Here is a 55,363-nt window from a genome sequence, read left to right as displayed (position 1 = left end):
CGTGGGCGGTGTGCTGCAGCTGCCGGGCGTCGCTGCGCGCCAGCGCCTCCTGCAGGCTGCGCAGCTGCACCGGCCAGTTCTGGCGGTAGGCGTCGGCAATGATGCGCACCACCACGGGGTCGGCCTGGGCCAGCGCCTGCCGGTAGTCGAAGGCCGACGTGCTGGCGGGGGCCGGGTCTGCGGCGCTGGGGGCCGGCGCGGCCGGGGCCACGGTTTCACCGGCCAGCACGGCGTGCAACTCACGCGGCTTGATGGGTTTGGCGAGGTAGCCGTTCATGCCGCTGGCCAGGCAGCGTTCGCGGTCTTCGGGCAGCACATTGGCCGTGAGGGCGACGATGCGCACGTGGTAGCCGCTGCGCTGTTCCTCCTCACGGATGCGGCGCGTGGCCTGCAGGCCGTCGAGCACGGGCATCTGCATGTCCATCAGGATGAGGTCGTAGGGCGGGTCGGCGTGGGTGGCCATGAAAACGGCCTGCTCACCGTTGTGCGCGAGGTCCACGCGGTGGCCTTCGCGTTCGAGCAGCTTAAGCGCGAGCTTCTGGTTGACCTCGTTGTCCTCGGCCAGCAGGATGTTGAGCCCGGCCTCTTCCGCGCCGGCCAGCGGGCCGGGCGCCGTCAGCGGCATGATGTCGCTGTTGTGTTCCTCCTCGTCGATGCCGAAGACGGCATGGAAATGGAAGGTGCTGCCCCGGCCTGCCGCGCTGCGCACACCGATCTCCCCGCCCATGGCGTGCACCAGCTTCTTGCAGATGGCCAGGCCCAGGCCGGTGCCGCCGAAGTGGCGCGTGATGGAGGCGTCGGCCTGGGTGAAGGGGTCGAAGATCGCCTGCTGCTTGGCGGGCTCGATGCCGATGCCCTGGTCCTGCACCTCGAAGCGCAGCACCACCTGGCCGGCGCGGAACTGCTGGCGCAGCACGCGCACGGTGACGGCGCCCTGCGGGCTGAACTTGATGGCGTTGCCCACCAGGTTGACCAGTACCTGGCGCAGGCGGCCCGGGTCGCCCACGAGGTAGGCCGGCACGTCCTCGCCGGGTTCGTAGACCAGCTTGAGCCCTTTCTGGCGGGCCTGGCTGTCCAGGCTGTTGAGCGTGCCGCGCACCAGCGGGTGCAGGCGGAAAGGGCGCGGGTCCAGGGTGAGCTGGCCGGCCTCGATCTTGGAGAAATCCAGGATGTCGTTGATGATGGCCAGCAGCGCGTCGGCCGACTTGCGCACCATGTTCAGGTACTCGCGCTGCTCGGGGGTGAGCGGGGTTTCCAGCGCCAGGCCGGTCATGCCGATGATGCCGTTCATGGGCGTGCGGATCTCGTGGCTCATGACGGCGAGGAACTCGCCCTTGGCGCGGTTGGCGCCCTCGGCCGCCTGCTTGGCCTCCTGCAGCGCCAGGCGGTCGGCCTCGCGCTCCTGCACCACCTTGAGCACCAGGCGCGAGAGCGCGGCGATGTCCATGTTCTGCATGACTGGTGCCGCCGGTGCATCGGGCATGAGATTGGCCAGCGCGCGGCGCAGGGTGGCCAGTGCCTGTTCACGCTGCTTGAGTTCCAGGCGCAGGCTGCCCGAGACATGCTGCAGGGTCTCGAAGGTGGGGCGGAATTCCACCGGCACCGCCTGTACCAGCTGGCTGGCCAGCGCCTCGAACTGCGCCGAGCCGTTCGCGGCCGTGGTGTCCAGGCGGCGCAGCGAGGCCAGCCAGCGGCGCAGGCCCAGCCAGATCAATGCCAGACCGCCCAGCAGGCTGGCCAGCGCCAGGCCGATCGCTACCTGCAGCTGCTCCCACAACTGCTGCGCCACGGCGTCCACATCGTGGCTCAGGCGCAGACTGCCGTGGCTGCGCCCACCCTCGTTCAGCGGACGGCTCAGATCCGACAGCAGGGCCCCGACCTCGTCGCGCAGCCAGCCCGGGGCGCCAGCCGGCGGCCGTGCCGGGTTCTCGCTGCGCAGGACCAGACCCTGGGGGTCGATGTAGACGACAGAAGCCACCGGCGCCTGCTGCACGGCGCGCTGCAGCGCGCGCTGCAAGGCCGGGGCGTCGCCCTGGATCGCGAGGTCGATCAGCCGCGGGGCGGTGGCTTCGGCCAGCAGGGCCACAGCCTGGCGCGAGGTTTCGATGTCCTGCCGGAACTGGTGGTTGAAGAACAGCCACAGGCTGGTGCTGCCCAGCAGCAGCATGATGGCCGTGTACAGGGAAAAGACGCGCGCGACCAGCGAGTTGGGCAGCAGGCGGTGGAAGGACAGGGCCATGCGGGCTCAGCCTCGGGGCGTCATGCGAGGGCCGGCCGTCTGCGCGGGGCCGCAGCGTGCTGGCGGGTGGAGGGCGACGAGGGCATGGGCTGGGTTTCTCGGACCGACGGGCTCAGCAAGCTTACTGCATGGCCCGGCGGTGCTGCGTTGCCCGGACGTGGCCGTGCAGTTTCCGAGGGTGTTCCATTCAAGGCAAGCTGTAGGGAATTGCAGCCGCCTGATGCGCACAGCCGCGGCCGCATGGGTTATCTTCAAGGCTCAACTCCTCTCCGCCCATGCCCCACGACGTCAGCCTCATCGCCACCATCGCCACCGGTTTCGGCCTGGCGATGATCCTGGGCCTGCTGGCCAGCCAGCTCAGGATGCCGCCGCTGGTGGGTTACCTGCTGGCCGGTGTGGTGATCAGCCCGGCCACGCCGGGTTTCGTGGGTGATATCGGCCTGGCCGGGCAGCTGGCCGAGATCGGCGTGATGCTGCTGATGTTCGGTGTCGGTCTGCATTTCTCCCTGCGCGAGCTGCTGGCGGTGCGGCGCATCGCCGTGCCGGGAGCCATCGTGCAGATCGGCGTGGCGGTGGTCCTGGGCATGGGGGCGAGTTTGGCCTGGGGCTGGCACTGGGGCGGGGCGCTGATCTTTGGCCTGTGCCTGTCGGTGGCCAGCACGGTGGTGCTCTTGCGCGCGCTGGAGGCCAAGGGCCTGCTCGACAGCATCAACGGGCGCATTGCGGTGGGCTGGCTGGTGGTGGAAGACCTGGTCATGGTGCTGGTGCTCGTGCTGGTGCCGGCGCTGGCCGGTGTCATGAGCGAGGCAGGCGCCGGGCAGGCGGCCGACACTGGCGAACTCTGGACCACCATGGGCCTGACGCTGGCCAAGGTGGCGGCCTTCATCGCCGTGATGCTGGTGGTGGGGCGGCGCGTGTTCCCCAAGTTGCTGTGGTGGGTGGCGCGCACCGGCTCGCGCGAGCTGTTCACGCTGTGCGTGGTGTCTGCGGCCATCGGCGTGGCCTTCGGCGCGGCCCTGCTGTTCGACGTGTCCTTCGCGCTGGGCGCCTTCTTCGCCGGCATGATGATGCGCGAGTCCGAGTACAGCCACCGCGCGGCCGACGAATCGCTGCCGCTGCGCGACGCCTTCGCCGTGCTGTTTTTCGTCTCGGTGGGCATGCTGTTCGACCCGGCCGTGCTCTGGCAGCAGCCGCTCAAGGTGCTGGCGGTGGTGGCCATCATCATGGTGGGCAAGACGCTGGCGGCCATCGGCCTGGTGCTGCTGTTCCGTTACCCGCTCAACACCGCGCTGACCATCGGCGCCAGCCTGGCGCAGATCGGCGAGTTCTCCTTCATCCTGGCCGGCATGGGTGTGGCCCTGCAGCTGATGCCGGCCGAAGGCCAGAGCCTGGTGCTGGCCGGCGCGCTGATCTCGATCGCGGCCAACTCGGCCCTCTTTGCCGCCATCGGGCCGCTGCAGCAGTGGCTGCGCCAGCGTTCCGAGCTGGTGCGCCGTTTCGAGCAGCGCGACGACCCGCTGGCCGAGCTGCCCATGTCCACCGATCCGAAACAGCTGACCGGGCAGGTGGTGCTGGTGGGTTACGGCAGCGTGGGCCGGCGCATGGCGGTCGAGCTGGCCGCGCAGCAGATCCCCTTTGTCGTGGCCGAGCAGAACCGCGAACTGGTGGAGGACTTGCGGCGCCAGAACATCCCCGCCGTGTGCGGCGACGCGGCCGAGCCCGAGGTGCTGATCCAGGCGCACATTGCGCGCGCCGCCATGCTGGTCATCACGCCGCCCGACTCCATGCGCGCGCGTCGCATGGTGGAGACCGCGTGGGCGCTCAACCCCAAGGTCGAGGTGCTGCTGCGCACCCTGAGCGAGGACGAGGCCGTGCTCCTGCGCCAGGAAGGCCTGGGCATGGTTTTCCTGGGCAAGGAAGAACTGTCGCGCAGCATGAGCACCCAGGTGCTGGACCGCATGCGCCCGCACCACGGCACGGTGAACCTGCGCAGCTGAGGCCGGGCCCGGGCTGCGGGTAAGATGAATCCAATCATTCCGGAGGACCTGCACATGACCTCGACCCAGCCCCATTGGCGTTTCTTCCGTGCCGGCGGTTTTGACCAGGTCCGCCTGGACACCGCGGCCGAACTGCTCAACATCGGCCAGCTCGACCAGAAGCTCTGGGTGGCCCTGTCCTGCCCGGTCAAGGGCATCGAGTTCGATGCCCGCACCCTGGCCTTCGTGGACAGCGATGCCGACGGCCAGGTCCGCGCACCCGAGCTGATCGCCGCCGTGGCCTGGGCCGGTGCGCGCCTGAAGGACAGCGAGGTGCTGGCGCAGAAGCTGCCGGGCGTGCCTTTTTCTGCCATCCGCGACGATGACGCCGAGGGTGCCGCCATCGCCGCCGCCGCGCGCGAGCTGCTGGCCGACATCGGCAGCGGCGACGGTCTGGTGACGGTGGAAGCAGCCAACGCTGCACAGGCCCGCCACGCGCAGCGCGCACAGGCCGCCTGGGAGGCTGCCGGTGCCGCCGCCCGCCCGCTGGGCGACGCCACTGCTGCGGCGCACGAGGCCCTGGCCGCCGTGGCCGAGAAGGTGGAAGACTGGTTCGTGCGCTGCCGCCTGGCCGCCTATGACGGACGCGCCGGCGCGGCCCTCAATGCCGCCGATGCGACGCTGGCCGCACTCGGTGGCGCGACCTTGAAGACCGATGCCGAGAGCATTGCCGCGCTGCCGCTGGCGCACGTGCAGGCCGGTGCGGCACTGCCGCTGGGCACCGGGCTCAACCCGGCCTGGGCGGCGCGTTTGGCCACCCTGCACCAGGCCGCCATCCAGCCGCTGCTGGGCGAGCGCGCGCTGTTGACCGAGGCCGACTGGAAGGCGCTGAAAGACAAGCTCGCACCCTATGCCGCCTGGCTGGCCGCCAAACCCGATGCCGCGGCCGAGGTCGATGGCGTGCGCCAGCTGGAGAAGCTGGCGCATTACGTGCGCGACCTGCTGGCCCTGGCCAACAACTTCGTGGCCTTCCGCGATTTCTACACCCGCCAAGGCAAAGCCACCTTCCAGGTCGGCACGCTCTACCTGGACGGCCGCTCGGCCGAACTCTGCGTGGCCGTCAACGACGCGGGCCGCCATGCGACCCTGGCCACGCTCTCGCGCATGTGCCTGGTCTATTGCGATTGCGTGCGCGGCGCCGAGAAGCTCAGCGTGGCCGCGGCCTTCACGGCCGGCGACTCGGACCAGCTCATGGTCGGGCGCAACGGCGTGTTCTATGACCGCCAGGGCCGCGACTGGGACGCCACCATCGCCAAGATCGTCGACCACCCGATCAGCCTGCGCCAGGCCTTCTGGTCGCCCTACAAACGGCTGGCCCGTTTTGTCGGCGAGCAGCTGCAGAAGATCGCCGCCAGCAAGGCCAAGGCCTCGGACGAGAAGCTCACTACCGCTGTGGTGGATGGCAGCAAGAAGGTGGCCGCTGCCCCCGCGGCGCCGGCAACGCCCCCGCCGCCTTTCGACGTGGGCAAGTTCGCCGGCATCTTTGCCGCCATCGGCCTGGCCGTGGGCGCCATCGGCACGGCCCTGGCCTCGGTGCTGGTCGGCCTGCTGGCGCTCAAGTGGTGGCAGGTGCCCATTGCGCTGGCCGGCCTGATGCTGGCCATCTCCGGCCCGGCCGTCATCCTGGCCTGGTTCAAGCTGCGCAGCCGCAACCTGGGCCCCATCCTGGACGCCAATGGCTGGGCCATCAATGCGCGCGCCAAGATCAACATTCCCTTCGGCACCTCGCTGACCCAGGTGGCGCACCTGCCGCCCAATGCCGAGCGCGCGCTCACCGATCCCTACGCCGAGAAGAAGAAACCCTGGGCCCTGTACTTCGGCATCGTGGCCGTGGCCCTGCTGGCAGCCTTTGCGTGGGTGCTTAGGGATCAGTGGCGTTGAGTTGAGTCGCCTCAGTCCTTGGGGGCCGGCTCGCTGCCGGCCTTCATTTCCCGGGTGACAGCCCGCAGGAAGTCCAGCTGCTTGCCGTAGTTGCGGCAGCCTACACACATGAACAGATGCAGGCGTAGCGGCAGGCGCTCGCCCAGCGCGAGCGGGCGGTCCTGCGCCTCGGACATGAGGTGGCTGGCCTGTTTGCAGTTCAGCATGTCTTTTCTCCTTCGGTGAACCAGCCGCGTTGCAGGCACAGGCGCAGCGCATTGCGTGCCCGGTGCAGGATGACGTTGCAGTTGCTCACCGTGATGCCCAGTTCCTGGCAGACCTCGGGCGTTTCGAAATCGAGAAATTCGCGCATCATGAAAACGCGCGCCGTGTTCTCGGGCAGGTGGGTCAGGCAGGCCTCGAACACGCCCCAGAAATGCTGCTGGCGCAGGGCCGCTTCGGGGCTGCCCCAGTCGCGCGGGCGCGAGGCCGGGGTCCAGTGCGCGTTCTCGCGGAACAGGGTTTCGAAAGTCTCGTCCAGGCTCTGCTCACCGTCGGAGAAGGACGAGACATTGGTGCTGCGGCTCTGCTGGCGGATGACGTCCACGATCTTGTTGCGCAGGATGCCGAAGACCCATGTCTTGGCCTGGGCCCGGCCGGCGAACTGCTGGGCATTGGCCAGCGCGGCCAGCAGGGCTTCCTGCACTGCGTCTTCGGCGGCGGCCGCGTCGCGCAACTGCAGACGCGCGAAGCGCAGCATGTCGGTGCGGATGGCGGCCAGGTCGGCAGGGGCTATGGTGAGGGGTAGGGTGAGGGCCATGTCCATTCCTAACCTTGGTCGCGCCTGAGTCCGGTTTTCTTACAGGCTCATACGCCGCGGGCCCGCTCCGCATGGAACTGGGCCACGAAGGCGCCAAAGCTGCCGGCGTCCAGCGCGGCGCGTACCTCGCGCATCAGGTTCAGGTAGTAATGCAGGTTGTGCACCGTGGCCAGCATGGGGCCCAGCATTTCGCCGCAACGGTCCAGGTGGTGCAGGTAGGCGCGGCTGAAACCTTCGCGCCCGCCCTGCAGGTAGGGCACACCGGAGTTGCCGGCGCAGGCGTAGCAGCTGCAGGTCTCGTCCAGGGGGCGCTCGTCGCTCTTGTGGCGCGCGTTGCGGATCTTGAGGTCGCCAAAACGCGTGAACAGGTGACCGTTGCGCGCATTGCGCGTGGGCATGACGCAGTCGAACATGTCGATGCCGTGCTGCACCCCGTAGACCAGGTCTTCCGGCGTGCCCACGCCCATCAGGTAATGCGGCTTGTGCGCCGGCAGCCGCGGGCCGACGTGGCGCATCAGGCGCTGCATGTCGTCCTTGGGCTCGCCCACGCTGACACCGCCCACGGCGATGCCGGGGAAGTCCAGCTCCTCCAGCGCGGCCAGCGATTCGTCGCGCAGGCTCTCGTACATGCCGCCCTGCACGATGCCGAACAGGGCGTTGGGGTTCTCCAGCCGCTCGAACTCGGTCTTGCAGCGTCGGGCCCAGCGCAGGCTGAGCTCCATGGAGACGCGCGCCTCGCGCTCGGTGGTCAGCTGGCCCTTGGTCTTGGGCTCCAGCGAGACATAGGGCGTGCACTCGTCGAACTGCATGACGATGTCGCTGTTGAGCACGGTCTGGATCTGCATCGAGACCTCGGGCGTGAGGAAAAGCTTGTCGCCGTTGACCGGCGAGGAGAAGCGCACGCCCTCTTCGGAGATCTTGCGCATCTCGCCCAGCGACCAGACCTGGAAACCGCCCGAATCGGTGAGGATGGGTTTGCCCCAGTTCTCGAAGCGGTGCAGGCCGCCGAAGGTTTTCATCACGTCCAGGCCCGGGCGCATCCACAGGTGGAAGGTGTTGCCCAGGATGATCTGCGCGCCCATGTCTTCCAGGCTCTTGGGCATCACGCCCTTGACCGTGCCGTAGGTGCCCACGGGCATGAAAACCGGGGTCTCGACCACACCGTGGTTGAGGGTGAGGCGGCCGCGGCGCGCGTGGCCGTCGGTCTTGAGGAGTTCGAATTTGAGCATGGTGAGGGTAGGGTCTGTTCACACCAATTTCTCAAGATGCGTTGCGGATCAAAAAAGTCATGCGGTAGGCGCGTGGACGCCGCCGGGGTAGGCCCCCGGCAAGTCCGCGCAACACCCCGCATGGCTTTTTTGGCCGCAACCCGTAGGGAACGGAGTGCAAACGGCGCCACTCGTTGTTGCACTCCTCCCCCAGACGGCCAGTCTGGGCTTCGTCGTGCGCCTAGATTGGCACCGTTTGCACCCGTTCGCACATGAGAAATTGGTGTGAACAGACCCTGATTTTAGGCTCTGCCCCTCACCCGGCGCTCAGACGCGGTTTTGCAGCGCCCGTTTCTTCCAGACTTCCCAGGGCCGGCCCAGGTGCTCGTCGTTCATGTCCGAGGTGGCCTGGGCTTCGCCCGGCGTCAGGTAGTTGATCTCGCCCAGGCGCATGGCCTCGCTCTGCAGGCGGGCGTTGCTCTCGGTGTAGATGGCGCGGAACACCACCTGCTGAATGGAGAAACCCACCACCACATTGCCATGCCCGCGCAGCAGCGCCACAGCCTGCTGGCCCAGGTCGGCCGCCAGGGCTTTGCCCAGGGCCTGGTTGCGGATCAGCAGGTCACTGGCCTCGCCGGCCGTGTGCCGGATCTCGAACACCGGCACCTGCGCGCCCAGGAAACCGCTCATGTGGCAGATCGGCCGCAGGCGCGCGCCCGTCACGCCAAAGGGGATGACCGCGGGCGAGTGGCTGTGGATGACGGCCATCACGTCGGGGCGGACGCGGTAGATCTCGCTGTGGATGAAACGCTCCACATAGGTCTTGCGGCCGCGTTCGTCGTGCACGCTGCCGTCCAGGTCGCAGGCCACGATGTCGTCGGCCGTCACCAGGCCCGGCGCCATGCTGCGGGCGATCAGGAAACGGTCGGGCTGCTGGTCATGGCGCACGCTGATGTGGCCGAAGCCGTCGAGCACGCCCTCGTTGACCAGGATGTGGTTGGCGATGACGAGGTCGTCGATCAGGGCGGGATTGGCGGTGGGGCTCATGTCGGGTCTCCTGGCGCGTCAGTGTTTTCCTGACTTGCGTTGGTTAATGATAAGTATGATTATCGTCATAAGATCAATTGCAACAACACGAGGAGACATCATGAACCTTCTGCATCGCATTTCTGCCGGCCTCGTCCTGGGTGCCGCGCTGCTGTCCCATGCCAGCGCCCAGAACTTCCCGCAACGCCCCATCCAGCTCATCGTGCCCGTGTCGGCCGGCGGCGGCACTGACGTCATGGCCCGTGCGGTCGGCCAGAAGGTGGGCGAACTGCTGGGCCAGCCCGTGGTGGTGGAGAACAAGACGGGTGCCGGCGGCAACATCGGCGTGGAGTTCGTGGCCAAGGCCAAGGCCGACGGCTACACCCTGCTGTTCTCGCCCAGCACCATCGCCACCAATGTGGCGGTCTACCGCAAGCTGCCCTACGACCTGCTCAAGGATTTCCAGACCGTGGCCCTGGTCGGGCAGACCGACGTGGCCCTGGTGGTCCACCCCTCCGTCAAGGCGGCGAACGTGAAAGAGTTCGTCGAGCTCGCGCGCAGCAAGGGCGGCGCGCTCAACTACGGCTCGGCGGGCACGGGCAGCTCCCAGCACCTCACGGCGGAATACTTCAACCAGATCGCCGGCACCACGTCCAACCACATCCCCTACAAGGGCCAGTCCCAGGCCATGAACGACCTGGTGGGCGGCCAGCTGGACTACATGTTCAGCCCCCTGCAGAACGCCCTGCCTTTCATCAAGCAGGGTCGCATCCGCGTGCTGGCCGTGGCTGCCAAGCAGCGCCACCGCGATCTGCCCCAGACGCCCACGCTGATCGAATCCGGCTACCCCGGCGCCGAGGTCTCCAACTGGTTCGCGCTCTACGCCCCCTCGGCCACGCCGCCGGCCGTGGTCAAGAGCCTGCACGCCGCCTACACCCAGGTGCTCAAGCAGCCCGAGATGAAGGCCAGGCTCGAAGGCATGGGTTTCGACATCGTCTACGCCAGCCCGGACGAGGCCACCGACTTCATGCGTTCCGAGCTGGTGCGCTGGACGCGCGTGGCCACCACCGCCGGCATCAAGGCGGAATAAGGCTTGGCGGCCCCTGGCCGCTACCCCCTCATGCAAAGCCCGGTACGCCGGGCTTTTGTGTGTCAAGGGTTGGGTCGGCGCTGCAGGGTTATCGTTGGCCGCCCGGGTGCGAGCCCGCCATCTGGCCGAGAATCCAGCCCTTGCATTCGCCCTTGCGCGTTTGCCAGCCTGTCCCCCATCCCTGAAGGAGCCTCCCCATGAAATCACGCGCCGCCGTCGCCTTTGCAGCCGGCCAGCCCTTGCAGATCGTCGAGATCGACGTGGCGCCGCCGAAAAAGGGCGAGGTGCTGGTCAGGATCACGCACACCGGCGTCTGCCACACCGATGCCTTCACGCTCAGCGGTGATGACCCCGAGGGCCTGTTCCCTGCCGTGCTGGGTCACGAGGGCGCGGGTGTGGTGGTGGAAGTGGGCGAGGGTGTCACCAGCGTGAAGCCGGGCGACCACGTCATCCCGCTCTACACCGCCGAGTGCGGCGAGTGTCTGTTCTGCAAGAGCGGCAAGACCAACCTCTGCGTGGCCGTGCGCGCCACCCAGGGCAAAGGCGTGATGCCCGACGGCACCACGCGCTTCTCCTACAACGGCCAGCCCGTCTACCACTACATGGGCTGCTCCACCTTCAGCGAATACACCGTGGTGGCCGAAGTCTCGCTGGCCAAAATCAACCCCGCGGCGAACCACGAACAGGTCTGCCTGCTGGGCTGCGGCGTCACCACCGGCCTGGGCGCCGTGAAAAACACCGCCAAGGTGCAGCCCGGCGACACGGTGGCCGTGTTCGGCCTGGGCGGCATTGGCCTGGCGGTCATCCAGGGTGCCAAGCAGGCGAAGGCGGGCCGCATCATCGCCGTGGACACCAACCCCGGCAAGTTCGACCTGGCCCGCACCTTCGGCGCCACCGACTGCGTGAACCCCAAGGACCATGACAAACCCATCCAGCAGGTCATCGTGGAGATGACCACCTGGGGCGTGGACCACAGCTTCGAATGCATCGGCAACGTCAACGTCATGCGCGCCGCGCTGGAGTGCGCGCACCGCGGCTGGGGCCAGAGTGTCATCATCGGTGTGGCCGGGGCGGGGCAGGAGATTTCCACGCGCCCCTTCCAGCTCGTCACCGGCCGGCGCTGGCTGGGCACGGCCTTCGGCGGCGTCAAGGGCCGCAGCCAGCTGCCGGGCATGGTGGAAGACGCCATGAAGGGCGACATCCAGCTCGCGCCCTTTGTTACGCACACGCGTGAACTGAAAGACATCAACGAGGCCTTCGAGCTGATGCACTCAGGCCAATCCATCCGCACCGTCATCCATTACTGAAGCGACCCGAGGAGAGAAGACATGAACCGCGTAGAGCGCCACGCCAGCTTCGGCGGCCGGCAGGAAGTCTGGAAACACCAGTCCACCACCCTGGGCTGCGAGATGAAGTTCGGCGTCTACCTGCCGCCCGCCGCCGTGGAGGGCCAGCGCTGCCCCGTGCTGTATTACCTGGCCGGCCTGACCTGCAACGAGCAGACCTTCATCACCAAGGCCGGCGCGCAGGAACATGCCGCGCGCCACGGTTTCATCCTCGTCGCCCCCGACACCAGCCCCCGCGGCCCCGGCGTGCCCAATGAAGACACGTACGACCTGGGCGAAGGTGCAGGCTTCTACCTCAACGCCACCCAGGCCCCCTGGGCCCAGCACTACCGCATGGCGGACTACGTGGCGCAGGAGCTGCCCACACTGATCGAGCAGAACTTCCCCGCCACGGATGCGCGCGGCATCTTCGGCCACAGCATGGGCGGCCACGGCGCGCTCGTCACTGCACTGCGCAACCCGGGCCGTTACCGCAGCGTCTCGGCCTTCGCCCCCGTGGTCGCCCCCAGCCAGGTGCCCTGGGGCCAGAAGGCTTTCACGGCCTACCTGGGTGCGGATGTTTCAGCTTGGAAGGAATGGGACGCGGTGGAACTGGTCGCCACCGCCCAGGAGCGCCTGCCCATCCTCGTGGACCAGGGTGAGACCGATGAGTTTTTGCGCAAGCAGCTGCGACCTGAGTTGCTGGAAGAGGCTTGCAATGCTGCAGGTCACCCGCTGACGCTGCGGCGGCATGCGGGTTACGACCACAGCTATTACTTCATCGCGAGTTTCATGGCGGATCATTTTGCGCATCATGCGCGGGGACTCTAGGTCGGCGGGTGTTTTGGGGCGGCTTCACGTCATCGGATAAGAATGCAGTGCCTATGGCCCGCGCCTTTTGTGGCGTCGTCTTTTGTCTCCGGGCATGCTTAGATCTGGTCGGACTGGAAAACTTGCACCTTCATAGCTCAAATATTTTGGGTCAAGCGGTCGTAGGCCCAGCCGGCGCCCCAACTCCCTGGGCGTTAGGACGGTCGTGCGCAACGAGCGAATCGGTTCTTGCTGGCTTCGCTGCCTGAAATTGGTGCATAGCGAACGGTCAACAGTCAATAAGCAGAACAAGCCGTATGTCTCCGCGGTTCGAATGTGCCAAGCGTCTTGGCTATTCGTGGAGCCGAGATGCTTGACGATACCTTTATAGAGAACGTCTGTGGAGTTTTGCAGCCGTTCTTGCTGCTGATCCGCCCAACTGGGTCCCTGTTTCCAACTTGGCTGAAAGTGCATTTCAGCCATTCGATCTACTGACTTAATGTCAATCCCACTGAAAAGGCTGAGGTCGAAATAGCCATACCCCTTGAAGCGACCGACTGGGTGTTTCCACTGCTCAACGCGAAGCTCCCCGGAAGTCTTGAAACGGACGAGTCCGATACGAGCTAAGTGGACAAGTCCTACGAGATAACAGACCTCCTCGTAGTCTCTCTTCGCTTCGGGTGAAGCGTGGCGATTGGGTTTGCGTCTGACAGGAACTCGCGCCATGTGGCCGGTATCCGGCATATGCGGCCCCCAAGGATGACGGCCGGTCGAAACCCAAAGTGTTTCGTGCGTGACTGCAAGTGCGAGCACTGAGCTGTCCACCAGAATTTCTATCGGGGAAGCGCCGGCAAGTCTTCTCCGTGCTTTATAGGTCGACAACGTCAGCAAGACGTTGCCCAAACGCGGGCTAGCGACATGTCGAATCTCTTGGACAAGGGCTGACAGTCGTTGTCTCAGCAAAGTCATGAGATAAATGATGCCTCAGAGCCGTTGTTCAGCCTAGCGAGTTTTACAAGACTCAGTTAGTCTTGGCGCGCCATGCCTCGCGGAAAAAACACCACTTTCATACAAGCGTTGATGCCGCATGTATGACTGGCCGATAGATGCTGACCAAAAGCAAAGGTTCAAGGGGAGATGGGTTGTCGAGTTCGCTCCAGCACTACTCATCCCCATAGCTGAAGAGGCGGTAGCGCTGCCTGATCGCATGCAGGCATCACCGCAACCTACCTCGGCCTGGCGTTGTGCACGGCGAACCAGCTGCTGATGAGGGCACCGATGATCACCACGATGGGGCCGGCGGTGTCGGTCATGGCCTGGGCGCTGCGCACGAGCCAGTGGTCCGTGGGCGTGGTGGGCAGGGGCACGTAGCCGCCCGCCGGAGCCATGCGCTCACTGGGGTCGGCCAGGCCGGCGGTAGCCGGTGCGACCAGGGCCGCCAGCACGGTGATCAGAAGCCCGGTCAGCCCCAGCCATTCGCCTAGCCGCAGTCGTGCGACGAGCACCGTGCCCAGGTGCATGGCCAGCAGCACCCCGATGGCGATGGCAGGTGCCAGCGCCAGGCGGGTCAGGTAACTTGTCACCAGCACATACACCCCTCCGATGCCCGCGGCGAGCGCGACCAGCGCGTACTCGGCCGCAACCCTTTTGAGCTTGGTGTGCGGCGGCTGCGGCGGGGTGAACTCGGGGAGCTGGGAGGGGCGGAAGTCGGTGTTCAACACGTGGGGTTATCCATGCAAACGGTCCCTCGCATTTTACGGACGCTTGTGACAGCTTGCCCTGTTGTAAGCGCCGGGATACAAATTTTTGCGCCGGCGTCCGTCAGCCCACGGGCCTTGACTGGCGGCCAGCGCTCATCCGTGCAAGCGCTGACTACGGCGACCGCTCCAGCAGCATCGCATCCCCATAACTGAAGAAGCGGTAGCGCTGGCTGATCGCATGCCGGTACAGCCCCATGATGTGCTCGTAGCCCGCAAAGGCGCTCACCAGCATCATGAGGGTGGATTTAGGCAGGTGGAAGTTGGTGACCAGCAGGTTGGCCACCTTGAAGTCAAAGCCCGGGGTGATGAAGATCTCGGTGTCCCCGCTGGCCTGCCCGGTCTGGGCCCAGGATTCGAGGGTGCGGATGGTGGTGGTGCCCACGGCGACGATGCGGCCGCCCCGGGCTTTCGTTTCCGCGATGGCCTGCTGCGTGGCGGCGGGTACTTCGTACCACTCGCGGTGCATGCGGTGCTCGGCCAGGTTCTCGGTCTTCACGGGTGAGAAGGTGCCGGCGCCCACGTGCAGGGTGACGCTGGCACGTTTCACGCCGCGTGCCTCCAGCGCGGCCAGCAGACCTTCGTCGAAGTGCAGGGCCGCGGTGGGCGCGGCGGCGGCGCCGGGTTTGGCGGCGAAGACGGTCTGGTAACGCGCCACGTCCTCGGCGCTGTCGCCGTGTTCGATGTAGGGAGGGAGCGGCACGTGGCCGTGCTGTTCCATCAGCGCATGCGGTTCGTCACTGAAGCGCAGGCGGAACAGTTGCCCCTCTTCATCCGGCCAGCGGCCCAATAGCGTGGCCGTGTAGCCGCCCGTCATCTGCAGCACCATGCCCACGGCCGGCCTTTTGCTGACCTTCATGTGGGCCACCACCTCGTGGCCCGTCAGCACGCGTTCGATCAGCAGTTCCAGCTTGCCGCCGGTAGGCTTCTCGCCGAACAGCCGGGCCTTGACCACCTTGGTGTCGTTGAACACCAGCAGGTCGCCGGGCAACAACAGGCCGGGCAGTTCTCGGAAGATGCGGTCCACCGGGGTGGCGGCGCGGCCGTCGAGCAGGCGCGAGGCGCTGCGCTCAGCCGCGGGGTGCTGGGCGATGAGCTCGGGCGGGAGCGCGAAGTCGAAGTCGCTGAGGGTGTGGGTGCGCGGGGCGCCGGGGGACGTGGGCATGTGCTTGAGGGCCGGACGGACCCGTTCCAAGTGAAAAGTGAAGAACTAAGGGCAGAATTGTCCCATGCCCGCCAAGCGACCCGCCACCGCCGAGAAAAAAGCCCCCAAGGCCTCGGCCGCTGGCGTGCCGGCCAAGAGCCTGCCGCAGAAGGCCCTGGAGAAGCTCAACCTGCGGCGCGACATCGACCTGGCCCTGCACCTGCCGCTGCGCTACGAGGACGAGACCCGCATCACCAAACTGGCCGACGCGCGCGAGGGCGACACGGCGCAGATCGAGGCCGAGGTCACGGCCTGCGAGGTGGCCTACCGCCCGCGCCGCCAGCTGCTGGTGACGGTGAACGACGGCAGCGACACCTGCGTGCTGCGTTTCTTCAATTTCTACCCCTCGCAGCAGAAGGCCCTGGCCGTGGGCACGAAGATCCGCGCGCGGGGTGAACTGCGTGGCGGTTTCCTGGGCTGGACCATGATGCACCCGCACACCCGGGCCGCCAGCGGCGAGCTGCCCACGGCACTCACGCCCGTCTACCCCACGGTGGCCGGCCTGCCCCAGCCTTATCTGCGCAAGGCGGTGCTGGGCGGCCTGGCGCGCGCCGAGTTGTCCGACACCTTCCCGCCCGAACTGGCGGTCGGGCTCAAGTTCAAGCCGCTGTGGGACCTGCGCCAGGCCCTGACCTTTTTGCACCACCCTACGCCCGATGTCTCGCTGGCCCAGCTGGAGGATCACACGCACCCCGCCTGGTTGCGCCTGAAGGCCGAGGAACTGCTGGCCCAGCAGCTGTCGCAACTGCAGTCGCGCCGCGAGCGTGAGCACCTGCGCGCGCCGGTCTTGCGCACGGACGGCAAGGGCTCGCTGCACGATCGCCTGTTGGCCGCGCTGCCCTTTCAGCTGACCACGGCGCAGCGCCGCGTGTGCACGGAGATCGCGCAGGACCTGGCGATGCACAAACCGATGCACCGCCTGCTGCAGGGTGACGTGGGTTCGGGCAAGACGGTGGTGGCCGCACTGGCCGCCACGATCTGCATGGACGCGGGCTGGCAGTGCGCGCTGATGGCGCCCACCGAGATACTGGCCGACCAGCATTTCCGCAAGCTGGTGGGCTGGCTGGAGCCCCTGGGCGTGCGTGTGGCCTGGCTCACCGGCAGCCAGAAGAAAAAGGAGCGCACCGAGATGCTGGGCCTGATCGAGCGGGGCGAGGCCGGCCTGGTGGTGGGCACGCACGCGGTGATCCAGGAGCAGGTGCAGTTCAAAAACCTGGCCCTGGCCATCATCGACGAGCAGCATCGCTTTGGTGTCGCACAACGCCTGGCCTTGCGCAGCAAGACCAATGGCGAGGACCTGGAGCCGCACATGTTGATGATGACGGCGACGCCGATACCCAGAACGCTGGCGATGAGTTATTACGCCGACCTCGACGTCTCCACCATCGACGAACTGCCGCCCGGGCGCAGCCCCATCGTGACCAAGGTGGTGTCCGAGCAGCGGCGCGACGAGGTGATCCAGCGCATCCGCGGCCAGCTGGAGCAGGGCAGGCAGGTCTACTGGGTCTGTCCGCTGATCGAGGAAAGCGAGATGCTGGACCTCACCAACGCCACCGAGACCCATGCGGAGTTGAGCGCAGCTTTGCCCGGCGTGCTGGTGGGCCTGCTGCATTCGCGCATGCCGGTGGCCGAGAAGAAGGCGGTGATGTCGCTGTTCACCAGCGGGCAGATGGGCGTGCTGGTCAGCACCACGGTGATCGAGGTGGGGGTGGACGTGCCCAATGCCACGCTGATGGTGATCGAGCACGCCGAGCGTTTTGGCCTCTCGCAGCTGCACCAGCTGCGCGGGCGGGTGGGGCGCGGGGCGGCGGCCTCGGCCTGCGTGTTGCTGTATTCCACCGGCGATGCGCCGCGTCTGGGTGAGACGGCCCGCGAGCGCCTCAAGGCCATGGCCGAGACCAGCGACGGTTTCGAGATCGCGCGGCGCGACCTGGACATCCGCGGGCCGGGCGAGTTTCTGGGCGCGCGCCAGTCGGGCGCGGCCCTGCTGCGTTTTGCCGACCTGGCGGAAGACAGCCATCTGCTGGCCTGGGCCCGCGAGGCCGCGCCCGTGATGCTGGACCGCTACCCGGACCTGGCCGAGCGCCATGTGGTGCGCTGGCTGGGCAGCCGCACGAACTATTTGAAAGCCTGAGTAGTTGCAAATTTGTAGCATCCGCGGCACGCCGGGCGTGGCATGGCGCCCAATGTGAATTAGACTCCGGGCATACCTGGAACATCCCCGATGGCCAAGGAACCCACCCACAAGCTCGCCTCCGGCGACACCGCCTATCTGTACCGCGCCACCATCGGCCCGCGCGCACAGGATTACTACCTGCGTCACTTTGCCTGCTTCGACGGCGAGGGCAAGGCAGGCAGCAGCTGGAACTGGGCGGCCTACTGGACCACCTTCAACTGGCTGGTATATCGCCGCATGTGGGGCTGGGCCCTGGCCTATGTGGCGGCCCTGATCGGCGTGGTGCTGCTGATCTTCGGCGTGGGCAAGCTGCTGCTCAACTATTCCGACACCAGCGCCCTGCTGCTTTTCCTGCTGCTGCTGACGGTGGCCTTTGTGGTGCCGGGCCTGTATGCCAATGCCTGGTTCTACACGCATTGCAACGAGAAGATATCGGCGGCGCTGCGCACCTCGCCCGAGGTGAAGGACGCGGCCACCGCGCTGTCCCGCCAGGCGCCGGACCAGCGCCGCCTGATGCTGCTGGGCCTGGGCAATGCGGTGGTGCTGGCGCTGGTGCTGTCCGTGCTGAACTGGTTCCAGGGTGCGGAAAGTGCGCTGCCGCAACTGGCGACGCGTGAGGAACGCCCGCAGGCCGGTGGGGAGTCCGGCCAGGTCCGGGCGCTGGTCGTCGCCCCCGCGCCTGTGGCTTCTGCGCCGGTCGAGGCCACGAGTCCTGCGCCGGCCGCGGTAGCCAGCGCACCGCAAGTGGCGCCGGCACCGGCGCCCGTGCTGGCGGCTTCCTCGCCCGAGGCGCCACGTGTGGCCCAGGCGGCGAGCGCGCTCGTGACACCTTCGACGGCCAGGCCCGCAGCGGCTGGGAAGCCGGCCATGGTCAACGCCTCGGACCGCAGCGTGGCATCGGCCCGGCCGGAGCCTGCCGTGCCGCCCGCCCCCGCGCCGCGCCCGGCGGCGACCGCCACCGCGGCGGTGGTCACGCCGGCACCCGCGGCGGCCCCCCGCCCGGCCCGTGCCGCCAGTGCGCCGCAAGCACTGCGTTATGTGTGGGTGATCCAGGTGGGCGCCTACGCCCAGGAGGCCAACGCGCAGAAGGCCTTGGCCCAGGTGCAGGGCCTGGGGCTGGAGGCAGGCGCCGAAACCTTTGCCAGCCCCAAGGGGCCGCTGATGCGCGTGCGTGTCGGGCCCTTCATGCGCCAGGCCGAGGCCGATCAGGCCGCGCTGCGCATCAAGACGCTGGATCTGCCAGTGCTGGTGATCCGTCAACGCCCCTGAGCGCCCGCTGCGCGCCTCAGCGCATCCCGATCCGTACGTTCCCGAAGATGCCCTGCGCCTCGCGCGGCAGGCAGCGCCAATAGGGCTCACTCGCCTGCACCTGCCCGCCCAGGGTCACGGCGGCCTCCCAGGGCCAGCGCGGCTTGTAGAGCAGGGCGCGGGCGATGGCGATCAGGTCGGCGTCGCCGGCCTGCAGGATGTCCTCGGCCTGCTTCGGATCGGTGATCAGGCCCACGGCGGTGGTCGGCAAGCCGCAGGCTTTTTTCACTTCGCGTGCATAGGGCACCTGGTAGCCGGGGCCGATGGTGATCTTCTGCTGCGGCGAGACGCCGGCGGTGGAAACGTGCATGAAGTTGCAGCCCAGGGCCTTGAGCTGGCGCGAGAACTCGGCCGTCTGCTGTCCGTCCCAGCCGCCCTCGACCCAGTCGGTGGCCGAAACCCGTACACCCAGCGGGCCGTCGAAGACGGCGCGTACGGCGGCGAACACTTCCAGCGGAAAACGCATGCGGTTTTCCAGGGGGCCGCCGTAGGCGTCGTTGCGCTGGTTGGCCAGGGGCGAGAGGAACTGGTGCAGCAGGTAACCGTGTGCGGCGTGCAACTCGACGGCGTCGATGCCGATGCGCTGGGCGCGCTGTGCGGCGGCCACGAAGGCCTCGCGCACCTGGACCAGCTGGGCCGCCGACATGGCCGCGGGTGGTGGCTCGTCGGGCAGTTGCGGCAGGGCCGAGGGCGCCAGCGGCAGCCAGCCGCCCTGGGCAGGAGCGAGCAGCTGTCCACCATGCCAGGGCGCGGCGCTGGAGCCCTTGCGCCCGGCATGCGCGAGCTGGATGCAGACCGGCATGGGGGGTGCCAACTTGCGCGCGCGCTGCAGCGTCTCGCCCAGGGCCTGTTCGGTGCGCTCGTCCCACAGGCCCAGGCAGTGGGGCGTGATGCGGCCGTCGGGTGTGACACCGGTGGCCTCGATGGTCATGAGGCCGGCGCCGCTGTTGAGCAGGCTGGCCCAGTGCGCGAGGTGCCAGTCGCCTGCCGCGCCGTCGACGGCCGAGTACTGGCACATGGGCGCGATGACGATGCGGTTGGCGAGCGCCAGGGGGCCGCGCGGTGCGGGCAGATGGAAGGGGGAGAAGAGCAGGCTCACGGCAGAGGGGGTGGGTGGTGGTTGGAAGATTTTGGCATGATGACTGCACCCGCCCGGTGGCGCAGGCCGCGCTGCCGCAAGACCCAGGGTGGGCAAACGCAAGGTGTGATGCATGCAGAACCTGAATGAAGCCGTGACGCTCTACCCCGCGCTGGGGGAGGTCACGCCCACGCTGGCCTCGCTCGGTGCTTCGGTGCTGGAGGTGCCGGCCGGGGCCGTGCTGTTCGACGAAAGCGCGCCCTGCCAGGGGTTCCCGCTGGTGCTGTCGGGCGAGGTGAAGGTCTCGCGCAGCTCGGGCGAAGGGCGCTTCCTGGAGTTGTACCGGGTGGTGCCCGGCGAGCTTTGCCTGGTGTCCAGCGCCTGCCTGTTCCGCGGTTTGCCGCTCTCGGCGCAGGGTGTCACCACCCGGCCCACGCGCCTGCTGCTGATTTCCCCCGAGACTTTCCGGCGCTGGCTGGAGACGCCGCGCTTTCGCGACGAGGTGCTGGGGCTGTTCGCGGAGCGCATGGCGGACCTGACCGGCCTGATCGAGGCGATCGCGTTTCACAAGCTGGACCAGCGCCTGGCCCGCGCGCTGCTGGGGCGTGGCCAGGACCTGGCCCTGACGCACCAGGCGCTGGCGGACGAGCTGGGCACGGTGCGCGAGATGGTCACCCGGCTGCTGCGCCGTTTCGAGCGCGAGGGCTGGGTGCTGCTGGCGCGCGAGCACATCCAGATCCTCAACAGCGCCGCCCTGCGTGCGCTGGCTGCCGCCGCGCCGGCGTCCTGACGGTGGGTGCCCGGGCTGTGTGACACAGGTCACAGACGTCGGGACGGGTCCGGCGTCCAATGAACCATCGTTTCACCATCACAAAGGAACCCACATGAAAACGAACGAAGGAAACATCGACCGCGTGCTGCGCGTTGTCGCCGGCCTGGTGCTGATCGGCCTGGCGGCCACCGGCACGGTGGGTGTCTGGGGCTGGATCGGTGTGGTGCCCCTGGCCACCGGCGCCCTGGGCTGGTGCCCGCTGTACACGCTGCTGGGTTTCAACACCTGCCCGCTCAAGCGCTGAGCCCGCTTGCCTGTTCCGGCAACTGCTGCCGGATGTTTGATGCACATCAAGGGGCCGTTGGCCCCTTGATGTTTTCGGGGGCGGCTGCGTCGGTCGGGCGCTTTCTGTCTGGCGCGGGCGGTGTGGACATGGAACAATGACCTTCGTGATGAAACATCTCGTCTGCATCCTGTGCCTGGGTCTGGCCCCTGCGGTCTGCGGGGCGGCTGATCCGCCGACCACGGGGGCCGCTGCCTTGCCGGCGCGTGATCTGGTGCTGGAACTGCGGGAGGTCGAAGAAGGTGGCGGGGGTTATGCCGTCGGCACCCGGCCTCAGGCGCCGCTGATGGCGCCGCAGCAGCTGCAGGTGCGCAACGGCAGCCAGGCGCGGCTGAGTTTTGCGCAGACCACGCCGCTGCAGTGGGTGCAGTCCGTGCAGGCGCCGGGCGCGCTGACAGGGGCGGGGGTGCGGCAGGGCCTGATCTGGCTGCAGGCCGGGCAGAGCCTGCAGCTGCGGCCGCGCTGGCCCGGCGGCCAGCGGCCCGCGACGGTGGAGGTCGAGGTGCAGACGGCCAGCGTGCAGCAGCAGCCCGGCCGGGAACTGCCCACGCAGGAACGCAGCGCGCTGGCCACCACCGTGCAGGCGCCGCTGGGGCAGTGGGTCACGCTGGCCCGTAGCGGTCAGGGCACGCCCCCGGGCAGCTACAGCAGCGATGCGGCCACGCAGCGCCCGCGCCTGCTGCAGCTGCGGGTGACGGCTCCTTGAAGGGTACTATCGGAATCGCTCACGGGATGCCACAATTCAATCATGACCCTCACCGAACTTAAATACATCGTCGCCGTGGCCCGCGAGAAACATTTCGGTCGCGCGGCCGAGGCGTGTTTCGTGTCGCAGCCCACGCTGTCGGTGGCGGTGAAGAAGATCGAGGAGGAGCTCGACGTCAAGCTCTTCGAGCGCAGCGCCAACGAGGTGACGGTCACGCCGCTGGGCGAGGAGATCGTGCGCCAGGCGCAGGCCGTGCTGGAGCAGGCCGCCAGCATCAAGGAGATTGCCAAGCGCGGCAAGGACCCGCTGTCGGGCCCGCTCAAGCTGGGTGTGATCTACACCATCGGCCCCTATCTGCTGCCCGACCTGGTGCGCCAGATGATCACGCACACGCCGCAGATGCCGCTGATGCTGCAGGAGAACTTCACGGTCAAGCTGCTGGAGATGCTGCGCACCGGTGAGATCGACTGCGCCATCCTGGCCGAGCCTTTCCCGGACGCCGGCCTGGCCGTGGCGCCGCTCTACGACGAACCCTTTTACGCCGCCGTACCCGCCAACCACCCGCTGGCGAAGAACGACAGCATCAGCAACGAGGAGCTCAAGGCCGAGACCATGCTGCTGCTGGGCACGGGCCACTGCTTTCGCGACCACGTGCTGGAGGTCTGCCCCGAGTTCGCGCGCTTCTCCAGCCATGCCGAGGGCATACGCAAGAGCTTCGAGGGCTCCTCGCTGGAGACCATCAAGCACATGGTGGCCGCCGGCATGGGCGTGACCCTGGTGCCGCGCCTGAGCATCCCCAAGTCGGCGCTGCTGCCCAAGGGCAAAGCCCGGGGCAACGGCCAGGAGGACAACTTCATCAAGTACCTGCCCTTCAGCGGCGAGCCGCCGACGCGCCGTGTGGTGCTGGTGTGGCGGCGCAGCTTCACGCGCTACGAGGCCATCGCCTCGCTGCGCAATGCCATCTATGCCTGCGAGTTGCCGGGCGTGAAGCGCCTGTCGCAGTGAGTTTTTTCATCCAGGAGTGACCATGGCCAAGAACGCCGCCCCCGCCATCAACATCGGCATCAGCGAGAAAGACCGCGCCGCCATTGCCAAGGGCCTGAGCCACCTGCTGGCCGACACCTACACGCTCTACCTGACCACGCACAACTTCCACTGGAACGTGACGGGGCCGATGTTCAACACCCTGCACACCATGTTCATGACGCAGTACACCGAGTTGTGGAATGCGGTGGACCCGGTTGCCGAGCGCATCCGCTCGCTGGGGCACCCGGCGCCCGGCTCCTATGCCCAGTTCGGCAAGCTGGCCTCGGTGCCCGATGTGCCGGCCAAGCCGCCCAAGGCGCTGGAGATGGTGCGCATCCTGGTGCAGGGCCACGAGGCGGTGGCGCGCACGGCGCGCAGCCTGTTTCCGCTGGCCGACAAGGCCGGTGACGAACCCACGGCCGACCTGCTGACCCAGCGCCTCACGGTGCACGAGCAGACTGCGTGGATGCTGCGCTCGCTACTTGAAGAATAAGCTCGCCCTTTATCTGGACCTGATCCGCTGGGACCGACCGGCGGGCTGGCTGCTGCTGCTCTGGCCGAGCTTGAGCGCGCTGTGGGTGGCGGCCGGCGGTTTCCCGGGCTGGCATCTCGTGGCCGTGTTCGTGCTGGGCACCATCCTCATGCGCAGCGCGGGCTGCTGCCTGAACGACGTGGCCGACCGTGACTTCGACAAGCATGTGAAGCGCACTGCGCAACGGCCGGTGACGGCCGGCAAGGTCTCGGTGCGCGAGGCCTTGTGGCTGGGCACGGTGCTGGCCCTGCTGGCCTTCGGCCTGGTGCTCACGACCAACCCGGTGGCGGTGGCCTGGTCCTTCGCGGCACTCGCCGTGGCCATCATCTATCCCTACGCCAAACGTTTTTTCGCCATGCCGCAGGCGGTGCTGGGCGTGGCCTTCAGCTTCGGCATCCCCATGGCTTTTGCGGCCGTGCGCGGCGAGGTGCCGGCGCTGGCCTGGGGGCTGCTGATCGGCAACCTCTTCTGGGTGCTGGCCTACGACACCGAGTACGCCATGGTGGACCGCGACGATGACCTGCGCATCGGTATGAAGACTTCGGCCATCACGCTGGGGTCCTGGGACGTGGTGGCGGTGACCAGCTTCTACGTGATCCAGCTGCTGATCTGGACCGTGCTGCTGGTCGAGCGCATAGCCCCCTGGGCCTGGTTCCTGGCGCTGGTGGCGGCTGTGGCGCAGGTGGTCTGGCACCACCGCCTGATCCGTGAGCGCACACGCGAAGGTTGTTTCAAGGCCTTCCGCGTCAACCACTGGTTCGGCTTCACGCTGTTCGCCGGCATCGTCGCCGGCTATGCACTCAGGTAATCAGTCCTTGCCGTATTCCGCGCCGAGTTCGCGCGAACGGCGCTCGGCGGCGTGCAGGGCCTGGCCGAAGTGCTCCTTGAGCTTCTGGCTCTCCATCATGGTGATGGCTGCGTAGGTGGTGCCGCCCTTGGAGGTGACGCGCTGGCGCAGCACCTCGGGCGGCTCGTCGGAGAACTTGGCCAGTTCACCGGCGCCGCGGAAGGTCTCCACGGCCAGCTGGTAGGCCTGTTCGTGGCTCAGGCCCATCTCCACGCCGGCAGCGGCCATGGCCTCGAGGAAATAGAAGACATAGGCCGGGCCCGAGCCCGAGAGCGCGGTGACGGCGTCGAGCAGGTCCTCGCGCTCGACCCAGACGAACTCGCCCATGACGGAGGCGATGTGCTCGATGTGGTGGCGGTCCTGCTCGCCGACACCGGCGCGCGCGTACAGGCCGGTGATGCCCTTGCCGATCAGGGCCGGTGTGTTGGGCATGCTGCGCACCACGCGCTCGGTGCCGAGCCAGCGCGCAATGCTGCCGCTGGGGATGCCGGCAGCCACGCTCAGGTGCAGCGCGTCGCGCACATGCGGGGCGGCGGGCAGGGCGGCATCCTTGAAGGTCTGCGGCTTGACGGCCCAGATCACGATGGGGAAATCCTTCAGGAAAGGGCCGGGTTCGGCATGGGCGACCAGGCCGAAATTGTCCTTGAGCCTCTGCTGGGCCTCGGGGTTGGTGTCCACCACCTCGATGCGGGCGACGGGCAGGCCTTTCTTGATCAGGCCGCCGATGATGGCGCTGGCCATGTTGCCGCCGCCGATGATTGCAATGCGTTCGTTCATAAGGTGTGGTTGGCTGATCGGCCGGGGACCCGGGCCGTGCGGGAAAATTCCTGCGTCCATTGTCGCAGTTTGCGTTACGCTTTCTTCCCATGGACCACATCCTCGCCCTCGACCAGGGCACCACCAGTTCGCGCGCCCTGGTGTTCGATCGCCGCGGTGCGGTCGTCGCCCTGGCGCAGCAGGAATTCACCCAGCACTTTCCGCAGGCCGGCTGGGTCGAGCACGACGCGGCGGAGATCTGGCGCAGCCAGCTGGCCGTGGCGCGCCAGGCCCTGCAGCGTGCCGGCCTGGGCGCCCACCAGTTGCGCGCGCTGGCCATCACCAACCAGCGCGAGACCACGGTGCTGTGGGATCGCCGCACCGGCGAGCCGGTGGCGCCGGCCATCGTCTGGCAGGATCGCCGCACCGCGGCGCTGTGCGACACGCTGCGCCCGCGCTGGGCTGCGCGCATCCAGCGCAAGACCGGCCTGGTGCTCGACGCCTATTTCTCCGCCACCAAGCTGCAGTGGCTGCTGGACCATGTGCCCGGCGCGCGGGCGCGGGCCGAGGCCGGTGAGTTGGCCTTCGGCACCATCGACAGCTGGCTGCTCTGGAACCTGACCGGCGGGCAGGTGCACGCCACCGACCCCAGCAATGCCGCGCGCACCCTGCTGTTCAACATCCACACCCTGCAGTGGGACGAGGAGCTGCTGCGCCTCTTCAACATCCCGGCGGCGGTGCTGCCCCACGTGCATCCGTCCAGTGGTGTGTTCGGCGAGACCGAGCCCTCGTTGCTCGGGGCGGCCGTGCCCGTGGCCGGCATCGCGGGCGACCAGCAGGCCGCCACCTTCGGGCAGGCCTGCTTCGCCCCGGGCATGGCCAAGAACACCTATGGCACCGGCTGTTTCATGCTGATGAACACGGGGGACACGGCGGTCACCAGCCAGCACCGCCTGCTGGGTACCGTGGCCTGGCTGGGCCCGCACACACCGGCCTGCTACGCGCTGGAGGGCTCGGTCTTCATGGCGGGCGCCACCGTGCAGTGGCTGCGCGACGGCCTGCAGATCATCCAGTCGGCTGGTGAGGTCGAGGCGCTGGCGGCCAGCGTGCCCGACACCCAGGATGTCTACCTGGTGCCGGCCTTTGCCGGCCTGGGCGCGCCCGACTGGGACGGCCACGCGCGCGGCACCCTGGTGGGCATGACCCGCGGCACCACACGCGCCCACATCGCCCGCGCCGCGCTGGAGGCCATCGCCCTGCAGACCGCCGACGTGTTCCATGCCATGGGCCAGGACGCCGGCGTGCCGCTGCGCGAACTTCGCGTGGACGGCGGCGCCAGCCGCAACGACCTGCTGATGCAGCTGCAGGCCGACTACCTCGGGGTGCCGGTGCTGCGCCCGGCGCTCACCGAGACCACGGCCTTTGGTGCGGCGGGGCTGGCCGGCCTGGCCAGCGGTTTGTGGTCGGGCGCCGACGAGCTGTCGGCCCTGTGGCGCTTGCAGCGCCGTTTCGAGCCGCGCTTGCCGGCGGCGGCGCGGCGGGCCAAGCTCGCGCGCTGGCGCGAGGCGGTGGACCGCGCGCGGGGCTGGGCCTGAACATGGAACACCCCCAGGCTGCGCGCACTGCGTGTCGCTACATGCCACGTGCCTACGCCAGAGGCTCAGGCTCTTCGGTCTGTCCGAGCCTGCGCAGGCAGGCCCGGAGCCGCAGGCCTCAGCCCCTTGCAGGGGGCAACGCCAGCGGCCCGGCAAAGCCGGTTCCACGGCGTTTCCCGGTTGAGTCCTCGTTCGCGTCTTTTTGTGCGCTGATACGTCTGGTGGAGTTTCGGCCGTGATCGAAAATACCGAACCCTTGCCGACGCGGCGCGCCGACTTGCTGGTCCGGCTGGCCGAACCCCGTACCTGGGACCTGGCCGTCGTGGGGGGCGGTGCCACCGGCCTGGGCGTGGCCCTGGACGCGGCGGCGCGTGGCCTGTCGGTCGTGCTGCTGGAGTCGCACGATTTCGCCAGCGGCACTTCCTCGCGCTCGACCAAGCTGCTGCATGGCGGCGTGCGCTACCTGGCCCAGGGCAATCTCTCGCTGGTGCGTGAGGCGCTGCATGAACGTGGCACCGTGCTGCGCAACGCGCCGCACCTGGCCTCCAGGCTGTCGTTTGTCATGCCCTCCTATGCCTGGTGGCAGACGCCTTTCTACGGCATCGGGCTCAAGCTTTATGACCTGCTGGCGGGCCGTGCCGGCCTGGGCGCAACGAGTTTCCTGAGCCGTGCGCAAACGCTGGCCGCCCTGCCCAATCTGCAGCCCGCAGGCCTGTGCGGCGGTGTGGCCTACTGGGACGGCCAGTTTGACGATGCGCGCCTGGCACTGGCGCTGGCGCGTACGGCCGCCCGCGAGGGGGCGCTGCTGCTGAACTACTGCCCGGTCACCGAGCTGCGGCACGAGAACACCCGGCTGGTCGGCCTGCGCTGCCGCGACGCCATGGGCGGTTTGTCCTATGAAGTACGTGCCCGCTGCGTGGTCAACGCCACCGGGGTCTGGGTCGACGCGCTGCGCCAGCTGGACGGTGCCGCCCAGGGCCGCAGCGTCGGCCCGGTGGTGGCGCCCAGCCAGGGGGTGCATGTGGTGGTGGACCGGGATTTCCTGCCGGGTGAGCACGCACTGCTGGTGCCGAAGACTGCCGACGGGCGGGTGCTGTTCGCCGTGCCCTGGCTGGGCAAGCTGGTGCTGGGTACCACCGACACGCCGCGCAGCGACCTGCCACGCGAGCCGAGGCCCCTGCGCGCCGAGCTCGACTTCATCCTGGGCGAGGCGGCGCGTTACCTGGCGCGGGCACCGACCCGCGCCGATGTCAAAAGCATCTGGGTCGGCCTGCGCCCCCTGGTCCGGCCGGCGGGTGACGATGAAACCAGCACCGGCAGCATCAGCCGAGAGCACACGGTGCTGGTCAGCGCCACGGGCCTGGTCACGGTGACCGGCGGCAAATGGACCACCTACCGCGCCATGGCGGAGGATGTGCTGGCGCGCTGTTTCCAGGCCGGCTTGCTGCCGGAAAAACCGGCCGGTGTGAGTGGTCAGCTGAAACTGGTGGGGGCAGAGCCGGCGGACGGGGGGGCGAGACCGGCGATGGCCGCTGCCGCAGGCCCTCATATATATGGCAGTGAGCAGGCCCTGCTCCAGACCCTGCCGGGGGCAGGGCGGGTGCTGGCGCCGGGCCTGGAGGAGGCCATGGTGCGGTTTGCCGCCCGATTTGAGTATGCGCTAACTGTCGAGGACGTCCTTTCCAGGCGATCTCGACTGCTCTTTCTGGATGCGGCTTTGGCTGCATCATTGGCGCCGCGGGTGGCGGCCATCCTGGCCGAGGAAACGGGGCGGGATCCCGCCCTGGTCGACTTCCAGGGCCTGGCCGGCGACTATTTACGCTGGCCGTCCGAACAAGACGCTTGACGCCCTGCCAATTCTTTGGCACAATTGCGGGCTTCGCTTGAAAAAGCTGAAGTTTCTGCCCAGCGGAAGCGGTGTGAGTGGTTCATGCCGGGGACGACGGGCCCAAGACTGATCGGTTGTGTGCTGCATGGCAGTGCCTCTCGGTGCAAGTTGGGAATATTGAAATGATCCAGACTGAATCTCGGTTAGAAGTCGCCGACAACACCGGCGCGAAGTCCGTTTTGTGCATCAAGGTGCTCGGCGGTTCCAAGCGTCGTTACGCCAGCGTCGGCGACGTCATCAAGGTGAGCATCAAGGAAGCTGCTCCGCGCGGCCGCGTCAAAAAAGGCGAGGTCTACAGCGCTGTGGTGGTCCGTACCGCCAAGGGCATCCGCCGTGGCGATGGCTCGCTGGTCAAGTTCGACGGCAATGCCGCCGTGCTGCTCAACAACAAGCTGGAGCCCATCGGCACCCGCATCTTCGGCCCGGTCACGCGCGAACTGCGTACCGAGAAGTTCATGAAGATCGTGTCCCTGGCTCCTGAAGTTCTCTAAGGACACGCCATGAACAAGATTCGCAAAGGCGACGAAGTCATCGTCCTCACCGGGCGCGACAAGGGCAAGCGCGGCAAGATCGCGCTGCGCAAGGACGACAGCCATGTGCTCGTCGAGGGCGTGAACGTGGTGAAGAAGCACACCAAGCCCAACCCCATGAAGGGTACGACCGGCGGCATCGTGGAGAAGTCCATGCCCATCCACCAGTCGAATGTGGCCATTTTCAATGCGGCGACCGGCAAGGCCGACCGCGTGGGCATCAAGCTGCTGGCTGACGGCAAACGCGTTCGCGTTTACAAGTCCAGCGGCGAAGAAATCAAGGTGGCATAACCATGGCACGTCTGCAACAACACTATCGCGAGAAGGTCGTCCCCGAGTTGACGGCCAAGTTCGGCTACAAGTCGCCGATGCAGGTTCCGCGCCTGACCAAAATCACCCTGAACATGGGTGTGAGCGAGGCCGTGGCCGACAAGAAGGTCATGGACAACGCCGTGGGCGACCTGACCAAGATCGCCGGCCAGAAGCCGGTCGTGACCAAGGCCAAGAAGGCCATCGCCGGTTTCAAGATCCGCGAGCAGCAGGCCATCGGTTGCATGGTGACCCTGCGCGGCGTGCAGATGTACGAGTTCCTGGACCGTTTCGTCACCGTGGCACTGCCCCGCGTGCGTGACTTCCGTGGTATTTCCGGTCGCGCCTTCGACGGCCGTGGCAACTACAACATCGGCGTGAAAGAGCAGATCATCTTCCCCGAAATCGAATACGACAAGGTGGATGCCCTGCGTGGTCTGAACATCAGCATCACCACGACGGCGCAGACCGATGAAGAGTGCAAGGCACTGCTCGCCGGTTTCAAATTCCCCTTCAAGAACTGAGGTGACCTGTGGCTAAAGTAGCTTTGATCGAGCGCGAGCTCAAGCGAGACAAACTGGTCGCCAAGTACGCGAAGAAACACGCGGAACTCAAGGCCATCGCCAGCGACATGAAGCGCAGCGACGAAGAGCGTGCAGCTGCCCGTCTGGGCCTGCAGAAGCTCCCGCGCAACGCGAACCCGACGCGCCAGCGCAACCGCTGTGCCATCACCGGCCGTCCGCGTGGCACTTTCCGCCAGTTCGGCTTGGCTCGCGCCAAGATCCGTGAAATGGCTTTTGCCGGTGACATCCCTGGTGTCACCAAGGCCAGCTGGTAAGCAGGAGATTAAAGATGAGCATGAGTGATCCCATCGCCGACCTGCTGACGCGTATCCGTAACGCGCAGATGGTGGCCAAGACCTCGGTGTCGGTGCCTTCTTCCAAGGTGAAGATTGCCATCGCCCAGGTGCTGAAGGACGAGGGCTACATCGACGGCTTCCAGGTGAAGTCCGAAGGTGGCAAGTCCGAACTGGAAATTGCCCTGAAGTACTACGCCGGTCGCCCGGTGATCGAGCGCATCGAGCGCGTGAGCCGTCCCGGCCTGCGCGTGTACAAGGGCCGTGACGCCATCCCCCAGGTCCAGAACGGTCTGGGTGTGGCCATCGTGACGACCCCCAAGGGTGTCATGACCGATCGCAAGGCGCGCGCTACCGGTGTCGGTGGCGAAGTGCTGTGCTACGTGGCCTAAGGCATTGAGGAGAAACTGAAATGTCGCGCGTAGGAAAAATGCCTGTAACCATCCCGACCGGGGTGGATGTCTCGGTCAAGGCCGATCAGATCAGCGTCAAGGGTGCCGGTGGCACGCTGTCGCTGGCCCAGTCGACCCTGGTCAAGGTGAGCAACGAGGGTGGCAAGCTGAGCTTCGCCCCCGCCAACGAATCCCGTGAAGCCAATGCCATGAGCGGCACCATGCGCCAGCTGGTGAACAACATGGTCAACGGCGTGAGCAAGGGTTTCGAGAAGAAGCTGACGCTGATCGGCGTGGGCTACAAGGCCCAGGCCTCCGGTGCCAAGCTGAACCTGGCCGTGGGTTACTCCCACCCGGTGAACATCGAGATGCCCGCGGGCATCACGGTGGCCACCCCGGCCCCCACGGAAATCGTGATCAAGGGTGCAGATCGTCAGCGTGTCGGCCAGATCGCCGCTGAAATTCGCGCCGTTCGTCCCCCCGAGCCCTACAAGGGCAAGGGCATCCGTTATGCGGATGAGAAGGTCACGATCAAAGAGACCAAGAAGAAATAAGGAGCTGCACCATGATGACCAAGAAAGAGCAGCGTCTTCGCCGGGCCCGTCAGACCCGCATCCGCATTGCAACGCAAGGCGTGGCGCGTCTGACCGTGAACCGCACCAATCTGCACATCTATGCCAGCGTGATCTCTGGCGACGGTGCCCAGGTCCTGGCCAGCGCCTCGACCGCCGAAGCCGAAGTGCGCAAGTCGCTCGGCGCTTCGGGCAAGGGCGGCACGGCTTCCGCGGCCCAGCTGATCGGCAAGCGTATTGCCGAAAAGGCCAAGGCTGCCGGCGTCGAGAAGGTGGCGTTCGACCGCGCGGGCTTCGCGTACCACGGCCGCGTCAAGGCGCTGGCCGAGGCGGCACGTGAAGCAGGCTTGCAGTTCTAAGCAGATCGGAATTAAAGATGGCTAAAGTTCAAGCAAAGATGCAGGGCAAAGGGGCCGAGGGTCCCGAGGACGGCCTGCGCGAGAAAATGATCGCGGTCAACCGCGTGACCAAGGTGGTCAAGGGTGGCCGTATCCTGGGTTTCGCTGCACTGACCGTGGTGGGCGATGGCGACGGTCGCGTCGGCATGGGCAAGGGCAAATCCAAGGAAGTGCCGGCTGCCGTGCAGAAGGCCATGGAAGAAGCCCGCCGCAACATGCTCAAGGTGTCGCTGAAGAACGGCACGCTGCACCACCAGGTGACGGGTCGTCACGGTGCCGCCAACGTCATGATGGCGCCGGCGCCCAAGGGTACCGGCATCATCGCCGGCGGCCCGATGCGCGCCGTCTTCGAAGTGATGGGCATCACCGACATCGTGGCCAAGAGCCACGGTTCGACCAATCCTTACAACATGGTTCGTGCCACGCTGGACGCGCTGAACAACTGCAGCACCCCTGCATCTGTGGCAGCCAAGCGCGGCAAGAGCGTTGAAGAACTCTTCGCTTAAACGGGAGTTTCAGACATGACTACGCAACAAACCGTCAAACTGCAGCTGGTCCGTAGCCCGATCGGCTGCAAGGAATCGCACCGCGCCACCGTGCGTGGCCTGGGCCTGCGCAAGCTGAACAGCGTCAGCGAACTGCAGGATACCCCTGCCGTGCGCGGCATGATCAACAAGATCAGCTATCTGGTCAAGGTTCTCTGAGAGGCTGATGATGGAACTCAATAGCATCAAGCCCGCAGCGGGCGCCAAACACGCCAAGCGTCGCGTCGGTCGCGGCATCGGCTCCGGCCTGGGCAAGACCGCCGGTCGCGGCCACAAGGGTCAGAAGTCCCGTTCGGGCGGCTACCACAAGGTCGGCTTCGAAGGCGGCCAGATGCCCATGCATCGTCGTCTGCCCAAGCGCGGCTTCAAGTCGCACCTGCTCAAGTTCAATGCCGAGATCACTCTCGGCGCGCTGGAGCAGCTGGGCGCCGACACCGTCGACCTGCTGACGCTCAAGCAAGCCGGCCTGGTCGGCGAGCTGGCCAAGGTGGTCAAGGTCATCAAGTCGGGCGAGCTGAAGAAGGCCGTCAAGCTCAACGGTATCGGTGCCACCGCAGGTGCCAAGGCTGCCATCGAGGCAGCCGGCGGTAGCGTGGCCTGAAGCAAAGATCGAGAGTAGAACGAAGTGGCAACGAACGCGGCTCAGATAGCAAAAACCGGCAAGTTCGGCGACCTGCGTCGTCGGCTGGTCTTTTTGCTGCTCGCACTGGTGGTGTACCGCATCGGTGCGCACATCCCCGTGCCGGGCATCAATCCGGACCAGCTGGCCCAGCTCTTCCAGGGCCAGCAGGGCGGCATCCTGAGCCTGTTCAACATGTTCTCGGGCGGCGCGCTGTCGCGCTTCACGGTGTTCGCGCTGGGCATCATGCCGTACATCTCGGCATCGATCATCATGCAGCTGCTGACCTATGTTCTGCCCGCTTTCGAGCAGATCAAGAAGGAAGGCGAAGCCGGCCGTCGCAAGATCACGCAGTACACGCGTTACGCCACCCTGGGCCTGGCCCTGTTCCAGTCGCTCGGTATTGCCGTGGCGCTGGAGAGCTCGGCGGGTCTGGTGATCGCCCCGGGTTTCGGTTTCCGTTTCACGGCGGTCGTCACGCTCACGGCTGGCACCATGTTCCTGATGTGGCTGGGTGAGCAGATCACCGAGCGCGGTCTGGGTAACGGCATCTCGATCCTGATTTTCGGTGGTATCGCCGCCGGCCTGCCCAGCGCCATCGGTGGCCTGCTGGAGCTGGTGCGTACCGGTGCCATGAGCATCATCGCCGCGCTGTTCATCGTCGCCCTGGTGGTGCTGGTGACCTATTTCGTGGTGTTCGTCGAACGCGGCCAGCGCAAGATCCTGGTGAACTATGCGCGTCGCCAGGTCGGCAACAAGGTCTACGGCGGCCAGTCCTCGCACCTGCCGCTCAAGCTGAACATGGCTGGCGTGATTCCGCCCATCTTCGCCTCGTCCATCATTCTGCTGCCGGCCACCGTGGTGAGCTGGTTCAGCAGCGGCGACTCGATGGTGTGGCTCAAGGACATCGCCGGCAGCCTGACCCCGGGTCAGCCCATCTATGTGCTGCTGTACGCGACGGCGATCATCTTCTTCGCTTTCTTCTACACGGCGCTGGTGTTCAACAGCCGTGAGACGGCCGACAACCTGAAAAAGGGTGGTGCCTTCATCCCGGGCATCCGTCCGGGTGACCAGACCGCCAAGTACATCGACCGTATCCTGCTGCGCCTGACGCTGGCTGGTGCGATCTACATCACCTTTGTCTGTCTGTTGCCCGAGTTCCTGATCCTGAAGTACAACGTTCCGTTCTATTTCGGTGGTACGTCGCTGTTGATCATCGTGGTCGTGACCATGGATTTCATGGCCCAGGTGCAGAACTACATGATGTCGCAGCAGTATGAATCGCTGTTGAAGAAGGCCAATTTCAAGGCTACGCCAGGTGTCTGAAAGAGATGGCGAAAGACGATGTGATTCAGATGCAGGGCGAGGTGGTGGAAAACCTGCCGAACGCGACCTTCCGCGTGAAGCTGGAAAACGGCCACATCGTCCTGGGACATATCTCAGGCAAGATGCGCATGCACTACATACGCATCCTGCCGGGTGACAAAGTGACTGTCGAGTTGACGCCTTACGACTTGACAAGAGCACGGATCGTGTTCAGGGCCAAATGAATTTGCAGGTTCCGGATAGTCCGGAACCAGGCGTAAGAAGTTTTAGGAGAATGAAATGAGAGTTTCGGCTTCGGTCAAGAAAATTTGCCGCAACTGCAAAATCATCCGCCGCAAGGGTGTGGTGCGTGTGATCTGCACGGATCCCCGCCACAAGCAGCGTCAAGGCTGATTGCAAGAGTTATAGAGGACGAAAATGGCACGTATCGCTGGCATCAACATTCCGCCGCATAAGCATGCAGAAATTGGCTTGACCGCCATCTTCGGCATCGGTCGCACGAGCGCTCGCAAGATTTGCGATGCCTGCGGCATTGCATATTCCAAGAAGATCAAGGATCTGACCGACTCTGATCTGGAAAAAATCCGCGACCAGATCGCCGGTATCACCATCGAGGGTGACCTGCGTCGCGAGACCACGATGAACATCAAGCGTTTGATGGACATCGGCTGCTACCGCGGTTTCCGCCATCGCCGCGGCCTGCCCATGCGCGGCCAGCGTACGCGCACCAATGCCCGTACCCGCAAGGGCCCGCGCAAGGGTGCCCAGGCACTGAAGAAATAAACTGGCATTGAAAGATCACCATGGCTAAAGCTCCCGCCAATAATGCCGCGCAACGTGTGCGCAAGAAGGTTCGCAAGAACGTGGCTGACGGCGTCGCCCACGTGCACGCCTCCTTCAACAACACCATCATCACGATCACCGATCGCCAGGGCAATGCCCTGTCCTGGGCCTCGTCGGGTGGCCAGGGCTTCAAGGGTTCGCGCAAGTCCACGCCGTTCGCCGCCCAGGTGGCGTCCGAAGTGGCTGGCCGTGCCGCCATGGAGCAAGGTATCAAGAACCTCGACGTCGAGATCAAGGGCCCCGGCCCCGGTCGTGAGTCTTCGGTGCGTGCCCTGGCCGCACTGGGCATTCGCATCAACCTGATTTCCGACGTGACGCCGGTGCCGCACAACGGCTGCCGTCCGCAGAAGCGTCGTCGTATCTGATCGCAGCTGCGATCAGACGCCGTCGTCTCGACCATTTTTTAACAAGCCCACCGCCATCGGCATTGCGCTGATGGCTCCCGCAGGCAACTGCGGAAGTTGACATAGAAGGAAGTTCAAGTGGCACGCAATCTCGGCCCCAAGGCCAAACTCTCCCGCCGTGAAGGCACTGACCTGTTCCTCAAGAGCGCCCGTCGCTCGATTGCGGACAAGGCCAAGTTCGACTCCAAGCCCGGCCAGCACGGCCGCACTTCGGGCGCCCGCACCTCCGACTTCGGTCTGCAGCTGCGTGAAAAGCAGAAGGTCAAGCGCATGTACGGTGTGCTGGAGCGCCAGTTCCGCCGTTATTTCGAGGAAGCCGACCGTCGCAAGGGCAACACCGGCGCCAACCTGCTGTTCCTGCTGGAGTGCCGCCTGGACAACGTGGTCTACCGCATGGGCTTCGGCTCCACGCGCGCTGAAGCGCGTCAGATGGTTTCGCACAAGGCGATCACCGTGAACGGCAATTCCGTGAACATTCCGTCGTACTCGGTCAAGGCCGGCGACGTGATCGCCGTGCGCGAAAAGTCCAAGAAGCAGAACCGCGTGGTGGAAGCCCTGCAACTGGCCCAGCAAGTCGGCATGCCGGCCTGGGTGGAAGTGAATCTCGACAAAGCCGAAGGCACCTTCAAGAAGGTCCCGGATCGCGACGAATTCGGGTCCGACATCAACGAATCGCTGATCGTCGAGTTGTACTCGAGGTAATCAAGGTGACAACGAGGCTGCAGCGCAGCCTCGGCCCTTGGAGTTTTCGTACCTGACCGGAGGCATTCCGGTCAGGCGCTTCACCAGCCTTACCGGTGTAACGAGCCGGGGGTATTGACAGGAAGTCTGCATGCAAACCAGTCTGCTGAAACCCAAAGCAATCAACGTCGAACAACTCGGCCCGAACCGCGCCAAAGTGGCGCTGGAGCCGTTTGAGCGTGGTTATGGCCACACCCTGGGCAACGCGCTGCGCCGCGTCCTGCTGTCGTCGATGCCGGGTTACGCTGCCACCGAGGTGACCATTGCCGGCGTGCTGCACGAGTACTCGTCCATCGACGGCGTGCAGGAAGACGTGGTCAACATTCTGCTGAACCTCAAAGGTGTGGTGTTCAAGCTGCACAACCGCGACGAAGTCACGCTGAGCCTGCGCAAGGACGGCGAGGGCGTCGTCACGGCGGCTGACATCCAGACCCCGCACGATGTCGAGATCATCAATCCCGACCACGTGATCGCCACGCTGTCGGCCGGTGGCAAGCTCGACATGCAGATCAAGGTCGAGAAGGGCCGCGGTTACGTGCCCGGCACCATGCGCCGTTACGGCGACGAGCCGACCAAGTCGATCGGCCGCATCGTGCTCGACGCTTCCTTCTCCCCGGTCAAGCGCGTGAGCTACACCGTCGAGAGCGCCCGCGTCGAGCAGCGTACCGACCTGGACAAGCTGGTCGTCGAGATCGAGACCAATGGCGCCATCACCGCCGAAGACGCCGTGCGCGCTTCGGCCAAGATCCTGGTCGAACAGCTGGCCGTGTTCGCCCAGCTCGAGGGCAGCGAACTCGCCGCCTTCGACGCACCAGCACCGCGCAGCGGCAGCCAGTTCGACCCGATCCTGTTGCGTCCGGTCGACGAACTCGAACTGACCGTACGTTCGGCCAACTGCCTGAAGGCCGAGAACATCTATTACATCGGCGACCTGATCCAGCGCTCCGAGAACGAACTGCTCAAGACCCCGAACCTGGGTCGCAAGTCGCTCAACGAGATCAAGGAAGTGCTGGCTTCGCGCGGTCTGACCCTGGGTATGAAGCTCGAGAACTGGCCGCCGGCCGCGCTCGAGAAGCGTTGATTTAGAATACCGGTCCCGCTCAAGCGGGACGGAAAACCAGCCCTTCAGGGCTGGGTGCACCGGGCAGTACCTGATACGGCTGCCTGTTTATATAAAGAAAGGAAAGCACCATGCGTCACGGACACGGTCTCCGTAAACTCAACCGCACCAGCGAGCACCGCCTCGCCATGCTGCGCAACATGATGAATTCGCTGATCGAGCACGAGGTCATCAAGACCACCGTGCCGAAGGCCAAGGAGTTGCGTCGCGTCGTCGAGCCCATGATCACCCTGGCCAAGGAAGCCACGCTGGCCAACCGCCGCCTGGCATTCGACCGCCTGCGTGATCGCGACAGCGTCACCAAGCTGTTCAACGACCTCGGCCCGCGTTTCAAGACGCGTCCGGGCGGCTACACCCGCATCCTCAAGATGGGTTTCCGCGTGGGCGACAACGCTCCCATGGCCCTCGTTGAACTGGTGGACCGTCCGGCTGAATCTTCTGAGACGGCCAAGGCAGAATAAGCTATAATGCTAGATTACCGCGCGATGGAGCAGCCTGGTAGCTCGTTGGGCTCATAACCCAAAGGTCGGAGGTTCAAATCCTCCTCGCGCAACCAACAAGGAAAAGCCCTCTTAGGAGGGCTTTTCTGCTTCTGGGCACTGTAACAAGCAGTGTCGTGAATGTAGGAGCCAGGCCAAAAGCCCTGCTCCCCCTTCTTGGAACCACACATGACCACTCGTCGCCAATTCGGCCTGGCCGCCGCATCCCTGCTGGCCGCTCCCACGTTGCTCAAGGCCCAGGCCAACAACAAGATCATCCTCGGCCAGTCGGCCGCCTTCACCGGCCCTGCGGCCGAACTGGGCATCCAGTTCCACCAGGGCGCCAGGCTCTGGTTCGACCAGGTGAACGCGCAAGGGGGCATCGCTGGCAAGACCATCGAGATCAAGACCCTGGACGATGGTTACGAGCCGGACCGCTGTGCCGCCAACACGCAGAAGCTGATCGCCGAGGACGTGTTTGCCCTGTTCGGCTACATCGGCACGCCCACCAGCCTGGCCGCGCTGCCGCTGCTGAGCAAGGCCCAGGTGCCGTTCATTGCGCCTTTCACTGGGGCCATGGGCTTGCGCGAGCCTTTCAACAAGCAGGTCTTCCACCTGCGTGCCTCCTACAACGACGAGACGGCGCTGATCGTGCGCCAGCTGACCAATCTGGGCCTGAAGAAGATTGCGGTCTTCTACCAGAACGATGCCTACGGCAAGGCGGGCCTGGACGGCGTGACGCTGGCGCTGGACAAGTTGGGCCTCAAGCCCGTGGCGCAGGCCACGGTGGAGCGCAATTCGGTGGATGTCGCCGCTGCTGTGCGCACCATCAATGCCGCTGCGCCGGACGCCGTGGTGCAGATCAGCGCCTACAAGTCCTGTGCAGCGTATATCCGCGCTGCCCGTGCCGCGGGTTTTGGCGGTACGTTCTTCAACGTATCCTTTGTCGGTACCCAGGCCCTGGCCGATGAGCTGGGCAAGGAGGGTGCCGGCGTGGTGGTGTCGCAGGTGATGCCCTCGCCGTATTACCCGGCGCGCCAGATCGCGCGCGAATTCGCCGATGCGGTCAGGAAGGCTGGCAATGTGCAGGCCAACTTCTCGAGCATGGAAGGTTATCTGGCGGCCAAGGTCGTGAGCGAAGGCCTCAAGCGTGCCGGTACGCGCATGAACAGCCGTGAGGGACTGATCCAGGGCATCGAGGCCATCGGCAGCCAGAGCCTGGGCGGTTTCCAGGTCAACTTCTCGGCCGGCAACCACGTGGCCTCGGGTTTCGTGGAACTGTCCATGCTGACCGGTGACGGGCGCGTGCGTACCTGAACGTCGCCGGGGAATACCCCGGATGACAAGGGGGCAGCCGGAGGAATAGACTCTCACCCATGAAGGTCATCGATTCCATCGTCGCCCAGGCCGCCGGCATAGCGGCCATCCGGCGCGACATCCACGCCCATCCGGAACTCTCGTTCGAGGAACAGCGCACCGCCGACCTGGTGGCCGCCAAGTTGACCTCCTGGGGTATCCCCGTGCACCGCGGCCTCGGCGGTACCGGCGTGGTGGGTGTCATCCGTCAGGGCCAGTCACCGCGTGCCATCGGTTTGCGCGCCGACATGGATGCCCTGCCCCTGCAGGAGGGCAACACCTTTGCCCACGCCAGCCACCATGACGGCAAGATGCATGCGTGCGGGCACGACGGCCACACGGCCATGCTGCTGGCCGCAGCCCAGCACCTGGCGCAGCAGCGCAACTTCGACGGCACCGTCTACCTGATCTTCCAGCCGGCCGAAGAGGGCGGCGCCGGTGCCAACGAGATGATCAAGGACGGCCTCTTCGAGAAATTCCCGATGCAGGCCGTGTTCGGCATGCACAACTGGCCGGGCATGAAGGCCGGCACCTTTGCGCTGAGTCCGGGGCCGGTGATGGCGTCGAGCAACGAGTTCAAGATCACCATCCAGGGCAAGGGCGGCCACGCCGCCATGCCGCACAACGCGGTGGACCCGGTGCTGGTGGCCTGCCAGATGGTGCAGGCCTTCCAGACCATCATCAGCCGCAATATCAAACCCATCGACGCGGGGGTGATCTCGGTCACCATGATCCATGCGGGGCACGCCAGCAACGTGATCGCCGACAGCTGCGAGCTGCAGGGTACGGTACGTACCTTCACGCTGGAGGTGCTGGACCAGATCGAGGCGCGCATGCGCGAGGTGGCGCAGCACACCTGTGCCGCCTTCGGCGCCCGCTGCGACTTCGAGTTCGAACGCAACTACCCGCCCACCATCAATGCCGAGCCGGAAGTGGCTTTTGCCCGCAGCATCATGGCCGACATCGTTGGCGAGGCCAACGTCCTGAAGCAGGAGCCCACCATGGGCGCGGAAGACTTCGCCTACATGCTGCTGGCCAAGCCCGGGGCGTATGCCTTCATCGGCAACGGTGACGGCGTGCACCGCGAGATGGGCCATGGCGGCGGCCCCTGCACCCTGCACAACCCGAGTTATGACTTCAATGACGAGCTCATCCCGCTGGGCGCGAGCTACTGGGTGAAACTGGCCGAGGCCTGGCTGGCGCCAGGGCGTTGAGGGGATTCAGCGCGGCAGGCAGAAACCGCGGTGTGCGGCGATCTGCAGCAGCCCGTCGAAGATCAGGGTGTCGACCAGGTCGAAGGGCGTGGACAGGCTGGGGGCCATCTTCCAGCCGGCGCCACCAGCCATCACGCACCAGGGTTCGGCGCTGCAATGCTCGCGCACATGGTCCACCATGCGCTCCATCGCACCCGCAATCGCGTAGGTGCCTCCGCTGGTCAGCGCATCGCTGGTGTTGGTGGGAAAGGGGCGCACCTCGCCGGTGGGCACGTGCAGGCCGGCCGTACCGGATTCGAGCGCACGCAGCATGATGCCGTGGCCCGGCAGGATGTAACCCCCCAGGAACTTGCCGCTCGCGTCGATGGCCTCCACCGTGACGGCGGTTCCGACCATGGCGACGACGATGGGGCGAGGCGGGCCCATGGCCAGCATGCTGTGCCAGGCGCCGATCATGGCCACCCAGCGGTCCGGACCCAGGCGGGCCGGGTGGTCGTAGCCATTGCTCAGGCCGGCTTCGTGGCTGCTGGCGATGACCCAGTGTGGCGAGACGTCCCAGTGTTCCATCTGCGCCTCGACGCGATGCTTGACGGCATCACTGGCCACCACGCAACCCAGCATGCAGCTCGGCGCGGGCAAACCGGCCCAGGCGGTTTCGGCCAGGCGGTCGATGTGGTCCAGGAATTCGGCGCCCTGGGCCAAGACCCGCGCGCCGGGCTGCGGCGCGTCGTACAGGGCCCACTTGAGGCGGGTGTTGCCAACGTCGATGGCGAGAAAAGACATGATTTAGGCTCGGTTGGCGACAGCCGGCATCATAAAGGAGAGGGCTTGCTCAGCCCTGTCGCCAGGGCAGGCCGTGGTAACGCCAGCCACCCTTGCGGCCGCGATGCGCCTGCGCGTCCGGATCACCCTCGAAACCTTCAAGGATGTTGTAGGCCTCGATGCCGAGTTCTGTGGCGCGACGCGCAGCGGCAATCGACCGTACCCCGCTGCGGCACAGCATGACTGCCTTCTTGCCCGGCGGCACGGCCGCGCGCACGGCGGCATCAAAATTCGGATTCGGCACCATGCCCGGCCACTGCTTCCAGGCCAGGCCCACGCTGTCCGGCACGAAGCCCACCCATTCGCGCTCGGCATCGCTTCGCACATCGACCAGCACGGCCTCGCCGGACTGCACCCATGACCAGGCCAGCTGCGGCGTGACGTTGCCCGCGTAGCCCTCGGCTGGGCGCACAGCCATGAGCGCCGCGCCATCGGCATCGTGGCGCAGGCCGGATTGCAGGTTGGCCGGTACGGCCTCGTCGATGCGCCTGGGTCTGGGCAGATGCAGGTTGTCCATGATGGCCATGAACTCGGCCAGCGACTTGCCTGCGACCCGCGCATTGCCCGCCTTCTCGGCGCCTATGGTCGAGTGGCTGCGGCCCTGGTAGTCGTGGCCTGGCCAGACCACGGTGTCATCGGGCAAGGTGAACAGCACCTGGGTCAGGCTGCGGTAGAGCGCCTCGGAACTGCCCGACTGGAAGTCGGTGCGACCGCAACCATTGATGAGCAGGGTGTCGCCGGTGAAGACGTGGTGCTGGCCTTCGGACGCCCAGACAAAACTCATGCTGCCGGCGGTGTGCCCAGGGGTGTGGAGCGCGCGGATATGGTGGCGGCCGAATCGGAGCTCGGCGCCGTCCTGCAGCTGGAGGGCCGCCGTGCGGATGCCACAGGCCTCGGGGGCGGCCGTCCTGGCGCCGGTGTGTTCCACCAGCAGGCTGGCGCTGGTGACGTGGTCAGCATGGGCATGGGTTTCCACCACCAGCATGAGCTTGAGGCCGTATTCGCGCAGCACGCCCAGGTCGCGCTCGAGCTGCTCATCCACCGGGTCGATGATGAGCGCCTCCCGACTGTCTGCGTCGAAGAGCAGGTAGGTGTAGGTGCTGGAGGCCGGGTCGAAGAGCTGGATCGGGTTCATGGTGCGGGCAACATCCGGTGCAGAAGCGCAGGGTAGCCTCAAGGATACGCAAAAAAGCGGGGCTTGCGTCACGACCCCTGACGCAAGCCCCGCTGTCCGATGGCCGTCTGGACTCAGACGATCTTGACGCTCAGGTTGGGCAGGCCATCGATGTGCATCTCGATCACGTCGCCACGCACCACCGGGCCCACGTTCTCCGGTGTGCCCGAATAAATGATGTCGCCGGGGAAGAGTTCGTTGGCTTCGGACAGCTTGCTGATCTGCTCGGCCACGTTCCAGATCATCTGGTTCAGATTCGCGTTCTGCTTGGTCTGACCGTTGACCTTGAGCCAGATGTTGCCCTTGGTGAAATGCTCGACCCGGCCGAGCTTGTGCACCGGGCCGATGGGCGCAGATTTGTCGAAGCTCTTGCCGATCTCCCAGGGCTTTTTCTGGTCGCCCATGGCGCGCTGCAGATCGCGGCGTGCCATGTCCAGGCCCAGGGTGTAGCCGTAGACCAGATCCAGCGCCTTCTCGACGGGGATGTTGCGCCCGCCCTTGCCCAGGCAGGCCACCAGTTCGGCCTCGTAGTGGTAGTTCTTGGTCAGCGAGGGATAGGGGTGGTCGGCCACGGTGCCGGCGGCCACGTACTGGATGGCGTCGGTCGGTTTCTGGAAGAAGAAGGGCGGTTCGCGGTCCGGGTTGGAACCCATCTCAATCGCATGGGCTCTGTAGTTGCGGCCGATGCAATAGATGCGGCGCACCGGGAACATCTCATCGCTGCCGACGATGGGGATGTAGGTGTCGCTCACCTCGAACGGGGTCCTGGCCTTGTTCTGGGCCACGCCGGGCAAGGCGCAACCGGCCAGCGCACCGGTGGTGACCAGGGCCGTGTTCTGGAAAAAATGACGTCGATCCATGGAAGTCTCCTCTTTTGAATTGCTTTTGTTGTGTGTGAACACAGCAGCGTTGTAGCAGGGCCGTGACTGGAATGGGTATCGATTGGTGAAAACAGTTTCTCACCAAGCGCGCGAGATACTGGTGAAAACCCCTAGGTGGATTCCGCGGCGTACGGGAGGAGAATCCGGCCGGACAGTAAGTAAACTGATTGTTCTGTCCCCCACTAGGAGATCACCGTGACCGATAACAAATCCCCGAACCGTCGCAGCCTGCTCAAGGGCGTTGCCGTTGCCGCCGGCGCCATGGCTGCCCCCATGGTTGCCACTGCGCAGACCACCACGAGCCTGCGCTTCCAGAGCACCTGGCCGTCCAAGGACATCTTCCACGAGTACGCCAGCGACTTCGCCAAGAAGGTCAACGACATGGCCAGCGGCAAGCTCAAGATCGAAGTGCTGCCCGCAGGCTCCGTCGTGCCGGCCTTCCAGCTGCTCGAGGCCGTGAACAAGGGCACGCTGGACGGCGGCCATGGCGTGGTGGCCTACCACTACGGCAAGAACTCGGCCCTGGCCCTGTGGGGCTCCGGCCCGTCCTTCGGCATGGACCCCAACATGCTGCTGGCCTGGCACAACTACGGCGGCGGCAAGGCCCTGCTGGAAGAGATCTACAAGTCCATCAACATGGACGTCGTCTCCTACCTCTACGGCCCCATGCCCACCCAGCCCTTCGGCTGGTTCAAGAAGCCGATCACCAAGGTCGCCGACGTCAAGGGCACCAAGTTCCGCACCGTGGGCCTGGCCGTTGACATGTACACCGACATGGGCGCTGCCGTGAACCCGCTGCCCGGCGGCGAGATCGTGCCGGCCCTGGACCGCGGCCTGATTGACGGCGCCGAGTTCAACAACGCTTCCTCCGACCGCCTGCTGGGCTTCCCCGACGTGGTGAAGAACTGCATGCTGCAGAGCTTCCACCAGTCCGGCGAACAGTTCGAAATCCTGTTCAACAAGGGCAAGCTCAACGCCCTGCCGGCCGAACTCAAGTCCATCATCGACTACGCCGTGCAGGCCGCCAGCGCCGACATGAGCTGGAAGGCCATCGAGCGCAACTCGAAGGACTACATCGAGCTCAAGAAGTCCGGCATCAAGTTCTACAAGACCCCGAACGCCGTGCTGCAGGCGCAGCTGGCGTCCTGGGACAAGATCATGGCCAAGAAGGGCGGCGAGAACGCATTGTTCAAGAAGGTGCTGGATTCGCAGCGTGCCTACGCCGAGCGTGCCACCCAGTGGCAGAACGACTACACGGTGGACTTCAAGATGGCCTCCAACCACTACTTCGGCAAGAAGCCGGCCAAGAAGGCCTGATGATCTGAGCGGTTAAAATCCGAGACCGCCCTGCGAGGGCGCTGTGGTGCAAGCCATGGCGCCCTCAATTCATTCTGACTAACAACTCTGACTGCTGGAATCCCTATGCAGAACTTCCTGCTCGCGGTCGATCGCCTGTCCACCTGGATAGGCAAGATCTTCGCCTGGACCGCCCTCATCCTCACCCTCATGATCAGCTGGGAAGTGTTCTCCCGCTACGTGCTGAACCAGCCCCATGCCTGGATGCTGGACTTCCAGATCATGATGTACGGCACCCTGTTCATGACCGCGGGCGCCTACACCCTGTCCAAGAACGGCCATGTGCGCGGCGACGTGCTCTACGGCTTCTTCCGGCCGCGCACGCAGGCCACCCTGGACCTGATCCTCTACTTTGTGTTTTTCCTGCCGGGCATCACGGCACTGACCTGGGCCGGCTGGACCTACTTCAACGAATCCCTGGTGATACGCGAGCAGACCTTCTCGGCCGAGCCGCTGCCGATGTACCCCTTCAAGTTCATCATCCCGCTCTCGGGCGGCATCCTGCTGCTGCAGGGCATCGTCGAGATCATCCGCTGCATCCTGTGCATCCGTGACGGCGAGTGGCCGGCGCGCGAGCAGGACGTGGAGGAAGTCGACGTCGAGAAACTCAAGGAAATGGTCCACGTGAAAGACGAAGACATCCAGGCGCTGGACAAGTACGTCGTGAAGGAAGGCGCCCACAAATGAAGATCCGCAAAGAACTCTGGTTCGGCTTCAGCCTCATGGGGCTGATCATCCTGGCTGCCATCGGCATGCTGCTGGGCGCCGAGAAGATCACCAACGGCCACATCGGCCTGCTGATGCTTTCGCTGGTGGTCGTGGCCATCATGCTGGGTTTCCCCACGGCGTTCACGCTGATGGGCATGGGCATGATCTTCACCTGGATCGCCTACGAGGAAAACACGACCAAGACGCTGGACCTGATGGTGTCCGCGGCCTTCAAGGTCATGAGCAACGACGTGCTGATTTCGATCCCGCTGTTCGTCTTCATGGGCTACCTGGTCGAGCGCGCCAACCTGATCGAAAAGCTGTTCCGCAGCCTGCACCTGGCCCTGGCGCGCCTGCCCGGCGCCCTGGCCGTGGCCACCCTGGTGACCTGTGCCGTGTTCGCCACGGCCACCGGCATCGTCGGTGCCGTGGTCACGCTGATGGGCCTGCTGGCCCTGCCGCAGATGCTGCGCGCCGGTTATGACGTCAAGCTGTCGGCCGGGGCCATCACGGCCGGCGGCTGCCTGGGCATCCTGATCCCGCCCTCGGTCATGCTGATCGTCTATGGCGCCACCGCCGGTGTCTCCGTGGTGCAGCTGTATGCCGGCGCCTTCTTCCCCGGGCTCATGCTGGCCGGTCTGTACATCCTGTACGTGATCATCGTGGCCAAGCTCAAGCCCCATATGGCGCCCCCGCTGTCGGAGAAGGAGCGCTACATCCCGCTGCCGCCGCTGATGGAGAAGATCGCCCCCGCACACTCCGCGCGCGCCCTGCCGGCGCTGCTCAAGGCCCTCAAGGGCCGGAACAATGCCGACGTGCCGACCAGCTACATCCTCAAGCAGCTGGCTGTCGTGCTGGCGCCCCTGGTCCTTTTCCTGTTCGTGGCCCTGTGGAGCTACGCCGGTGTCACCAGCGTGCCGCCGCTGGAAGAAACCTCCACGCTGCAAAGCATGGGTGAAGGCAATGCCGAAGAGGCCGCCGATGACGAGGAGGGCGGGCTTGCCGTGCCTCCGGGGACCGAGGAAGAAGACAGCGCCAGCGCCGCACCCGCTGCGGCCGAAGCGGTGGCCGCACCGGCGGCCGAGCCGGTGGCTGCTGCCAGCGCCGAGCCGGCCGCGACCAGCAAGCCGGCTCCCGCCGGTTTCTGGATCGGTCTGGGCGTGGGCGCCCTGGCCATGGCGATCTATTACGGCCTGCTGAGCTTCACGCGGCTGGAAGTGTTCAAGATGCTGCTGACCAGCTTCTTCCCGCTGCTGGTGCTGATCCTTGCCGTGCTGGGTTCCATCGTCATGGGCCTGGCCACGCCGACCGAAGCGGCCGCCGTCGGCGCCCTGGGCGGTTTCCTGCTGGCTGCGGCCTACAGGCAACTGACGCTGGAGGTGGTCAAGGAAAGCGTGTTCCTCACGGCCAAGACCTCGGCCATGGTGTGCTGGCTCTTTGTCGGCTCGGCCATCTTCTCTGCCGCCTTCGCCCTGCTGGGCGGCCAGGAGCTGGTGGAGAACTGGGTCATGTCCATGAACCTCACCAAGACCCAGTTCCTGGTGCTCAGCCAGGTCATCATCTTCATCCTGGGCTGGCCGCTGGAGTGGACCGAGATCATCGTGATCTTCATGCCCATCTTCATCCCGCTGCTGGACAACTTCGGGGTCGATCCGCTGTTCTTCGGCTTGCTCGTGGCGCTGAATCTGCAGACCGCCTTCCTGAGCCCGCCGGTGGCCATGGCGGCCTTCTACCTGAAGGGTGTGAGCCCGCCGCACGTGACGCTGAACCAGATCTTTGCCGGCATGCTGCCCTTCATGGGCATCCAGGTGATTGCCATCATCATCCTGTACAACTTCCCCGGCATCGGCATGTGGCTGCCGCAGGTGCTGTACAAGTAATCAGCACTGATTTCCGCGGAAGGATCAAGGGGCGCATTTGCGCCCCTTTTTCTTGGCCGCGAGGCCGGGAACCGTTAAGATTGACGTTTACGTAAACGTCAACGTGGGCTCACCATGACCGACCTGTCCGCCGACTTCAAGGCCCTCGCGAATTACCGTCCGACCCACAAGGTGCGTTTTGTCACCGCGGCCAGCCTGTTCGACGGGCACGACGCGGCCATCAACATCATGCGGCGCATCCTGCAGGGCATGGGCGCCGAGGTCATTCACCTGGGGCACAACCGCAGCGTGGACGAGGTCGTCACCGCCGCGCTGCAGGAAGACGTGCAGGGCATCGCGATCAGCTCCTACCAGGGCGGCCACGTCGAGTACTTCAAGTACATGATGGACCTGCTCAAGGCGCGCGGCGGCGCGCACATCCAGGTTTTCGGAGGCGGCGGCGGGGTCATCGTGCCCAGCGAGATCCGCGAGCTGCAGGCCTACGGCGTGACGCGCATCTACAGCCCGGAGGACGGCCAGCGCATGGGCCTGGCCGGCATGATCGGCGAAATGGTCATGCGCTGTGACCGGGACATCAGCGCCCTGGCGCCGAAAAAAATCGAAACCCTCCAGGGCCATGGTGAAGCGGCCTGGCGCGCCCTGGCCCAGCTCATGACCGCACTCGAGAATGGCAGTGCCGATGCGGGGCTGGTCACGCACTTGCGCGAGCAAGCAGCAGCCAAGAAGGTTCCTGTGCTGGGCATCACCGGCACCGGCGGGGCTGGCAAGAGCTCGCTCACCGATGAGCTGATCCGCCGCCTGCGCCTGGACCAGGGCGACGTGCTGCGCGTGGCCGTGATCAGCATCGACCCTTCGCGCCGCAAGAGCGGCGGCGCCCTGCTGGGCGACCGCATCCGCATGAACGCGATTTCCCCTTGGGCTCAGGGTGCCAGGGTTTTCATGCGCTCCCTCGCCACACGCGATGCGGGCAGCGAGATCAGCGCCGCCCTGCCCGACGTGGTGGCCGCCTGCAAGTGTGCCGGCTTCGACCTCATCGTGGTCGAGACCTCGGGCATAGGCCAGGGCGACGCCGCCATCGTGCCGCATGTGGACGTGCCACTCTACGTGATGACACCCGAGTTCGGCGCCGCCAGCCAGCTCGAAAAGATCGACATGCTGGATTTCGCCGAGTTCGTGGCCATCAACAAGTTCGACCGCAAGGGCGCGCCCGACGCGCTGCGCGACGTGGCCAAGCAGGTGCAGCGCAACCGCGAGGCCTGGAGTATGCCGCCCGAGCAGATGCCGGTTTTCGGCACCATGGCTGCGCGCTTCAACGACGACGGCGTGACCGCGCTCTACCAGGCACTCAAGGTGCGGCTGGGCGTGCTGGGCCTGAAACTCGAGACCGGGCGCCTGCCCGCCGTGGCCGTGCGTCACAGCAGCAACCAGAGCCCCATCGTGCCTGGTGCCCGCACGCGTTACCTGGCCGAAATTTCCGACACCGTGCGCGGCTACAAGCGCCGGGCGCGGGCGCAGGCCCGGCTGGCGCGCGAAGTTCAGCAGCTCAAGGCCGCCGCGGCGATGCTCAAGCAGGACAAGCCCGACCGCGCCAAGGCCGCCGAGGCGGCGATCGATCTGGCGCAGTCGCGCGAGCTGCAGATGGACGACGACGCCAGCCGCTTGCTGGCCCAGTGGCCGGCCATGCAACAGGCTTATGCCGGCGACGAGTACGTGGTGAAGATCCGCGACAAGGAGATCCGCACCGCGCTGACCACCAAATCGCTCTCGGGCACCACCATCCGCAAGGTGGCGCTGCCGCCATACGAGGACCACGGCGAGATCCTCAAATGGCTGATGCTGGACAACGTGCCCGGCAGTTATCCCTACACCGCCGGCACCTTTGCCTTCAAGCGCGAAAACGAGGACCCCACGCGCATGTTTGCGGGCGAGGGTGATCCCTTCCGCACCAACAAGCGCTTCAAGTTGCTCAGCTCGGGCATGCCGGCCAAGCGCCTGTCCACCGCCTTCGACTCGGTCACGCTTTACGGCAACGACCCCGACCCGCGCCCCGATATCTACGGCAAGGTCGGCAACTCGGGCGTGAGCATCGCCACCCTGGACGACATGAAGGTGCTCTACGAGGGCTTCGACCTCTGCGACCCGGCCACCTCGGTCAGCATGACCATCAACGGCCCGGCGCCCACCATCCTGGCCATGTTCATGAACACGGCCATCGACCAGTACCTGGAAAAATTCAGGACCGACAACGGTCGCGCGCCCACCGACACCGAGTCGGAAAAGATCCGTGAGTGGGTGCTGGAGAACGTGCGCGGCACGGTGCAGGCCGACATCCTCAAGGAAGACCAGGGCCAGAACACCTGCATCTTCTCGACCGAGTTTTCATTGAAGGTGATGGGCGACATCGCCGAGTTTTTCGTGCACCACGGCGTGCGCAACTTCTACTCGGTGTCCATCAGCGGTTACCACATCGCCGAAGCCGGCGCCAACCCCATCAGCCAGCTGGCCTTCACCCTGTCCAACGGCCTCACGCTGGTGGAGGCGTACCTCGCGCGCGGCATGCACATCGACGACTTCGCGCCTAACCTGTCCTTCTTCTTCTCCAACGGCATGGACCCCGAGTACACCGTGATGGGCCGTGTCGCGCGTCGCATCTGGGCCGTGGCCATGAAGGAGAAGTACGGTGCGAATGAACGCTCGCAGAAGTTGAAGTACCACATCCAGACCAGCGGCCGCAGCCTGCACGCGCAGGAGATCCAGTTCAACGACATCCGTACCACGCTGCAGGCGCTGATCGCCATCTACGACAACTGCAACAGCCTGCACACCAACGCCTTCGACGAGGCCATCACCACGCCCACCGAAGATTCCGTGCGCCGTGCCATGGCCATCCAGCTCATCATCAACCGCGAGTGGGGGCTGGCCAAGAACGAGAACCCCAGCCAGGGCGCCTTCATCATCGAGGAGCTGACCGAGCTGGTGGAGGAGGCCGTGCTGGCCGAGTTCGAGCGCATCAGCGAGCGCGGTGGTGTGCTGGGCGCCATGGAGACGGGTTACCAGCGCGGCAAGATCCAGGACGAGAGCATGACCTACGAGATGCTCAAGCACACCGGCGAGCTGCCCATCATCGGCGTCAACACCTTCCGCAACCCGCACGGCGACACCGTGATGGAGAAGCTGGAACTGGCGCGCTCGACCGAAGAGGAAAAACAGAGCCAGCTCCAGCGCCTGGCCGATTTCCACGCGCGCCATGCAGCCGCGGCGCCGGCGCAGTTGCAGCGCCTGCAGCAGGCCGTGATCGAAAACAGGAACGTGTTCGAGGTGCTGATGGACGCCGTGCGTGTCTGCTCCCTGGGCCAGATCACGACCGCGTTGTTCGAGGTCGGCGGCCAGTACCGACGCAATATGTAGCGTTTATTGCTGCGCGGCCAGCGGCAGGTTGAGCAACAGGTTCTGCGGCTTCAGGCGTAGCAGGCCTTGCGCGTTCATGGCCAGGCCCAGGTAGACCGGTTTGCCCGCCAGTTCGGCCTGCATCTGGGCCGGGTCGGCAAAACTCAGACGGAACAGGCTGACCAGGCGCTGCATGCGCTCGGGCTCCACGGCCTGCTCTTCGTACAGATCGTTGAGGATGGCCGTGGCCTCGGTATCCAGTCCGATATGCCAGCGCCAGGCCGCGTCGTCCACACGTGCCAGCGGCTCGATCGTCACTTCCACACCCAGCAGGTGCTGCACCCAGAGCTCCAGCACCCGCGCCAGCGCCTTCAGGCCACTGCGCGCACGGGTCATGCGCAGGGTCAGGCCATGGCTCAGCTCCTGCTGAACCTCGTGCGTGAGGTCCAGCAGGTAGTGGTAGCGCTCGCTGCGTTCCCAGTAACGCGCGGCGTTGGATGCGTCGAGCACCGCCAGCTCGGCCTCGCGCAGCCGGGACTTGTTTTCCATCAGCAGGCGGCCGATCTCGCCCAGGCCGGCGTTCTCGCTGTACAGGTCCACCACGGCCTGGTCGGCTGCCAGCACCTGGCCTTCCTGCACGGTCAGGCGCTGCGGGCGAAACAGCAGTTCGGCCGCGCGCAGCTGCTGTGCGTCTTCGTTGTCCGCCAGCAGGCCGCGCAGCATGGCCTGCACCATGAGGTCGATGAACAGCGGCGGGATGGTGATGCGGCCGCTGCGCAGCAACTGCAGGTAGTAGGCCTCCAGCGTGCCGGCGGCCAGCAGGGCGTCGCGGAAGTTCAGGAAGAGCTGGTAGTTGTCACGCGCATCGGCATCCTTGAAGCGCGACAGTGTTTCCGGCGCGACGGACTGTAGCGGATCGTCTTGCAGGGCCGTATGCAGCTTGCGCTCGGCCTTGCAGGACTCGGGCACCAGGGCCAGCTCGGGCCGGTCGAGGAAAAGGCGCGGGTAATCCGGCGTGATGGCCAGCCAGCCCTGCGCATTGCGCTGCAGGCGGTCGTAACCGCAGGAAGGCCAGAAGTTCATGGCCTCGGCGCCGCCGGTGCCGGTGCGGTGGGGATCAGCCGGCCCTGGGCCAGCAGGCGCAGCGTGGACAGTGCGAGCAAGGCGATCACCACCGAGGCCAGGGCCAGGCCGACGGCGGCGACGGCCGGCGGCCAGGCGCCACGGTAGACCACCTCGATCAGGACGGCGGCAAAAGCCGCCACCGGGAAGGAAAAGGACCAGAAACCGATGGCGAAGGGCAGGTGCCCCCACCACTTGTAGCGCGCCATGACCGCCACCAGCGGCCCGGCCGCGATGCCCAGGCCGATGATGAGCAGTTCACCCGGCAGCTGCGGCCACAGCGTGGCTACTGTCAGCGTGCCCACCGTGGCAGGCGCCAGCTCCAGACCGATGGTGGGGCGCAGCGCCTCGGGCATGGCGCCTTCGAACAGGCGGTTGAGCACGCGGATCTCCAGCAGCGCCCAGCTGACCAGGCCCATGCCCAGGAGCAGGGCGGCCCAGCCGGGGTAGCCCAGCACCTGCAGGGCCATGCCGCCCACATAACCGCCGGCGACCGGTGGCACATAGAGTGCCGGGGTGACCGCACCGGCGGGCAAGGAGGCGTTGGTGATGATGGCCACGATGCGGATGGCAATCACGCCCTGCACCACCAGCGTGGCCAGCAGCAGGAGCAGCCAGCCGGCATGGCCGGGTGTGCCGAAATAGATGATGCACAGCAGGATGGACAGCGGCACCAGCGCCATCAGCGAGCCGGCCAGCGGGTGGGTGAACTCGGCGGCGATGGTCTGCGGATGCCGCAGGCATTTGGCCAGATAGATCAGCAGCAGGACAGCGAGGACGGCCAGGGCGGACCAGGCCAGCAGGTCGCCGACGCCCCGGGCCCAGGCCCAGCCGAATTGCGTGGCACGGCGCCAGGCGCCGCCGAGCGCCAGCAGGCCCACGGGGATGGCAAAAAGACCAACAGGAAAACGCAGGAGCCAGGACGGGATATGCATGCGCCCGATGCTAGCAGCACCGCGGGCCGCGCCACCGGCTCAGTGGCTGCTGAGCTCGCCAGGGATGGTCTCTTCGTCCAGTTCCTCGTCGACCGGGTCGACGGCGTAGGGAATCAGGGGCTTGTCCAGCGGGCGCAGCTTGTGGCGGCGCAGCGCGCGCAATGACTTGGAATGCTCCATGGCCTGGAGCACGATCTCCGGCTCCATCATGAGGCTGAAGGGGTTGAGCGAAATGGGGTTGGTTCTCACGTGTTTTCCTTGCATCACATCATTTCCGGATGTGGTGCAATCACTCTAGGCCCCGTGTCAGCCAACTTGAATCGGCATCTGCCGGTTTCACGTGTCGGAATTTGCCTGACAAGCACCTCTGCTGCGCCTGACAGCGCCCCCGCTCAAGCCCCCGTGCGTATCAGTTCGGCGGCCTTTTCCGCCATCATGATCACCGGTGCATTGGTGTTGCCGCCCACCAGGCTGGGCATGACCGAGGCATCCACCACCCGCAGGCCCTGCAGGCCATGCACGCGCAGCTGCGCGTCCACCACGTCCATCTCGCCCGGCCCCATGCGGCAGCTGCCCACGGGGTGGTAGATGGTGTCGGCGTGGTTGCGGATGAACGCTTCGATCTCTGCGTCGCTTTGCGCGCCCGCCGAGGCCGGCAGCTCGCGCGCGCCGAAGCGCGCCAGCGCCGGTTGCGCCATGATGTGGCGCATCAGCTTGAAGCCGCGCACCAGCCGGTCCATGTCGTCGCGCTCGGCCAGGAAGGCGGGGTCGATCAGCGGCGCGGCCAGCGGATCGGCGCTGGCCAGTCGCACGCTGCCGCGGCTCTTCGGGCGCAGCAGGCAGACGTGGCAGGAGTAGCCGTGGCCGAAGGTCGTGGTGCGGCCGTGGTCCACCAGCTTGCCGATCACGAAGTGCAGCTGCAGGTCGGGAATGGCCTCGCCGGCCTGGCTGCGGATGAAACCGCCGGCCTCGGCAAAGTTGGTGGTCAGCATGCCGCTGCGCTGGCGCCGCCACTCGAAGATGCCGCGCAGCACCTTGAGCGCGCCAGCGAAGGACAGGCCGAAGAGATCGGTCAGCCGCGGCGCGTCATAGACCAGCACCACGTCCACATGGTCCTGCAGGTGGCGGCCCACGCCCGGCAGCTCGTGCAGCGGCGTGATGCCGTGTGCGCGCAGTTCGTCTGCTGCGCCGATGCCCGAGAGCATCAGCAGCTGCGGCGAGAGCAGGGCGCCGGCGCTCAGCAGCACCTCGCGGCTGGCGCGCAGTTCGCGCTGCTGGCCGTCCTGCACGAACGCCACGCCCACGGCACGCTTTCCTTCCAGCAGGATGCGCGTGGCATGCGCACCGGTGAGCACGTGCAGGTTGGCGCGTGTACGGTTGGGCGTGAGGTAGGCCTTGGCGGCGCTGTAGCGCTCGCCGTTCTTGTGCGTGACCTGGTACAGGCCCACGCCTTCCTGTCCGGCGCCGTTGAAGTCGGGGTTGTGGGCAAAACCGGCCTGCACGCCGGCCTGCACGAAGTCCGGGCTGTGGCGGTTGGGGCAACGCAGATCCATCACGTTGAGCGGGCCGCCGCTGCCGTGGAAGGCATCGGCGCCGCGCTCGTTGTGCTCGGCGCGTTTGAAAAAGGGCAGCACATCGGACCAGGCCCAGCCCGGGTTGCCCTGCGCGGCCCAGTCGTCGTAGTCGCGCGGATGGCCGCGCGTGTAGATCATGGCGTTGACCGAACTCGATCCCCCCAGCACCTTGCCGCGCGGCTGGTAACCGCGCCGGCCGTTCAGGCCGGCCTGCGGCACGGTGTGCAGGCCCCAGTTGGCCTGGCCGCTCTTGGCCAGCAGGGCCAGGCCGGCCGGGCAATGGATCAGCACGCTGTCGTCGCGCGGGCCGGCCTCCAGCAGGGCCACCTGCACGCCCGGGTCTTCCGACAGGCGCGCCGCCAGCACGCAGCCGGCCGAGCCGCCGCCGATGATGATGTAGTCGTACATGGACAGTCTCCCGTTGCCGGCATGTTAGCCCGGCCTGTGCCCGCGCGGGCCTCGGGTGAACCCCTCATTCGGGCCGGAAGTGTGCAAAACTTGCCTGCCGGCACCATGCCCGGCAGGGCATACTGGAAGCATGCGACTGGCCCTGCTGTCCGACATCCACGCCAACCTCCAGGCCCTGGAAGCCTGTCTGGCCCATGCCCAGCAACAGGGCGCCGACAGGATCGCCTTCCTCGGGGATCTGGTCGGCTACGGTGCCGATCCGGGCCCCGTGGTGAATCGCATCATGGTGCTGGCGGCCCAGGGGGCCCTGGTGCTCAAGGGCAACCACGACGACATGGCAGCGCATCCGCCGGCCGGCAACAGCACCCTGGGTGAGAGCACGGCCTGGTGGACCCACGAGCAGCTCGACCCCGTGCAGCGCGCCTTCCTGGCCGGCCTGCCCATGACCGTGCAGGACGAGCGTGTGCTGCTGGTGCACGCCACGGCCGACGAACCCACGCTGTGGCGCTATGTCTACGACGCACAGATTGCCGCCCTCAGCCTGGAGGCAGCTGGCAGGTTCGACGGCGTGCGTTACGTCTTCGGCGGTCACGTGCACCGCCAGTCGCTCTACTACCGCGGCCTGGACGAGCAGCTTATCCCCTTCGTGCCCACCGCCGGCGTGGCAGTGCCGGTGTCGGCACACCGGCACTGGCTGGCCACCATCGGTTCGGTCGGCCAGCCGCGCGACGGCAGCCCCAAGGCCATGTATGCCCTGTTCGACACCGCCCAGGCGCAGCTGACCTTCCACCGCGTGGCCTATGACCACCACGCCGCGGCCGAGGCCATCCGCGATGCCGGCCTGCCCGACTTCTTTGCCGACCGCCTGGAGCTGGGCCGATGAAGCTGCTGGCGCCGGGCGACACGCTGGATGCTTATGTGGTGGACAGCTGCATCCACCAGGGCAGCCAGTCATACCTGTATCGCGTGCACTGTGCCCCCGGCACCCCGGACCCCGGTTTCCCCCTGCT

At 66.2% G+C, this 55,363-nt stretch carries 57 protein-coding genes, 1 tRNA gene and 1 pseudogene (2 of these 59 only partly in view); 42 read left to right on the top strand and 17 right to left on the bottom strand.

Annotated elements, in window-relative coordinates; translation table 11 throughout:
- Positions 1–2,239: the 5' portion of an ATP-binding protein gene (locus tag HTY51_RS14930; protein WP_174253459.1), read on the bottom strand. 179 nt of this gene lie to the left of the window's left edge; the window shows 2,239 of its 2,418 coding nt (coding positions 1–2,239); its start codon is at positions 2,237–2,239; its stop codon lies off the left edge, out of view.
- 275 nt (positions 2,240–2,514) lie between these two features.
- Here HTY51_RS14930 and ybaL point away from each other — a divergent pair, with 275 nt between their 5' ends.
- Together ybaL and HTY51_RS14920 are read left to right on the top strand one after the other, a co-directional pair.
- Positions 2,515–4,236, top strand: coding sequence for a YbaL family putative K(+) efflux transporter (ybaL, locus tag HTY51_RS14925; RefSeq protein WP_174253458.1), 1,722 nt, complete (start codon positions 2,515–2,517; stop codon positions 4,234–4,236).
- A gap of 54 nt (positions 4,237–4,290) precedes the next feature.
- Positions 4,291–6,156, top strand: a complete 1,866-nt coding sequence (locus HTY51_RS14920) for a hypothetical protein (RefSeq protein WP_174253457.1) — start codon at positions 4,291–4,293, stop codon at positions 6,154–6,156.
- 11 nt (positions 6,157–6,167) lie between these two features.
- On the opposite strand, the gene HTY51_RS14915 is transcribed toward HTY51_RS14920, so the two are convergent.
- From HTY51_RS14915 to HTY51_RS14900, 4 genes are all read right to left on the bottom strand, one after another.
- A complete protein-coding gene (locus tag HTY51_RS14915) occupies positions 6,168–6,362 on the bottom strand; it encodes a zf-HC2 domain-containing protein (RefSeq protein ID WP_174253456.1) in 195 nt (64 codons plus the stop codon).
- Complete coding sequence (locus HTY51_RS14910; protein WP_174253455.1) at positions 6,356–6,955, bottom strand: sigma-70 family RNA polymerase sigma factor; 600 nt, start codon at positions 6,953–6,955, stop codon at positions 6,356–6,358. The genes HTY51_RS14915 and HTY51_RS14910 overlap by 7 nt, the downstream gene beginning before the upstream one ends.
- 47 nt (positions 6,956–7,002) lie before the next feature.
- Positions 7,003–8,184 carry a tRNA guanosine(34) transglycosylase Tgt gene (gene tgt, locus HTY51_RS14905; RefSeq protein ID WP_174253454.1) on the bottom strand — a complete coding sequence of 394 codons (1,182 nt, stop codon included), beginning with the start codon at positions 8,182–8,184 and terminating at the stop codon, positions 7,003–7,005.
- 306 nt (positions 8,185–8,490) lie between these two features.
- The gene (locus HTY51_RS14900) at positions 8,491–9,210 is read right to left on the bottom strand and encodes a class II aldolase/adducin family protein (RefSeq protein ID WP_174253453.1); all 720 of its coding nucleotides are present in this window, start codon (positions 9,208–9,210) and stop codon (positions 8,491–8,493) included.
- Between the two features lie 100 nt (positions 9,211–9,310).
- Between HTY51_RS14900 and HTY51_RS14895 the strand changes: the two genes are divergently transcribed.
- The 3 genes from HTY51_RS14895 to fghA all read left to right on the top strand — a co-directional run bounded on the left by HTY51_RS14895 (position 9,311) and on the right by fghA (position 12,435).
- Entirely contained in the window at positions 9,311–10,279 is a 969-nt protein-coding gene (locus HTY51_RS14895; RefSeq protein ID WP_174253452.1) for a tripartite tricarboxylate transporter substrate binding protein, read from the top strand.
- A 197-nt stretch (positions 10,280–10,476) separates the two neighbouring features.
- Positions 10,477–11,586 (top strand): S-(hydroxymethyl)glutathione dehydrogenase/class III alcohol dehydrogenase, encoded by a 1,110-nt coding sequence (locus tag HTY51_RS14890; protein WP_174253451.1) that lies wholly within the window; start codon positions 10,477–10,479, stop codon positions 11,584–11,586.
- 21 nt (positions 11,587–11,607) lie between these two features.
- The gene (gene fghA, locus HTY51_RS14885) at positions 11,608–12,435 is read left to right on the top strand and encodes an S-formylglutathione hydrolase (RefSeq protein ID WP_174253450.1); all 828 of its coding nucleotides are present in this window, start codon (positions 11,608–11,610) and stop codon (positions 12,433–12,435) included.
- Between the two features lie 1,205 nt (positions 12,436–13,640).
- On the opposite strand, the gene HTY51_RS14880 is transcribed toward fghA, so the two are convergent.
- On the bottom strand, positions 13,641–14,135 hold the full coding sequence (locus tag HTY51_RS14880) for a hypothetical protein (RefSeq protein ID WP_174253449.1): 495 nt from the start codon (positions 14,133–14,135) through the stop codon (positions 13,641–13,643).
- Between the two features lie 151 nt (positions 14,136–14,286).
- Positions 14,287–15,336, bottom strand: coding sequence for a tRNA preQ1(34) S-adenosylmethionine ribosyltransferase-isomerase QueA (gene queA / locus HTY51_RS14875; protein WP_174253448.1), 1,050 nt, complete (start codon positions 15,334–15,336; stop codon positions 14,287–14,289).
- A 64-nt stretch (positions 15,337–15,400) separates the two neighbouring features.
- On the opposite strand from queA, the gene recG reads away from it, so the two are divergent.
- Both recG and HTY51_RS14865 read left to right on the top strand, forming a co-directional pair.
- Complete coding sequence (gene recG, locus HTY51_RS14870; protein WP_174253447.1) at positions 15,401–17,509, top strand: ATP-dependent DNA helicase RecG; 2,109 nt, start codon at positions 15,401–15,403, stop codon at positions 17,507–17,509.
- Positions 17,510–17,599: 90 nt separating this feature from the next.
- Positions 17,600–18,820 carry an SPOR domain-containing protein gene (locus HTY51_RS14865; protein ID WP_174253446.1) on the top strand — a complete coding sequence of 407 codons (1,221 nt, stop codon included), beginning with the start codon at positions 17,600–17,602 and terminating at the stop codon, positions 18,818–18,820.
- A 16-nt stretch (positions 18,821–18,836) separates the two neighbouring features.
- Here the strand turns inward: HTY51_RS14865 and HTY51_RS14860 are convergent, their stop codons facing one another.
- Positions 18,837–19,958: an NADH:flavin oxidoreductase/NADH oxidase gene (locus HTY51_RS14860; protein WP_174253445.1), complete on the bottom strand. Its 1,122-nt coding sequence runs from the start codon at positions 19,956–19,958 to the stop codon at positions 18,837–18,839.
- A gap of 112 nt (positions 19,959–20,070) precedes the next feature.
- On the opposite strand from HTY51_RS14860, the gene HTY51_RS14855 reads away from it, so the two are divergent.
- The 6 genes from HTY51_RS14855 to ubiA all read left to right on the top strand — a co-directional run bounded on the left by HTY51_RS14855 (position 20,071) and on the right by ubiA (position 24,124).
- Positions 20,071–20,727, top strand: coding sequence for a Crp/Fnr family transcriptional regulator (locus tag HTY51_RS14855; protein WP_174253444.1), 657 nt, complete (start codon positions 20,071–20,073; stop codon positions 20,725–20,727).
- A 94-nt stretch (positions 20,728–20,821) separates the two neighbouring features.
- On the top strand, positions 20,822–21,013 hold the full coding sequence (locus tag HTY51_RS14850; protein ID WP_174253443.1) for a DUF2892 domain-containing protein: 192 nt from the start codon (positions 20,822–20,824) through the stop codon (positions 21,011–21,013).
- A gap of 148 nt (positions 21,014–21,161) precedes the next feature.
- Positions 21,162–21,758 (top strand): hypothetical protein, encoded by a 597-nt coding sequence (locus HTY51_RS14845; RefSeq protein WP_174253442.1) that lies wholly within the window; start codon positions 21,162–21,164, stop codon positions 21,756–21,758.
- A gap of 42 nt (positions 21,759–21,800) precedes the next feature.
- Positions 21,801–22,763, top strand: a complete 963-nt coding sequence (locus tag HTY51_RS14840; RefSeq protein ID WP_174253441.1) for a LysR substrate-binding domain-containing protein — start codon at positions 21,801–21,803, stop codon at positions 22,761–22,763.
- A 22-nt stretch (positions 22,764–22,785) separates the two neighbouring features.
- Complete coding sequence (locus HTY51_RS14835) at positions 22,786–23,277, top strand: Dps family protein (protein WP_174253440.1); 492 nt, start codon at positions 22,786–22,788, stop codon at positions 23,275–23,277.
- Entirely contained in the window at positions 23,267–24,124 is an 858-nt protein-coding gene (gene ubiA / locus HTY51_RS14830; RefSeq protein WP_174253439.1) for a 4-hydroxybenzoate octaprenyltransferase, read from the top strand. The genes HTY51_RS14835 and ubiA overlap by 11 nt, the downstream gene beginning before the upstream one ends.
- On the opposite strand, the gene proC is transcribed toward ubiA, so the two are convergent.
- The gene (gene proC / locus HTY51_RS14825) at positions 24,125–24,940 is read right to left on the bottom strand and encodes a pyrroline-5-carboxylate reductase (protein ID WP_174253438.1); all 816 of its coding nucleotides are present in this window, start codon (positions 24,938–24,940) and stop codon (positions 24,125–24,127) included.
- Positions 24,941–25,029: 89 nt separating this feature from the next.
- Here proC and glpK point away from each other — a divergent pair, with 89 nt between their 5' ends.
- From glpK to HTY51_RS14710, 23 genes are all read left to right on the top strand, one after another.
- Entirely contained in the window at positions 25,030–26,514 is a 1,485-nt protein-coding gene (gene glpK / locus HTY51_RS14820; RefSeq protein WP_174253437.1) for a glycerol kinase GlpK, read from the top strand.
- Positions 26,515–26,749: 235 nt separating this feature from the next.
- The gene (locus tag HTY51_RS14815; protein ID WP_254606899.1) at positions 26,750–28,360 is read left to right on the top strand and encodes a glycerol-3-phosphate dehydrogenase/oxidase; all 1,611 of its coding nucleotides are present in this window, start codon (positions 26,750–26,752) and stop codon (positions 28,358–28,360) included.
- 164 nt (positions 28,361–28,524) lie between these two features.
- On the top strand, positions 28,525–28,893 hold the full coding sequence (rplN, locus tag HTY51_RS14810) for a 50S ribosomal protein L14 (RefSeq protein ID WP_174253436.1): 369 nt from the start codon (positions 28,525–28,527) through the stop codon (positions 28,891–28,893).
- Between the two features lie 9 nt (positions 28,894–28,902).
- The gene (gene rplX, locus HTY51_RS14805; RefSeq protein WP_174253435.1) at positions 28,903–29,223 is read left to right on the top strand and encodes a 50S ribosomal protein L24; all 321 of its coding nucleotides are present in this window, start codon (positions 28,903–28,905) and stop codon (positions 29,221–29,223) included.
- Positions 29,224–29,225: 2 nt separating this feature from the next.
- A complete protein-coding gene (gene rplE / locus HTY51_RS14800; RefSeq protein WP_174253434.1) occupies positions 29,226–29,765 on the top strand; it encodes a 50S ribosomal protein L5 in 540 nt (179 codons plus the stop codon).
- Positions 29,766–29,773: 8 nt separating this feature from the next.
- Entirely contained in the window at positions 29,774–30,079 is a 306-nt protein-coding gene (gene rpsN, locus HTY51_RS14795) for a 30S ribosomal protein S14 (RefSeq protein WP_174253433.1), read from the top strand.
- A gap of 14 nt (positions 30,080–30,093) precedes the next feature.
- Complete coding sequence (gene rpsH / locus HTY51_RS14790; protein WP_057674010.1) at positions 30,094–30,489, top strand: 30S ribosomal protein S8; 396 nt, start codon at positions 30,094–30,096, stop codon at positions 30,487–30,489.
- A gap of 20 nt (positions 30,490–30,509) precedes the next feature.
- The gene (gene rplF, locus HTY51_RS14785; protein ID WP_174253432.1) at positions 30,510–31,043 is read left to right on the top strand and encodes a 50S ribosomal protein L6; all 534 of its coding nucleotides are present in this window, start codon (positions 30,510–30,512) and stop codon (positions 31,041–31,043) included.
- Positions 31,044–31,054: 11 nt separating this feature from the next.
- Positions 31,055–31,420, top strand: a complete 366-nt coding sequence (gene rplR, locus HTY51_RS14780) for a 50S ribosomal protein L18 (RefSeq protein ID WP_174253431.1) — start codon at positions 31,055–31,057, stop codon at positions 31,418–31,420.
- A 17-nt stretch (positions 31,421–31,437) separates the two neighbouring features.
- Positions 31,438–31,965: a 30S ribosomal protein S5 gene (gene rpsE, locus HTY51_RS14775; RefSeq protein ID WP_174253430.1), complete on the top strand. Its 528-nt coding sequence runs from the start codon at positions 31,438–31,440 to the stop codon at positions 31,963–31,965.
- Positions 31,966–31,980: 15 nt separating this feature from the next.
- Positions 31,981–32,163: a 50S ribosomal protein L30 gene (gene rpmD, locus HTY51_RS14770; RefSeq protein WP_174253429.1), complete on the top strand. Its 183-nt coding sequence runs from the start codon at positions 31,981–31,983 to the stop codon at positions 32,161–32,163.
- Between the two features lie 10 nt (positions 32,164–32,173).
- The gene (gene rplO / locus HTY51_RS14765; protein ID WP_174254304.1) at positions 32,174–32,605 is read left to right on the top strand and encodes a 50S ribosomal protein L15; all 432 of its coding nucleotides are present in this window, start codon (positions 32,174–32,176) and stop codon (positions 32,603–32,605) included.
- Between the two features lie 24 nt (positions 32,606–32,629).
- Positions 32,630–33,949: a preprotein translocase subunit SecY gene (secY, locus tag HTY51_RS14760; RefSeq protein ID WP_174253428.1), complete on the top strand. Its 1,320-nt coding sequence runs from the start codon at positions 32,630–32,632 to the stop codon at positions 33,947–33,949.
- 5 nt (positions 33,950–33,954) lie between these two features.
- A complete protein-coding gene (gene infA / locus HTY51_RS14755; protein ID WP_006297869.1) occupies positions 33,955–34,173 on the top strand; it encodes a translation initiation factor IF-1 in 219 nt (72 codons plus the stop codon).
- A gap of 55 nt (positions 34,174–34,228) precedes the next feature.
- Complete coding sequence (gene rpmJ, locus HTY51_RS14750) at positions 34,229–34,342, top strand: 50S ribosomal protein L36 (protein WP_011481465.1); 114 nt, start codon at positions 34,229–34,231, stop codon at positions 34,340–34,342.
- Between the two features lie 24 nt (positions 34,343–34,366).
- Positions 34,367–34,732, top strand: a complete 366-nt coding sequence (gene rpsM / locus HTY51_RS14745; protein WP_174253427.1) for a 30S ribosomal protein S13 — start codon at positions 34,367–34,369, stop codon at positions 34,730–34,732.
- 20 nt (positions 34,733–34,752) lie between these two features.
- On the top strand, positions 34,753–35,157 hold the full coding sequence (rpsK, locus tag HTY51_RS14740) for a 30S ribosomal protein S11 (protein ID WP_057674003.1): 405 nt from the start codon (positions 34,753–34,755) through the stop codon (positions 35,155–35,157).
- Between the two features lie 117 nt (positions 35,158–35,274).
- Positions 35,275–35,898, top strand: coding sequence for a 30S ribosomal protein S4 (gene rpsD / locus HTY51_RS14735; RefSeq protein WP_174253426.1), 624 nt, complete (start codon positions 35,275–35,277; stop codon positions 35,896–35,898).
- Positions 35,899–36,028: 130 nt separating this feature from the next.
- Entirely contained in the window at positions 36,029–37,018 is a 990-nt protein-coding gene (gene rpoA, locus HTY51_RS14730) for a DNA-directed RNA polymerase subunit alpha (RefSeq protein WP_057674001.1), read from the top strand.
- A 110-nt stretch (positions 37,019–37,128) separates the two neighbouring features.
- Positions 37,129–37,518 (top strand): 50S ribosomal protein L17, encoded by a 390-nt coding sequence (rplQ, locus tag HTY51_RS14725; protein WP_057674000.1) that lies wholly within the window; start codon positions 37,129–37,131, stop codon positions 37,516–37,518.
- Positions 37,519–37,536: 18 nt separating this feature from the next.
- A tRNA-Met gene (locus HTY51_RS14720) sits at positions 37,537–37,613 on the top strand.
- A gap of 112 nt (positions 37,614–37,725) precedes the next feature.
- Positions 37,726–38,853, top strand: coding sequence for an ABC transporter substrate-binding protein (locus HTY51_RS14715; protein WP_174253425.1), 1,128 nt, complete (start codon positions 37,726–37,728; stop codon positions 38,851–38,853).
- A 59-nt stretch (positions 38,854–38,912) separates the two neighbouring features.
- Positions 38,913–40,106 (top strand): M20 aminoacylase family protein, encoded by a 1,194-nt coding sequence (locus tag HTY51_RS14710; RefSeq protein WP_174253424.1) that lies wholly within the window; start codon positions 38,913–38,915, stop codon positions 40,104–40,106.
- Between the two features lie 6 nt (positions 40,107–40,112).
- On the opposite strand, the gene HTY51_RS14705 is transcribed toward HTY51_RS14710, so the two are convergent.
- The 4 genes and pseudogenes from HTY51_RS14705 to HTY51_RS14695 form a co-directional block, all read right to left on the bottom strand.
- Complete coding sequence (locus tag HTY51_RS14705) at positions 40,113–40,889, bottom strand: type III pantothenate kinase (RefSeq protein ID WP_174253423.1); 777 nt, start codon at positions 40,887–40,889, stop codon at positions 40,113–40,115.
- A 49-nt stretch (positions 40,890–40,938) separates the two neighbouring features.
- Positions 40,939–41,346 (bottom strand): rhodanese-like domain-containing protein, encoded by a 408-nt coding sequence (locus tag HTY51_RS18650; RefSeq protein WP_254607071.1) that lies wholly within the window; start codon positions 41,344–41,346, stop codon positions 40,939–40,941.
- 252 nt (positions 41,347–41,598) lie between these two features.
- Positions 41,599–42,063 (bottom strand): annotated as a pseudogene (locus tag HTY51_RS18645) (MBL fold metallo-hydrolase); the annotation flags it as partial.
- Positions 42,064–42,176: 113 nt separating this feature from the next.
- Entirely contained in the window at positions 42,177–42,962 is a 786-nt protein-coding gene (locus tag HTY51_RS14695) for a fumarylacetoacetate hydrolase family protein (RefSeq protein ID WP_174253421.1), read from the bottom strand.
- 216 nt (positions 42,963–43,178) lie between these two features.
- On the opposite strand from HTY51_RS14695, the gene HTY51_RS14690 reads away from it, so the two are divergent.
- The 4 genes from HTY51_RS14690 (at position 43,179) to icmF (ending at position 50,335) form a co-directional block, all read left to right on the top strand.
- Positions 43,179–44,300, top strand: coding sequence for a TRAP transporter substrate-binding protein (locus HTY51_RS14690; RefSeq protein WP_174253420.1), 1,122 nt, complete (start codon positions 43,179–43,181; stop codon positions 44,298–44,300).
- Between the two features lie 105 nt (positions 44,301–44,405).
- Entirely contained in the window at positions 44,406–45,026 is a 621-nt protein-coding gene (locus tag HTY51_RS14685) for a TRAP transporter small permease subunit (RefSeq protein ID WP_174253419.1), read from the top strand.
- The gene (locus HTY51_RS14680) at positions 45,023–46,927 is read left to right on the top strand and encodes a TRAP transporter large permease subunit (protein WP_174253418.1); all 1,905 of its coding nucleotides are present in this window, start codon (positions 45,023–45,025) and stop codon (positions 46,925–46,927) included. Before HTY51_RS14685 ends, HTY51_RS14680 begins: the two co-directional genes overlap by 4 nt.
- 114 nt (positions 46,928–47,041) lie before the next feature.
- A complete protein-coding gene (gene icmF / locus HTY51_RS14675; protein WP_174253417.1) occupies positions 47,042–50,335 on the top strand; it encodes a fused isobutyryl-CoA mutase/GTPase IcmF in 3,294 nt (1,097 codons plus the stop codon).
- Between the two features lie 3 nt (positions 50,336–50,338).
- On the opposite strand, the gene HTY51_RS14670 is transcribed toward icmF, so the two are convergent.
- From HTY51_RS14670 to HTY51_RS14655, 4 genes are all read right to left on the bottom strand, one after another.
- The gene (locus HTY51_RS14670) at positions 50,339–51,397 is read right to left on the bottom strand and encodes a DUF6352 family protein (protein WP_174253416.1); all 1,059 of its coding nucleotides are present in this window, start codon (positions 51,395–51,397) and stop codon (positions 50,339–50,341) included.
- A complete protein-coding gene (locus HTY51_RS14665) occupies positions 51,394–52,371 on the bottom strand; it encodes a hypothetical protein (protein ID WP_174253415.1) in 978 nt (325 codons plus the stop codon). Before HTY51_RS14665 ends, HTY51_RS14670 begins: the two co-directional genes overlap by 4 nt.
- A 39-nt stretch (positions 52,372–52,410) precedes the next feature.
- Positions 52,411–52,620, bottom strand: coding sequence for a hypothetical protein (locus tag HTY51_RS14660; protein WP_174253414.1), 210 nt, complete (start codon positions 52,618–52,620; stop codon positions 52,411–52,413).
- Positions 52,621–52,763: 143 nt separating this feature from the next.
- A complete protein-coding gene (locus HTY51_RS14655) occupies positions 52,764–54,353 on the bottom strand; it encodes a GMC family oxidoreductase (protein WP_174253413.1) in 1,590 nt (529 codons plus the stop codon).
- Between the two features lie 130 nt (positions 54,354–54,483).
- Here HTY51_RS14655 and HTY51_RS14650 point away from each other — a divergent pair, with 130 nt between their 5' ends.
- Positions 54,484–55,236 (top strand): metallophosphoesterase, encoded by a 753-nt coding sequence (locus HTY51_RS14650; RefSeq protein ID WP_174253412.1) that lies wholly within the window; start codon positions 54,484–54,486, stop codon positions 55,234–55,236.
- Positions 55,233–55,363, top strand: partial view of a bifunctional serine/threonine-protein kinase/universal stress protein gene (locus HTY51_RS14645; protein ID WP_174253411.1) — the beginning only. The gene runs 1,309 nt beyond the window's last position; 131 of the gene's 1,440 nt are visible here — the first part of the coding sequence; its start codon is at positions 55,233–55,235; its stop codon lies beyond the right edge, outside the window. Before HTY51_RS14650 ends, HTY51_RS14645 begins: the two co-directional genes overlap by 4 nt.

The sequence above is a fragment of the Rhodoferax sp. BAB1 genome, from assembly GCF_013334205.1.
In the GTDB taxonomy this organism is placed as follows: domain Bacteria; phylum Pseudomonadota; class Gammaproteobacteria; order Burkholderiales; family Burkholderiaceae_C; genus Hylemonella.
The sequence above is the reverse complement of the archived record's forward strand: the minus strand, read 5'-3'. Positions and strand labels throughout refer to the sequence as shown.

Excerpts from the sequence above, each read along its gene's own strand:
- ybaL (WP_174253458.1), top strand. The coding sequence starts at position 2,515 with ATGCCCCACGACGTCAGCCTCATCGCCACCATCGCCACCGGTTTCGGC.
- HTY51_RS14920 (WP_174253457.1), top strand. The coding sequence starts at position 4,291 with ATGACCTCGACCCAGCCCCATTGGCGTTTCTTCCGTGCCGGCGGTTTT.
- HTY51_RS14915 (WP_174253456.1), bottom strand. The coding sequence starts at position 6,362 with ATGCTGAACTGCAAACAGGCCAGCCACCTCATGTCCGAGGCGCAGGAC.
- HTY51_RS14910 (WP_174253455.1), bottom strand. The coding sequence starts at position 6,955 with ATGGCCCTCACCCTACCCCTCACCATAGCCCCTGCCGACCTGGCCGCC.
- tgt (WP_174253454.1), bottom strand. The coding sequence starts at position 8,184 with ATGCTCAAATTCGAACTCCTCAAGACCGACGGCCACGCGCGCCGCGGC.
- HTY51_RS14900 (WP_174253453.1), bottom strand. The coding sequence starts at position 9,210 with ATGAGCCCCACCGCCAATCCCGCCCTGATCGACGACCTCGTCATCGCC.
- HTY51_RS14895 (WP_174253452.1), top strand. The coding sequence starts at position 9,311 with ATGAACCTTCTGCATCGCATTTCTGCCGGCCTCGTCCTGGGTGCCGCG.
- HTY51_RS14890 (WP_174253451.1), top strand. The coding sequence starts at position 10,477 with ATGAAATCACGCGCCGCCGTCGCCTTTGCAGCCGGCCAGCCCTTGCAG.
- fghA (WP_174253450.1), top strand. The coding sequence starts at position 11,608 with ATGAACCGCGTAGAGCGCCACGCCAGCTTCGGCGGCCGGCAGGAAGTC.
- queA (WP_174253448.1), bottom strand. The coding sequence starts at position 15,336 with ATGCCCACGTCCCCCGGCGCCCCGCGCACCCACACCCTCAGCGACTTC.
- recG (WP_174253447.1), top strand. The coding sequence starts at position 15,401 with ATGCCCGCCAAGCGACCCGCCACCGCCGAGAAAAAAGCCCCCAAGGCC.
- HTY51_RS14865 (WP_174253446.1), top strand. The coding sequence starts at position 17,600 with ATGGCCAAGGAACCCACCCACAAGCTCGCCTCCGGCGACACCGCCTAT.
- HTY51_RS14855 (WP_174253444.1), top strand. The coding sequence starts at position 20,071 with ATGCAGAACCTGAATGAAGCCGTGACGCTCTACCCCGCGCTGGGGGAG.
- HTY51_RS14850 (WP_174253443.1), top strand. The coding sequence starts at position 20,822 with ATGAAAACGAACGAAGGAAACATCGACCGCGTGCTGCGCGTTGTCGCC.
- HTY51_RS14845 (WP_174253442.1), top strand. The coding sequence starts at position 21,162 with ATGAAACATCTCGTCTGCATCCTGTGCCTGGGTCTGGCCCCTGCGGTC.
- HTY51_RS14840 (WP_174253441.1), top strand. The coding sequence starts at position 21,801 with ATGACCCTCACCGAACTTAAATACATCGTCGCCGTGGCCCGCGAGAAA.
- HTY51_RS14835 (WP_174253440.1), top strand. The coding sequence starts at position 22,786 with ATGGCCAAGAACGCCGCCCCCGCCATCAACATCGGCATCAGCGAGAAA.
- proC (WP_174253438.1), bottom strand. The coding sequence starts at position 24,940 with ATGAACGAACGCATTGCAATCATCGGCGGCGGCAACATGGCCAGCGCC.
- glpK (WP_174253437.1), top strand. The coding sequence starts at position 25,030 with ATGGACCACATCCTCGCCCTCGACCAGGGCACCACCAGTTCGCGCGCC.
- rplN (WP_174253436.1), top strand. The coding sequence starts at position 28,525 with ATGATCCAGACTGAATCTCGGTTAGAAGTCGCCGACAACACCGGCGCG.
- rplX (WP_174253435.1), top strand. The coding sequence starts at position 28,903 with ATGAACAAGATTCGCAAAGGCGACGAAGTCATCGTCCTCACCGGGCGC.
- rplE (WP_174253434.1), top strand. The coding sequence starts at position 29,226 with ATGGCACGTCTGCAACAACACTATCGCGAGAAGGTCGTCCCCGAGTTG.
- rpsH (WP_057674010.1), top strand. The coding sequence starts at position 30,094 with ATGAGCATGAGTGATCCCATCGCCGACCTGCTGACGCGTATCCGTAAC.
- rplF (WP_174253432.1), top strand. The coding sequence starts at position 30,510 with ATGTCGCGCGTAGGAAAAATGCCTGTAACCATCCCGACCGGGGTGGAT.
- rplR (WP_174253431.1), top strand. The coding sequence starts at position 31,055 with ATGATGACCAAGAAAGAGCAGCGTCTTCGCCGGGCCCGTCAGACCCGC.
- rpsE (WP_174253430.1), top strand. The coding sequence starts at position 31,438 with ATGGCTAAAGTTCAAGCAAAGATGCAGGGCAAAGGGGCCGAGGGTCCC.
- rpmD (WP_174253429.1), top strand. The coding sequence starts at position 31,981 with ATGACTACGCAACAAACCGTCAAACTGCAGCTGGTCCGTAGCCCGATC.
- rplO (WP_174254304.1), top strand. The coding sequence starts at position 32,174 with ATGGAACTCAATAGCATCAAGCCCGCAGCGGGCGCCAAACACGCCAAG.
- infA (WP_006297869.1), top strand. The coding sequence starts at position 33,955 with ATGGCGAAAGACGATGTGATTCAGATGCAGGGCGAGGTGGTGGAAAAC.
- rpmJ (WP_011481465.1), top strand. The coding sequence starts at position 34,229 with ATGAGAGTTTCGGCTTCGGTCAAGAAAATTTGCCGCAACTGCAAAATC.
- rpsM (WP_174253427.1), top strand. The coding sequence starts at position 34,367 with ATGGCACGTATCGCTGGCATCAACATTCCGCCGCATAAGCATGCAGAA.
- rpsK (WP_057674003.1), top strand. The coding sequence starts at position 34,753 with ATGGCTAAAGCTCCCGCCAATAATGCCGCGCAACGTGTGCGCAAGAAG.
- rpoA (WP_057674001.1), top strand. The coding sequence starts at position 36,029 with ATGCAAACCAGTCTGCTGAAACCCAAAGCAATCAACGTCGAACAACTC.
- rplQ (WP_057674000.1), top strand. The coding sequence starts at position 37,129 with ATGCGTCACGGACACGGTCTCCGTAAACTCAACCGCACCAGCGAGCAC.
- HTY51_RS14715 (WP_174253425.1), top strand. The coding sequence starts at position 37,726 with ATGACCACTCGTCGCCAATTCGGCCTGGCCGCCGCATCCCTGCTGGCC.
- HTY51_RS14710 (WP_174253424.1), top strand. The coding sequence starts at position 38,913 with ATGAAGGTCATCGATTCCATCGTCGCCCAGGCCGCCGGCATAGCGGCC.
- HTY51_RS14705 (WP_174253423.1), bottom strand. The coding sequence starts at position 40,889 with ATGTCTTTTCTCGCCATCGACGTTGGCAACACCCGCCTCAAGTGGGCC.
- HTY51_RS18650 (WP_254607071.1), bottom strand. The coding sequence starts at position 41,346 with ATGGCTGTGCGCCCAGCCGAGGGCTACGCGGGCAACGTCACGCCGCAG.
- HTY51_RS14695 (WP_174253421.1), bottom strand. The coding sequence starts at position 42,962 with ATGGATCGACGTCATTTTTTCCAGAACACGGCCCTGGTCACCACCGGT.
- HTY51_RS14685 (WP_174253419.1), top strand. The coding sequence starts at position 44,406 with ATGCAGAACTTCCTGCTCGCGGTCGATCGCCTGTCCACCTGGATAGGC.
- HTY51_RS14680 (WP_174253418.1), top strand. The coding sequence starts at position 45,023 with ATGAAGATCCGCAAAGAACTCTGGTTCGGCTTCAGCCTCATGGGGCTG.
- icmF (WP_174253417.1), top strand. The coding sequence starts at position 47,042 with ATGACCGACCTGTCCGCCGACTTCAAGGCCCTCGCGAATTACCGTCCG.
- HTY51_RS14670 (WP_174253416.1), bottom strand. The coding sequence starts at position 51,397 with ATGAACTTCTGGCCTTCCTGCGGTTACGACCGCCTGCAGCGCAATGCG.
- HTY51_RS14665 (WP_174253415.1), bottom strand. The coding sequence starts at position 52,371 with ATGCATATCCCGTCCTGGCTCCTGCGTTTTCCTGTTGGTCTTTTTGCC.
- HTY51_RS14655 (WP_174253413.1), bottom strand. The coding sequence starts at position 54,353 with ATGTACGACTACATCATCATCGGCGGCGGCTCGGCCGGCTGCGTGCTG.
- HTY51_RS14650 (WP_174253412.1), top strand. The coding sequence starts at position 54,484 with ATGCGACTGGCCCTGCTGTCCGACATCCACGCCAACCTCCAGGCCCTG.